The 57,145-nt window shown below is 71.5% G+C and carries 50 protein-coding genes, 2 tRNA genes and 1 pseudogene (2 of these 53 only partly in view); 33 read left to right on the top strand and 20 right to left on the bottom strand.

Annotation, left to right across the window (positions count from 1 at the left end; genetic code table 11):
- On the top strand, positions 1-547 hold the 3' portion of the coding sequence (recR, locus tag AC1MBW_RS02105) for a recombination mediator RecR (RefSeq protein WP_043595550.1). It extends 53 nt beyond the left edge of the window; only the last 547 of its 600 coding nucleotides appear in the window; its start codon lies beyond the left edge, outside the window; its stop codon occupies positions 545-547.
- A 61-nt stretch (positions 548-608) separates the two neighbouring features.
- Here the strand turns inward: recR and AC1MBW_RS02100 are convergent, their stop codons facing one another.
- A complete protein-coding gene (locus AC1MBW_RS02100) occupies positions 609-1,418 on the bottom strand; it encodes a DUF1206 domain-containing protein (RefSeq protein WP_480025293.1) in 810 nt (269 codons plus the stop codon).
- A 178-nt stretch (positions 1,419-1,596) separates the two neighbouring features.
- On the opposite strand from AC1MBW_RS02100, the gene AC1MBW_RS02095 reads away from it, so the two are divergent.
- The 8 genes from AC1MBW_RS02095 (at position 1,597) to AC1MBW_RS02060 (ending at position 10,910) form a co-directional block, all read left to right on the top strand.
- Complete coding sequence (locus tag AC1MBW_RS02095) at positions 1,597-2,862, top strand: aspartate kinase (protein WP_055971466.1); 1,266 nt, start codon at positions 1,597-1,599, stop codon at positions 2,860-2,862.
- 151 nt (positions 2,863-3,013) lie between these two features.
- The gene (locus AC1MBW_RS02090; protein WP_480025292.1) at positions 3,014-4,066 is read left to right on the top strand and encodes an aspartate-semialdehyde dehydrogenase; all 1,053 of its coding nucleotides are present in this window, start codon (positions 3,014-3,016) and stop codon (positions 4,064-4,066) included.
- A gap of 128 nt (positions 4,067-4,194) precedes the next feature.
- Positions 4,195-5,676, top strand: coding sequence for a malate:quinone oxidoreductase (locus AC1MBW_RS02085; RefSeq protein ID WP_480025291.1), 1,482 nt, complete (start codon positions 4,195-4,197; stop codon positions 5,674-5,676).
- Positions 5,677-5,783: 107 nt separating this feature from the next.
- Positions 5,784-6,968, top strand: coding sequence for an Rv2578c family radical SAM protein (locus tag AC1MBW_RS02080; protein ID WP_082383452.1), 1,185 nt, complete (start codon positions 5,784-5,786; stop codon positions 6,966-6,968).
- Between the two features lie 199 nt (positions 6,969-7,167).
- Complete coding sequence (locus AC1MBW_RS02075) at positions 7,168-8,400, top strand: sensor histidine kinase (RefSeq protein WP_480025290.1); 1,233 nt, start codon at positions 7,168-7,170, stop codon at positions 8,398-8,400.
- Complete coding sequence (locus AC1MBW_RS02070) at positions 8,397-9,569, top strand: hypothetical protein (RefSeq protein WP_480025289.1); 1,173 nt, start codon at positions 8,397-8,399, stop codon at positions 9,567-9,569. Before AC1MBW_RS02075 ends, AC1MBW_RS02070 begins: the two co-directional genes overlap by 4 nt.
- Positions 9,556-10,305: a response regulator transcription factor gene (locus tag AC1MBW_RS02065; RefSeq protein ID WP_082454248.1), complete on the top strand. Its 750-nt coding sequence runs from the start codon at positions 9,556-9,558 to the stop codon at positions 10,303-10,305. Before AC1MBW_RS02070 ends, AC1MBW_RS02065 begins: the two co-directional genes overlap by 14 nt.
- Positions 10,305-10,910, top strand: a complete 606-nt coding sequence (locus tag AC1MBW_RS02060; protein WP_054146677.1) for a thymidine kinase — start codon at positions 10,305-10,307, stop codon at positions 10,908-10,910. The genes AC1MBW_RS02065 and AC1MBW_RS02060 overlap by 1 nt, the downstream gene beginning before the upstream one ends.
- Positions 10,911-11,042: 132 nt before the next feature.
- Here the strand turns inward: AC1MBW_RS02060 and AC1MBW_RS02055 are convergent.
- From AC1MBW_RS02055 to AC1MBW_RS02045, 3 genes are all read right to left on the bottom strand, one after another.
- A tRNA-Pro gene (locus tag AC1MBW_RS02055) sits at positions 11,043-11,116 on the bottom strand.
- Between the two features lie 78 nt (positions 11,117-11,194).
- A complete protein-coding gene (locus tag AC1MBW_RS02050) occupies positions 11,195-12,115 on the bottom strand; it encodes a metallophosphoesterase (protein WP_137846672.1) in 921 nt (306 codons plus the stop codon).
- Positions 12,116-12,159: 44 nt separating this feature from the next.
- Positions 12,160-14,718 (bottom strand): transglycosylase domain-containing protein, encoded by a 2,559-nt coding sequence (locus AC1MBW_RS02045; protein ID WP_054146675.1) that lies wholly within the window; start codon positions 14,716-14,718, stop codon positions 12,160-12,162.
- 50 nt (positions 14,719-14,768) lie between these two features.
- On the opposite strand from AC1MBW_RS02045, the gene sp36 reads away from it, so the two are divergent.
- On the top strand, positions 14,769-14,927 hold the full coding sequence (gene sp36 / locus AC1MBW_RS02040) for a Sp36 family protein (protein ID WP_167599048.1): 159 nt from the start codon (positions 14,769-14,771) through the stop codon (positions 14,925-14,927).
- Positions 14,927-15,397 (top strand): RidA family protein, encoded by a 471-nt coding sequence (locus tag AC1MBW_RS02035; protein WP_480025288.1) that lies wholly within the window; start codon positions 14,927-14,929, stop codon positions 15,395-15,397. The genes sp36 and AC1MBW_RS02035 overlap by 1 nt, the downstream gene beginning before the upstream one ends.
- A gap of 69 nt (positions 15,398-15,466) precedes the next feature.
- On the opposite strand, the gene acs is transcribed toward AC1MBW_RS02035, so the two are convergent.
- Positions 15,467-17,419 (bottom strand): acetate--CoA ligase, encoded by a 1,953-nt coding sequence (gene acs, locus AC1MBW_RS02030; protein WP_480025287.1) that lies wholly within the window; start codon positions 17,417-17,419, stop codon positions 15,467-15,469.
- Positions 17,420-17,871: 452 nt separating this feature from the next.
- On the opposite strand from acs, the gene AC1MBW_RS02025 reads away from it, so the two are divergent.
- From AC1MBW_RS02025 to AC1MBW_RS01955, 15 genes are all read left to right on the top strand, one after another.
- The gene (locus AC1MBW_RS02025) at positions 17,872-18,870 is read left to right on the top strand and encodes a TadA family conjugal transfer-associated ATPase (protein WP_480026064.1); all 999 of its coding nucleotides are present in this window, start codon (positions 17,872-17,874) and stop codon (positions 18,868-18,870) included.
- On the top strand, positions 18,867-19,928 hold the full coding sequence (locus AC1MBW_RS02020; protein ID WP_480025286.1) for a type II secretion system F family protein: 1,062 nt from the start codon (positions 18,867-18,869) through the stop codon (positions 19,926-19,928). The genes AC1MBW_RS02025 and AC1MBW_RS02020 overlap by 4 nt, the downstream gene beginning before the upstream one ends.
- Before the next feature lie 102 nt (positions 19,929-20,030).
- Complete coding sequence (locus AC1MBW_RS02015) at positions 20,031-20,291, top strand: DUF4244 domain-containing protein (protein WP_480025285.1); 261 nt, start codon at positions 20,031-20,033, stop codon at positions 20,289-20,291.
- Between the two features lie 92 nt (positions 20,292-20,383).
- The gene (locus AC1MBW_RS02010) at positions 20,384-20,674 is read left to right on the top strand and encodes a TadE family protein (RefSeq protein ID WP_480025284.1); all 291 of its coding nucleotides are present in this window, start codon (positions 20,384-20,386) and stop codon (positions 20,672-20,674) included.
- On the top strand, positions 20,671-21,051 hold the full coding sequence (locus AC1MBW_RS02005; RefSeq protein ID WP_480025283.1) for an Rv3654c family TadE-like protein: 381 nt from the start codon (positions 20,671-20,673) through the stop codon (positions 21,049-21,051). The genes AC1MBW_RS02010 and AC1MBW_RS02005 overlap by 4 nt, the downstream gene beginning before the upstream one ends.
- Positions 21,052-21,210: 159 nt before the next feature.
- Entirely contained in the window at positions 21,211-24,192 is a 2,982-nt protein-coding gene (topA, locus tag AC1MBW_RS02000; protein ID WP_480025282.1) for a type I DNA topoisomerase, read from the top strand.
- Between the two features lie 40 nt (positions 24,193-24,232).
- A complete protein-coding gene (locus tag AC1MBW_RS01995; RefSeq protein WP_480025281.1) occupies positions 24,233-25,381 on the top strand; it encodes a DNA polymerase III subunit delta' in 1,149 nt (382 codons plus the stop codon).
- 84 nt (positions 25,382-25,465) lie between these two features.
- Complete coding sequence (locus AC1MBW_RS01990; protein WP_480025280.1) at positions 25,466-26,128, top strand: TetR/AcrR family transcriptional regulator; 663 nt, start codon at positions 25,466-25,468, stop codon at positions 26,126-26,128.
- A gap of 57 nt (positions 26,129-26,185) precedes the next feature.
- Positions 26,186-26,261 (top strand) — tRNA-Thr (locus AC1MBW_RS01985).
- A 210-nt stretch (positions 26,262-26,471) separates the two neighbouring features.
- Positions 26,472-27,200, top strand: coding sequence for a hypothetical protein (locus AC1MBW_RS01980; protein ID WP_480025279.1), 729 nt, complete (start codon positions 26,472-26,474; stop codon positions 27,198-27,200).
- Positions 27,201-27,268: 68 nt separating this feature from the next.
- Positions 27,269-28,252 (top strand): Gfo/Idh/MocA family protein, encoded by a 984-nt coding sequence (locus tag AC1MBW_RS01975; RefSeq protein WP_480025278.1) that lies wholly within the window; start codon positions 27,269-27,271, stop codon positions 28,250-28,252.
- A gap of 31 nt (positions 28,253-28,283) precedes the next feature.
- Positions 28,284-29,819, top strand: a complete 1,536-nt coding sequence (locus tag AC1MBW_RS01970) for a D-alanyl-D-alanine carboxypeptidase/D-alanyl-D-alanine-endopeptidase (protein ID WP_480025277.1) — start codon at positions 28,284-28,286, stop codon at positions 29,817-29,819.
- Between the two features lie 38 nt (positions 29,820-29,857).
- Positions 29,858-30,463 carry an isochorismatase family protein gene (locus tag AC1MBW_RS01965; protein ID WP_480025276.1) on the top strand — a complete coding sequence of 202 codons (606 nt, stop codon included), beginning with the start codon at positions 29,858-29,860 and terminating at the stop codon, positions 30,461-30,463.
- Positions 30,460-31,953 carry an NAD-dependent succinate-semialdehyde dehydrogenase gene (locus AC1MBW_RS01960; protein ID WP_480025275.1) on the top strand — a complete coding sequence of 498 codons (1,494 nt, stop codon included), beginning with the start codon at positions 30,460-30,462 and terminating at the stop codon, positions 31,951-31,953. The genes AC1MBW_RS01965 and AC1MBW_RS01960 overlap by 4 nt, the downstream gene beginning before the upstream one ends.
- Positions 31,950-33,002: a Gfo/Idh/MocA family oxidoreductase gene (locus tag AC1MBW_RS01955; RefSeq protein ID WP_480025274.1), complete on the top strand. Its 1,053-nt coding sequence runs from the start codon at positions 31,950-31,952 to the stop codon at positions 33,000-33,002. Before AC1MBW_RS01960 ends, AC1MBW_RS01955 begins: the two co-directional genes overlap by 4 nt.
- A gap of 111 nt (positions 33,003-33,113) precedes the next feature.
- On the opposite strand, the gene AC1MBW_RS01950 is transcribed toward AC1MBW_RS01955, so the two are convergent.
- From AC1MBW_RS01950 to AC1MBW_RS01910, 9 genes and pseudogenes are all read right to left on the bottom strand, one after another.
- Positions 33,114-34,148 carry an enoyl-CoA hydratase/isomerase family protein gene (locus AC1MBW_RS01950; RefSeq protein ID WP_480025273.1) on the bottom strand — a complete coding sequence of 345 codons (1,035 nt, stop codon included), beginning with the start codon at positions 34,146-34,148 and terminating at the stop codon, positions 33,114-33,116.
- Between the two features lie 54 nt (positions 34,149-34,202).
- The gene (locus tag AC1MBW_RS01945) at positions 34,203-36,149 is read right to left on the bottom strand and encodes an ABC transporter ATP-binding protein (protein ID WP_480025272.1); all 1,947 of its coding nucleotides are present in this window, start codon (positions 36,147-36,149) and stop codon (positions 34,203-34,205) included.
- A 174-nt stretch (positions 36,150-36,323) separates the two neighbouring features.
- The gene (locus AC1MBW_RS01940) at positions 36,324-37,670 is read right to left on the bottom strand and encodes an MFS transporter (protein ID WP_043596876.1); all 1,347 of its coding nucleotides are present in this window, start codon (positions 37,668-37,670) and stop codon (positions 36,324-36,326) included.
- Positions 37,671-37,884: 214 nt separating this feature from the next.
- A pseudogene (ribA, locus tag AC1MBW_RS01935) lies at positions 37,885-38,505 on the bottom strand (GTP cyclohydrolase II); the annotation flags it as partial.
- Positions 38,506-38,522: 17 nt separating this feature from the next.
- The gene (ribD, locus tag AC1MBW_RS01930; protein WP_480026063.1) at positions 38,523-39,524 is read right to left on the bottom strand and encodes a bifunctional diaminohydroxyphosphoribosylaminopyrimidine deaminase/5-amino-6-(5-phosphoribosylamino)uracil reductase RibD; all 1,002 of its coding nucleotides are present in this window, start codon (positions 39,522-39,524) and stop codon (positions 38,523-38,525) included.
- Between the two features lie 38 nt (positions 39,525-39,562).
- Positions 39,563-40,267: a GNAT family N-acetyltransferase gene (locus AC1MBW_RS01925; protein ID WP_480025271.1), complete on the bottom strand. Its 705-nt coding sequence runs from the start codon at positions 40,265-40,267 to the stop codon at positions 39,563-39,565.
- A 2-nt stretch (positions 40,268-40,269) separates the two neighbouring features.
- A complete protein-coding gene (gene trpS, locus AC1MBW_RS01920; protein ID WP_082383447.1) occupies positions 40,270-41,274 on the bottom strand; it encodes a tryptophan--tRNA ligase in 1,005 nt (334 codons plus the stop codon).
- A 47-nt stretch (positions 41,275-41,321) separates the two neighbouring features.
- Positions 41,322-42,167 (bottom strand): exodeoxyribonuclease III, encoded by an 846-nt coding sequence (locus tag AC1MBW_RS01915; RefSeq protein ID WP_054146655.1) that lies wholly within the window; start codon positions 42,165-42,167, stop codon positions 41,322-41,324.
- A gap of 10 nt (positions 42,168-42,177) precedes the next feature.
- Positions 42,178-43,353 carry a YihY/virulence factor BrkB family protein gene (locus AC1MBW_RS01910; RefSeq protein ID WP_480025270.1) on the bottom strand — a complete coding sequence of 392 codons (1,176 nt, stop codon included), beginning with the start codon at positions 43,351-43,353 and terminating at the stop codon, positions 42,178-42,180.
- A 164-nt stretch (positions 43,354-43,517) separates the two neighbouring features.
- On the opposite strand from AC1MBW_RS01910, the gene ptsP reads away from it, so the two are divergent.
- Positions 43,518-45,167, top strand: coding sequence for a phosphoenolpyruvate--protein phosphotransferase (gene ptsP, locus AC1MBW_RS01905; protein ID WP_480025269.1), 1,650 nt, complete (start codon positions 43,518-43,520; stop codon positions 45,165-45,167).
- A gap of 55 nt (positions 45,168-45,222) precedes the next feature.
- On the opposite strand, the gene AC1MBW_RS01900 is transcribed toward ptsP, so the two are convergent.
- A complete protein-coding gene (locus AC1MBW_RS01900) occupies positions 45,223-45,966 on the bottom strand; it encodes a hypothetical protein (RefSeq protein WP_480025268.1) in 744 nt (247 codons plus the stop codon).
- Between the two features lie 213 nt (positions 45,967-46,179).
- Between AC1MBW_RS01900 and AC1MBW_RS01895 the strand changes: the two genes are divergently transcribed.
- Both AC1MBW_RS01895 and AC1MBW_RS01890 read left to right on the top strand, forming a co-directional pair.
- Entirely contained in the window at positions 46,180-47,292 is a 1,113-nt protein-coding gene (locus AC1MBW_RS01895; RefSeq protein ID WP_480025267.1) for a DUF6177 family protein, read from the top strand.
- The gene (locus tag AC1MBW_RS01890; RefSeq protein ID WP_054146651.1) at positions 47,292-47,639 is read left to right on the top strand and encodes a hypothetical protein; all 348 of its coding nucleotides are present in this window, start codon (positions 47,292-47,294) and stop codon (positions 47,637-47,639) included. Before AC1MBW_RS01895 ends, AC1MBW_RS01890 begins: the two co-directional genes overlap by 1 nt.
- Positions 47,640-47,740: 101 nt before the next feature.
- On the opposite strand, the gene AC1MBW_RS01885 is transcribed toward AC1MBW_RS01890, so the two are convergent.
- The 5 genes from AC1MBW_RS01885 to AC1MBW_RS01865 form a co-directional block, all read right to left on the bottom strand.
- Complete coding sequence (locus AC1MBW_RS01885) at positions 47,741-48,496, bottom strand: succinate dehydrogenase iron-sulfur subunit (RefSeq protein WP_043594421.1); 756 nt, start codon at positions 48,494-48,496, stop codon at positions 47,741-47,743.
- Position 48,497: 1 nt separating this feature from the next.
- A complete protein-coding gene (gene sdhA / locus AC1MBW_RS01880; RefSeq protein ID WP_054146650.1) occupies positions 48,498-50,306 on the bottom strand; it encodes a succinate dehydrogenase flavoprotein subunit in 1,809 nt (602 codons plus the stop codon).
- A 58-nt stretch (positions 50,307-50,364) separates the two neighbouring features.
- Positions 50,365-50,814 carry a succinate dehydrogenase, hydrophobic membrane anchor protein gene (gene sdhD / locus AC1MBW_RS01875; protein WP_054146649.1) on the bottom strand — a complete coding sequence of 150 codons (450 nt, stop codon included), beginning with the start codon at positions 50,812-50,814 and terminating at the stop codon, positions 50,365-50,367.
- A 4-nt stretch (positions 50,815-50,818) separates the two neighbouring features.
- Positions 50,819-51,271: a succinate dehydrogenase, cytochrome b556 subunit gene (sdhC, locus tag AC1MBW_RS01870; protein ID WP_082059901.1), complete on the bottom strand. Its 453-nt coding sequence runs from the start codon at positions 51,269-51,271 to the stop codon at positions 50,819-50,821.
- A 184-nt stretch (positions 51,272-51,455) separates the two neighbouring features.
- A complete protein-coding gene (locus AC1MBW_RS01865; RefSeq protein ID WP_480025266.1) occupies positions 51,456-52,598 on the bottom strand; it encodes a glycosyltransferase family 4 protein in 1,143 nt (380 codons plus the stop codon).
- A gap of 96 nt (positions 52,599-52,694) precedes the next feature.
- On the opposite strand from AC1MBW_RS01865, the gene AC1MBW_RS01860 reads away from it, so the two are divergent.
- From AC1MBW_RS01860 to AC1MBW_RS01845, 4 genes are all read left to right on the top strand, one after another.
- Entirely contained in the window at positions 52,695-53,813 is a 1,119-nt protein-coding gene (locus AC1MBW_RS01860; RefSeq protein ID WP_055971565.1) for a mannose-1-phosphate guanylyltransferase, read from the top strand.
- Between the two features lie 167 nt (positions 53,814-53,980).
- Positions 53,981-55,066 carry a BMP family lipoprotein gene (locus AC1MBW_RS01855; protein WP_054146739.1) on the top strand — a complete coding sequence of 362 codons (1,086 nt, stop codon included), beginning with the start codon at positions 53,981-53,983 and terminating at the stop codon, positions 55,064-55,066.
- A 157-nt stretch (positions 55,067-55,223) separates the two neighbouring features.
- Entirely contained in the window at positions 55,224-56,744 is a 1,521-nt protein-coding gene (locus tag AC1MBW_RS01850; RefSeq protein ID WP_480025265.1) for an ABC transporter ATP-binding protein, read from the top strand.
- Positions 56,741-57,145 carry the 5' end (the start) of an ABC transporter permease gene (locus tag AC1MBW_RS01845; RefSeq protein ID WP_054146645.1) on the top strand. Its footprint extends 870 nt past the window's final position, so 405 of the gene's 1,275 nt are visible here — the first part of the coding sequence; its start codon is at positions 56,741-56,743; its stop codon lies beyond the right edge, outside the window. The genes AC1MBW_RS01850 and AC1MBW_RS01845 overlap by 4 nt, the downstream gene beginning before the upstream one ends.

Here is a 57,145-nt window from a genome sequence, read left to right as displayed (position 1 = left end):
CATCGGGCCCAAGTCGGCGCAGCGCATCGCGTTCCACATTGTTCAGAACGAGTCGTTCGACACGTCCCGCCTGGCCGAACTCCTCGTCGACGTCAAGACCAAGGTGCGTTTCTGCGAGATCTGCGGCAACGTCAGCGAGCAAGAGACCTGCAACATCTGCCGTGACCCGCGTCGTTCGCCCGCCACGATCTGCGTCGTCGAAGAGGCGAAGGACGTCCAGGCCATCGAGCGCACGCGGGAGTTCCGCGGGCTGTACCACGTGCTCGGCGGTGCGATCAGCCCCATCGACGGCATCGGTCCCGATGACCTGCGCATCCGCCAACTCGTCCAGCGCCTGGCCGACGACACCGTGCAAGAGGTCATCATCGCGACCGACCCCAACCTCGAGGGCGAGGCGACGGCGACGTACCTCTCGCGCATGCTCGCGCCCTTCGGGCTCCGGGTCACCCGGCTGGCCTCGGGCCTCCCCGTGGGCGGCGACCTCGAGTACGCCGACGAGGTCACGCTCGGCCGCGCCTTCGAGGGCCGTCGCCTCGTCTCCGAATGACGACCCGCGCCTCCTGAACCCGCCCCGCGCCTCCTGAACCCGCCCTGCGCACGCCTGTCGGTCAGAGACGGGCGCGCCGCGCCCGCACGACGCAGTACGCGCCGTAGGCCATGAGCCCCAGGGCGACGGCCGTCAGCACCACCACGCCGAACGGCAGGGCCGCGAGGGCCCTGAGCGCGCCGTCGAGTCCCGTGGCCTCGCTCGGGTCCGAGGTGACGGCCGCGACCGCGAACAGCACGCCGACGACGCCGAGGGCGATGCCCTTGGCCACGTAGCCGGTCACCCCGAGGGCGACCGTGCCGCGCCCGGTGGCACCGCCCGGCAAGGACAGGTCCTCGCGGAACTTCTGCTTCACGCCCTTGACCACGAAGTACGCCCCGATGGCCACGATGGCGAGCGCGACGACGACGAGCAGCACGACGCCCCCGGGCGCGGCGAGCAGCCGTGCGCTGAGCGTCTGGGTCTGCCCCGAGCTGTCCGACGACGAGCCCCGGGCGAAGGTGAAGGCCGTGAAGCCCACGGCGAGGTAGGCCACGCCCTTGCCGCCCTCCTTCGCGCGATCGGCCCAGGCGTCCTTGTCCGTGCCCCGGACGAGAGCGGCCTCGAGCAGTTGGAACAGGCCGAGCCCCCACAGGCCCACGACGATGAGCCACAGCAGGACGACCCCGCCCGGATGCGACGCGAACTGCCCGAGGGCGCCTCCCTGGTCGGCCTCGCCGCCACCGCCGAACGCCACGCCGAGCGCGATCACGCCGATCACGACGTGCAGCAGGCCGTTCATGGCGAACCCGATGCGGGCGGCGGTCGTGAGGGCTCGGCTGTCCTGGAGGCGGCTGGCGGCGCCCCGGGCCTGGTCGGTGGTGTCGGGCATCGGTCCACCGTAGGGGAGAGGCGTCGACGCCGCCCTCGGTGCTCCGACGCGCGACCCCTCGTGCTCGTCCGCGAGACACCGAGCCGTGTGCGTCACACGCTCTCGACACCGAATAGAATCGCCGGACGCAGGCGTGAGCCGTCCTCCGGCGCGCCCAGTCCCCTTCTCAGGAGTCACCGTGAGCTTGATCGTGCAGAAATTCGGCGGGTCGTCCGTCGCCGATGCCGAGAGCATCAAGCGCGTCGCCAAGCGCATCGTCGAGACGCGCAAGGCGGGCAACGACGTCGTCGTGGCCGTCAGCGCGATGGGCGACACGACCGACGAGCTGCTCGACCTGGCCAACGAGGTCAGTCCGCTCCCCGGCGGCCGCGAGCTCGACATGCTGCTCACCGCGGGCGAGCGCATCAGCATGGCCCTGCTCGCCATGGCGATCCGCAGCCTGGGCGTCGAGGCCCGCTCGTACACGGGCAGCCAGGCCGGCATGATCACCGACGCCCAGCACGGCAAGGCCCGCATCGTCGACGTCACGCCCGGCCGGGTGCGCGACGCCCTCGACGCCGGGTACGTGGCGATCGTCGCCGGCTTCCAAGGGTTCAACCGGTCCACGGGCGACATCACGACCCTCGGCCGAGGCGGCTCCGACACGACGGCCGTCGCCCTCGCCGCGGCGCTCGACGCCGACGTGTGCGAGATCTACACCGACGTCGACGGCGTCTTCACGGCCGACCCGCGCGTCGTGCCCAAGGCTCGCAAGCTCGACCGCGTCACCAGCGAAGAGATGCTCGAGCTCGCCGCCGCCGGGTCGAAGGTGCTCTACATCCGTGCCGTCGAGTACGCCCGGCGTCACGGGGTCACCCTGCACGTCCGCTCGTCGTTCAACAACAACGAGGGCACGCTCGTCGTCAACCCGAAAGAGGGAGAGAACGTGGAAGAACCCATCATCAGCGGGGTCGCGGGTGACCTCAGCGAGGGCAAGATCACCGTCGTGGGCGTCCCCGACGTGCCGGGAAAGGCCGCCCAGATCTTCCGCACGGTCGCGAAGACCGGCGCCAACATCGACATGATCGTGCAGAACGTGTCGGCGGCGTCGACCAGCCGCACCGACATCTCGTTCACCCTGCCGAAGTCCGAGGGCGCCGTCGTGCTCCAGGCCCTCGAGTCCGACCGGGCCGAGATCGGCTTCGAGTCGCTGCAGTACGACGACCAGATCGGCAAGCTCGCCCTCGTCGGTGCGGGCATGCGCACCAACGCCGGCGTCTCGGCGCGACTGTTCACGGCCCTCTTCGAGGCCGGCATCAACATCGAGATGATCTCGACCAGCGAGATCCGCATCTCGGTGGTCACCCGGGCCGACACCCTGAACGACGCCCTCCGTGTCGTCCACACGGCCTTCGGCCTCGACGCCGAGGTCGACGCGGTCGTCCACGGCGGCACCGGCCGCTGACGCGACCAGGCCGTATACCAGGAGGCGCGCGCGGCTCCCGCACCGCGCCTCCCGACCCTGCTCCCGCCGTACCGGAGCCCGCACCACCGAACCCCGCACCACCGAACCCCGCATCACCGAACCCCGCACCACCGAACCCCAGGAGGCACCCATGGCCGAAGGACTGCGCGTCGGCGTGATCGGCGCGACCGGACAGGTCGGCAAGGTCATGCGCACGCTGCTCGACGAGCGCGACTTCCCGGTCGCCGAGATCCGCTTCTTCGCCACCGCCCGGTCGGCGGGCACGACCCTGCCGTTCCGTGGGGTCGAGATCGTCGTCGAGGACGTCGAGACGGCCGACCCCACCGGTCTCGACATCGCCCTCTTCTCGGCCGGGGCCACGGGCTCGCGAGCCCACGCGCCGCGGTTCGCCGCGGCCGGCGCGCTCGTCATCGACAACTCGAGCGCCTGGCGGATGGACCCCGAGGTGCCCCTGGTGGTCAGCGAGGTGAACCCCCACGCCCTCCGCGAGGCGGTGAAGGGCATCGTCGCCAACCCCAACTGCACGACCATGGCGGCCATGCCCGTGCTGAAGGTGCTCGACACCGAGGCCACCCTGCAGCGCCTGATCGTCAGCACCTACCAGGCCGTGTCGGGCAGCGGCCTCGCCGGCGCCGACGAGCTGCTGCAGCAGACCCGTGCCGCGATCGAGGGCGACACCATCGGCCTCGTGCACGACGGTCGCGCGGTCGACCTGCCCGAACCGGTGACGTACGTCCGTCCCATCGCCTTCGACGTCATCCCGCTCGCGGGCAGCATCGTCGACGACGGCACGAACGAGACCGACGAAGAGAAGAAGCTGCGCAACGAGAGCCGCAAGATCCTCGAGCGCCCCGACCTTCTGGTCAGCGGCACGTGTGTCCGGGTGCCGGTCTTCACGGGGCACTCGCTCTCGATCAACGCCGAGTTCGCCTCGGACATCACGGTCGAGCGCGCCGAAGAACTGCTGCGCGACGCCCCCGGGGTGGTCCTCACGGACGTCCCGACCCCGCTCGAGGCGGCGGGCGCCGACCCGAGCTTCGTTGGTCGCATCCGTCACGACGAGGGCGTCCCCGGTCACCGTGGGCTCGCGCTCTTCATCAGCAACGACAACCTCCGCAAGGGCGCGGCGCTCAACGCCGTGCAGATCGCCGAGCTCGTCGCCGCCGAGCGAGCCGTCGCCTGATCCTCGGCGCCGGTGACCCGAGGGGCCGCTGACGCGTCGCACCCCGGTCTCTCGACATCGAGACACCGGGGTGTCGTCGTCCGGTGGCCACCCGGGGTCGCCGAGGGGGCCGGGCCTAGACTGGCGTCGTGACCGATGCGAAGAAGCCCGTCGACGTAGCCCTCATCGGGGCAGGCATCATGAGTGCCACCCTCGGTGCCATGATCAAGCAGCTCGAGCCGAGCTGGACGATCCAGATCTACGAGGCGCTGGGCGACGTCGCCCTCGAATCGAGCAACCCCTGGAACAACGCGGGCACGGGCCACTCGGCCCTCTGCGAGCTCAACTACACGCCCGAGCGGTCCGACGGCACCATCGACACCTCGAGCGCCGTCAAGGTCAACGAGCAGTTCCAGGTGTCGCGGCAGTTCTGGTCGTTCCTCGTGGCCGAGGGGGCCCTGCCCCAGCCCGACGCCTTCATCAACTCCACCCCGCACATGAGCTTCGTCTGGGGAGAGAAGAACGTCGAGTACCTGCGCAAGCGCCACGAGGCGCTGCGCGAGCACCCGCTGTTCCAGGGGCTCGAGTTCAGCACCGACGCGTCCGTCATCCGGTCGTGGGCGCCGGTCCTCATCCCCGGGCGGGCGAAGGGGCAGCCCATCGCGGCGACGCGCATCGCCGCCGGGACGGACGTCGACTTCGGGTCGCTCACGCGCCTGCTCTTCACGTACCTGCAGGGCGAGGGGGCGATCCTCGAGGTCGACCACCGCGTCACGAACCTCACGAAGCTCGCCGACGGCACGTGGCGGGTGGCCCTCCGCAAGCAGGTCGGTGGCACGCCGACGACCGTCGACGCACGCTTCGTGTTCGTCGGCGCCGGTGGGGGAGCACTGCACCTGCTGCAGAAGTCGGGCATCGACGAGATCAAGGGCTTCGGCGGGTTCCCGGTCAGTGGCGAGTTCCTGCGCTGCGACGATCCCGCGATCGTCGGCAAGCACCAGGCCAAGGTCTACGGCAAGGCCGCCGTCGGCTCGCCCCCGATGTCGGTGCCGCACCTCGACACCCGTGTCGTCGACGGGCAGGCCAGCCTGATGTTCGGGCCCTACGCCGGCTTCAGCCCGAAGTTCCTCAAGCACGGTTCGATGTTCGACCTGTTCGCGTCGATCCGGGCCCACAACCTCTACCCGATGATCCGCGCCGGGCTCGCCAACCTCTCGTTGGTCAAGTACCTCGTGGGGCAGCTGGCGGCGAGCAAGCAGACCAAGTTCGAGGCGCTGCGCGAGTTCATGCCCGACGCCGATCCGAAGGACTGGTACCGCATCACCGCCGGCCAGCGGGTGCAGGTCATCAAGAAGGACCGCAAGAAGGGCGGGGTGCTGCAGTTCGGCACCGAGGTGATCACGGCGGGCGACGGCACCATCGCGGGTCTGCTCGGCGCGTCCCCCGGGGCGTCCACGGCCGTGCCGATCATGCTCAGCGTGCTCGAACGGTGCTTCCCCGACCGCATCGCGGCGTGGAAGCCCCAACTGAACGCGATGATCCCGACGTACGGCGACGACCTCTCGTCCGACGAGCGGCGGGCCGCCTCGACCATCGGGGCGACCGCCGAGGCGCTGCACATCCACGCCTGACGCCCGAGGCCTGAGGCCTGAGGCCCGAGGCCTGGTGCCGGGCCTCGCGTCCTCGGGGCGAGCGCCCCGGGTTGACCCCACTTCGAACGTGTGTTCGAATTGGGGGCATGCGATGGTCCGAGCAAGCGGTCGACACCGAGAACGCCTCGGCGCTGCCCGGTCTGGCGCGGTTGAACAACCTGATCACCTCCGTCACCACGCCCGAGTTCGCGGGGGTGACGTTCCACGAGGTGGTCGCGAAGAGCGCCCTCAACCGCGTCCCGGGCGGCGACTCGGCTCTGCCCTTCGGGTGGACGATCAATCCCTACCGCGGCTGCAGCCATGCCTGCGTGTACTGCTTCGCCCGTCCCACCCACGAGTACCTCGACCTCGACGGCGGCGACGACTTCGACCGGCAGATCGTCGTCAAGGTGAACGTCGCCGAGGTGCTCGCCCGCGAACTGCACCGTCCCACGTGGCAGCACCACCCGGTCGCGCTCGGCACGAACACCGACCCCTACCAACGTGCCGAGGGTCGGTACCGGCTCATGCCCGGCATCATCGCCGCCCTCGCCGACTCGGGCACTCCCTTCAGCATCCTGACCAAGGGCACGCTCCTGCGGCGCGACCTGCCCCTGCTCGCCGAGGCGGCGCAGCACGTGCCCGTCGACCTGGCCATGTCGATTGCCGTCTACGACGACGACCTGCAGCAGTCGGTCGAGCCGGGCACGCCGACGACGGCGGCCCGCCTGGCCACCGTCTCGGCGGCCCGCGAGCTGGGATTGTCCTGCTCCGTCTTCATGATGCCCGTTCTGCCGTACCTCACCGACGGGCTCGACCACCTGCACGCGGCGCTCGCCGCCGTCCGCGACTCGGGTGCCTCGAGCGTCATGTACAGCGCCTTGCACCTCAAGCCCGGGGTCAAAGAATGGTGGTTCGCCTGGCTCGAGCGTGAGCACCCCGAGCTCGTGGCCAAGTACCGTGCGCTCTACGCCCAGGGCACCTATGCGCCGACGGGGTACCGCTCCTGGCTGGCCGCACGTCTGCGGCCCTTGTTGCGCGAGTACGGCCTCGAGAAGGGGCAGGCCGACCCGGCCACGGGGTCGATGCGCTCCGCGGCGCTCGACGACAGCGCGCGTTCCCTGCGGCTGATGGGACTGAACGGCACCGGGGTCCGCACGGCAGCCGGCGGCACCGCCGCCCTTCCGGGCATCCCCGACCTGACGTCCGGTGCCGGTGGCTCCGCGGTCCCTCGGGCCCTGATCGCGCACGAGCTGCCGGGTGGGGCACGGTCGCAGCCGCGACTGTTCTGAGCCTGCGAGAGCCAGAGGCCGTCGGGCCACGGGGTCGGTAAGCCATGAGGCCGGTGGGTCACTCCCCGGTCGAGTGGAACGGGGCACAAAACGAGCCACCTGCCCGCCCGGCGTGGTCGTTGGCCCCACATGTCGGGGTACAGCCCCGGTCCGCCTTCTGCCATGATCTCTCCTGACCCGAACGAGCCGAGGAGGCCGCATGCTGCTCGGCCTCCCGGCCCACCTCGCGCCCGCGGCCGTCGGCGACTCGGTGTCCAGGGCGTGTCACGCGATCGCGGCCACGGTCCTCGCGGCGGCGGCCGCCCTGCTGCTCACGAAACAGGCCGTCACACCCGACCTGCTGCTCTGGCCGGCCCTGGTCTCACTCGTGCCGTTGGTGGTCCTGCTCGTCGTGGTCGAGCGCACCCGGTCGACCACGGCCCACCTCGCCTACCTGATCGTCGGCACCGCAGCCCTGTACTGGTACGCCGTCACGCTCTTCTCGCAGGTGGCCGCGGTGCAGGCGTCGGACGCCTTCTCGCTGTCGTTGCCCAAGATCGCCCTCATCATGGTCGGCAGCACCGCCGTCGGCCCACGCCGGGGTCTCCTCTGGTCGGCGGCCGGATACGCGGCGGGCGAGCTCGCCACGCAGCTGGCGACCTGGCACACGGGAGCCTCCCTCCGGCTCGACGTCACCGCCCTGCTGGCGTTCGTCCTCGTGGCCGTGGTGACGGGCCACGCCGAGGCGTCCCGGGGGCGTGCCCGCGAAGCTCAGCCCCGGCTGCACCGGGCGGCGCTCGAGCAGCAGGTCCAGGGCATCCGCGTCGACATCGAGCAACAGGCGGCCGCCCTCGTCCACGACACGATCCTCGGGCACCTCGCGGCCCTGGCGACCGCCCGCCCCGGTCCCTTGTCGCCCGAGATCGCCCGGTCGATCGCGGCCGACCTCGAGGTGCTCGTGGGGCGGGACTGGCTCTCGCCGGGCTCCGTGCCGCCCGAGGTCGCCGTGAGGGCCGCCGACGCCTGGGAGCGCAGCCGACTGCACGAGGTCGTCGAACGGTCGCGGTCGGGCGGTCTCGAGGTGGCCGTGACGGGCGACGTCTCGGCGGTCGGCCGCCTCGATCCCGTCACCGGGGACGCACTCGGGTTGGCCGTCGCGCAGTGCCTCGTCAACGTGAGCCGCCACAGCGGAGCCGACCGGGCCGAGCTCGTCGTCTTCGGCGACGGCACCGACCTCACCGTGATGGTCATCGACGACGGCGTCGGCTTCGACACGGCGGCGGTGGCCCCCGACCGTCTCGGCCTGACGGCGTCCGTCGAGGCGCGTCTCGCGCGCGTCGACGGTCACGTGCAGATCTGGTCGTCCCCCGGCAGCGGCACGTCGATCGTCCTGCGGGTCCCGTTCGCCGTCACGGCACCGGTGGTCGTCGCCGACGACGGTGTGCCCGCATGACCCTCGCCGCCCCTCCTCGACCCGGCGGCCGCGCCTCCGGTCGGTCTCCTCAGCAGGTGGACCCCCTCGGCGCCCTGGCGGCCCGACCGATCACCCTCGGGGCGGCTCTCGCCGCGTGGCTCGTCGCCGTCGTCGACACGGTGCTGCGGGCCTCCGACGTGTCCTCGCCGTGGACGGCGGCGGGCGCGCTCGCCGCCGTCGCCGCAGGGGGTGTCGTTCTCGTCGTGTCGGCCACACCCCTTCGCGCGCCGTTCGGGTCCGGGGCGCTCTGGTGCGTGGCCGGGGCGTGTGCGGCGTCGGGCGTCCTGTCCGCCCTGGCCACGGCCGGCAGCAATCCGTTCGTGCGGGACGACTGGGCGGGGATCGCCGCGGGCGTCCTCCTGCTCGGAGTCGCCCCGTACCGCTCGGCGCGAGAGATCCTCGCCGCCGGAGGTGCCGTGGCCGTGGTCCTCGCCGTCGTGGTCCTCGTCGAGGCACCGGGCTTCGTCACACCCGTGCCCACCGCGTCGTACGTCGTGGTCGCGCTCACGCCGTTGCTCGCCCTGACGGCCGCCTCGGCGACCTTCTCGAACGTCTTCGTCGGGCACGTCGAGGGGTGGGTGTCCCGGGCCACGGGGTTCCGCCGGGCCAGCACCGACGACCTCAGGGTGACCCTCGCCCGGTCGGTCCAGCAGGACCGCGTCACCGTGCTCAACCGCGAGGTCGTGCCGTTCTTCGCGCGGCTGGTCGAGTCCGGTCGGATCGGCGAGGGGGACGCCGACGAGGCACGGCGCGTGGCCGACTCGTTGCGCGCCTCCCTGGTGGCCGACGCCGACGCGACGTGGCTGGCCCGGCGTCTCGCCGCGCCCGGCCGCCGGGTGCCGACCGAGGTCGTCGACCCCGATCGTCTCGCCGATCGCCTCGGCCCCGAGCACCGCACCGCGCTCTGGGCGCTCTTCGCCGCGGTGGACGACGTCGAGGTCGTCGACGCCCGCTCGCTCCGGGTCGAGCTCGAGGCCGAGGAGGCGCGGGTCGACATCGCGATCGAGCTCGCGGTCGAGTCGTCGGCCGCCGCCGCACAGCGGTCGCTCGCCCCCTGTCTGACCGTGCTCCGCCTCGTCTCGGGCGACCTGCGGGTCGACCGAAAACCCTCGCATCTGACACTAAGGTTTTCTTATGACCAGCACTGAGTCGAGCGGTCGCTCGTCCCATCGTCCGGGCTTCGGGAGGCCCGTCGCAGCACCCTCGTGGGCCACCGTCGGCCCGGGTTCCGACGCACCGCCCGCCCGTCGCGTCCGGCTCGCCATCCTCGACGACCACGAGGTGCTGCTCGACAGCCTGAGCAGCTGGATCAACGTGAACGCCTACGACTTCGACCTCGTCCTCACTGCGCACACCTGGCTGCAGCTGGTGCACAGCGACAACTTCCCGACCGACCTGGTCTTCCTCGACTTCCAGTTGAAAGAGCCGGTCTCGATCGAGGCCCGGGTCCGCACCTGCCGGGCCGCCGGGGCCAAGGTCGTCGTGCTGTCGAGTCTCGACACCCGCGAGTCGCGCGAACGGGCCCTCGAGGCAGGGGCGTCGGCCTTCCTGTCGAAGACCCTGCCGATGCGCGAGGTGATGGACGCCGCCCGCCAGGTCATGGGAGTCGCCCGTGACAACTCGCCTCAGCGCGACTGGCGCCCGCTGCCGGCTGGCGCCGCGAACCAGACCAGGCCCAAGCTCAGCGCCGGCGAGGCCGAGGCGTTCCGGTTGTACGTCTCGGGTTTCAGCACCAACGAGGTCGCCGCGCAGATGAACGTCCAGTACGAGACGGCGAAGACCTTCCTCCGCCGGGTGCGCGAGAAGTACGCCAAGGCCAACCGACCGGCCAGCAAGAAGTCCGAGCTCATCCGTCGGGCGGCCGAAGACGGTTACCTCCAGTAGTGGCCAAGCTCTACTTCCGCTACGGCGCGATGAACAGCGGCAAGAGCACGGCTCTGCTGCAGGCGGCCTACAACTACGAAGAACGCGGTCAGCGCGTGTTGCTCGCCAAGCCGGGGGTCGACACCAAGGGCGACGACGCCATCGTCTCGCGGTTGGGAGTCACCCGGGCCGCGGACGTCACCTTCGCCCCCGACGACGAGGTCCGGCAGGTCTTCCTGGCCCGACGTGACGCGGTGCGCGGCGAGACCGGCTCGGGCCTCGCCTGCCTCCTGGTGGACGAGGCGCAGTTCCTGGCGCCGCACCAGATCGACGACCTGCTCCGCATCGCGATCCTCGACGACGTCCCGGTGCTGGCCTACGGCATCCGGACGGACTTCCGTACCGTCGCCTTTCCCGGCAGCCGACGGCTGCTCGAGGTGGCGCATTCACTCGAAGAGCTCAAGACGATCTGCCGCTGCGGTCGCAAGGCCGTCTTCACTGCGCGCACGGTCGGCGACCGGTTCGTCTTCGACGGCGACCAGGTCGCGATCGACGGCCAGCAGGTCACTTACGAGTCGCTCTGTGGTGCCTGCTACCTCGCCGAGTCCGGCGGCCGCCTCGCCTGACCCGGCCGCTCCACAGGCTCAGAACGACGAGTGGCCCCACCCTAAGGTGGAGCCATTTGCTGTGTCGCCCGAAGGGCGAACCAACGAGCACAAAGAAAATTGGCCCCACCCGAGGGTGGAGCCAATTTCTTGTCGGGGTAGCGGGATTCGAACCCACGACCTCCTCGTCCCGAACGAGGCGCGCTACCAAGCTGCGCCACACCCCGATGTCTTCGCGTTCTCACGTGAAGCAACCTGACAAGAATAGCCCATGTTCGGGCCTGCTCGTGTCACTCGTGTGGAACCTAGGCCGTGAGGGTCACGATCACGGCTTCGGGCCGGCACGAGAACCTGACGGGGGCGTAGATCGAGGTGCCCAGGCCGGCCGAGATCTCGAGGTGTGCGGTCTTGCGGGCGTGGCTCCAGGTCGTCAGGCCGCTGACCTTGCTGCGGGGCAGGTCGCAGTTGGTGACGAGGGCGCCGTAGCCGGGCACCTGGACCTGTCCGCCGTGCGTGTGACCGCCGAAGATGACGTCGGCACCGTTGTTGACGAACGAGTTGAGCACACGCTGGTACGGCGCGTGGGTGACGCCGATGCTGATGGGATCGGGCCCGCCGCGATCGTCCTGCCAACCCACGTTCTCGCGGAGGTCGTCGAGGGCGCCGGGGATGCGGTCGAGACGGTCCCAGCCGCGGTGGGCGTCGTTGACGCCGAACAGCTCGAGTCGCGAGCCCCGCAGCTCGAGCGCTCGTGCCCTGTTGTTCAGGTCGAGCCAACCGAGCTGGTCGGTGAAGAACGACTGCATCCGGTCGATGTCGAGGTCGACGGGTGCTCGGTGGGCCTTGCTCGGCCCGCCGAAGTAGGCCAGGGGGTTCTTGGGGGAGGGACCGTAGTAGTCGTTGGAACCGTTGACGAAGACCCCGGGTACGCCGCGGAAGGGTTCGAGCGCGTATTCGAGGGCGGTGTGGGCGTCCTCGTGGCCGATGTTGTCGCCGGTGTTGACGATCAGGTCGGGTTCGAGCACGGCGAGGCCGCGGACCCATTCCTGCTTCTCGGACTGCCAGGGGGCGAGGTGGAGGTCGGACAGGTGCAGGATCGTCAGCGTCCGGGAGCCGGGTTCGAGGACGGGCAACACTTCGTGTCGTACCGTGAACCGGTTGCGCTCGACGAAGACGCCCCAGGCGAGCGCTCCGAGGCCGACGGCCGCACCCGCTGCTGCGGTCACGGCCGTCGTCTGGAGGGCGCTCGGCCCTCCGGTGCTTCGTGGGCTCACGCGCAGTTGCCCGGGTCGTTGCCGTCCTTGTCGCCGTAGACCGTCAGCCCGATGGCCGAGTCCTTCGCGACGGACGTGTTGGCGGCGGGATTCGTGGAGGCGACCTGGCAGGCGTTCTTCCCGTCTCCGGGGGTGAATCCTGCGACGGACACCTTGGACGTGTCGAAGCCGGCTCCACCGATCGACTTCACCGCGTCGCCCACCTTCTGCCGCGTCACGTCGGGGACCGCTGCCGCACCGCTGCCGTCACTCGTGAAGACCTTCACGGTCGTGCCCTTCGACACGACGCTGCCGACGGCCGGGTCCGAGCCGATGACCTGACCGGCGGGCAGGGCCGAAGGCTGGGTGCCGCCGTCCTCGTAGGCCAGGGACACGCCTCTCAGCAGCGCCTGGGCTGCCGACGGGGTCGTGCCGGCCATGTCCGGGACGGCCACGCCGGAGCCGCGCAGCACGGCACCGGAGGCCTCACCGAAGGCGCCTCCCGGATACACGGTGTTGTTCACGCTCTGGACGGCCTTGAAGTACTGCACACGCGCCGTCGCGTAGCTCGTGGACCCGGCCAGGTTCGGCGAGTTGTACGACCGCAGGCTCTTCTTGGGACCGTCCGCGACTCCCTGCCACACGGCGGTGGCGATCTTCGACGTGGCGCCGATGATCCAGATCTGGTCCTTGAGGTCGGTCGTACCGGTCTTGCCGATCTCGGGGTAGCCGTCGGCCGGCAGACCGCCGACGCCGGTGCCGTTCCGCCACAGCCCCTGCATGGCCACCGCGGCGGCCGCGGCCACCTGCGGGTCGACGACCTGGCTGCACGACTGCGGCTGTCCGCCGAGGTCGACGCCCTTGTCGTCCTTGATGTTGTCCACGATGATCGGCGAGCAGTAGACGCCGCCCGCGGCGATCCCGGCGTAGGCGGTCGCCATGGTCAGCGGGGCGATCTCGTCGGCGGTGCCGAGGATCGACGACGCGTAGTCGTGCATCTCGCCTCCATCGGCGCGGTGCACCCCGAGCTTCTTGGCGACGCCGTTGATGTCGGCGATGTCGAGCTTCTCGGCCATGGCTGCGTAGGCCGTGTTCATCGACTTCGCCGTCGCGTCCGCGACGCTCATCTGGCCGGGCTGCTCACCCGCGTCGTTCTTGGGGGTGTACTTGTTGCCCCGGCTGCCGTCGATGGTCATGTTGAAGGTCCGCGGCTTGGCGTTGACGCTCTCGTAGATCCCGTGCCCCTGCTCGAGCCAGTCGATCAGGGTGAAAGGCTTGTAGGTCGAACCGGGTTGGAAGCCGATCGATCCGCCGTAGTCCCGGTCGGTGCTGTAGTTCACCGAGGTGAGGGTGCGGTCGGGGCTCGACGTCTCGGAGAACGTGGTGTTCTGTGCCATCACGACGACGCGGCCGGTACCGGCCTCGACGGAGTCCACGACGCTGCCGAGCTGGAAGTTGCTCTCGGTGGCGGGAGCGTACTTGTCGACCTGCGCCTTGGCGTTCTCGTTGAGGTCGAGGTTAAGCGTCGTGTAGACGTCGTAGCCACCGGTGTTCCAGTTGGTCTGACGCTCCTCGGGGGTGGAGCCGAGGACGGCGAGGTCCTTGATGCTCTTCTTGACGTAGTCACAGAAGTAGGCGGCAGAGGGGACGGTGACCGCGCCGCAACCCTGCGAGGGAGCCGTCAGCACGACGTAGCTCTCGACGGGCGTGGCCAGCGAGGCGTCGGCCGTGGCCTGGTCGATGTCCTTCTCGGCGAGCATCGACTTGATGATGACGTCACGCCGGGCCTTGTTGGCCGGGTACTTCTCGGGCGTCGACATGTTGCGCGAGTCGGGGTACTGCACGATCGCGATGAGGCTGGCGGCCTCGGGCACCGTCAGCTCGGCGGCGCTCTTGTTGTAGTAGTGCTGTGCGGCGGCCTGCACACCGTAGGTCTGGTCGCCGAAGTAGGCGATGTTGAGATAGGCCAGCAAGATGTCGTCCTTGCTGTACTTCTTCTCGAGCCCGATCGCGAACTTCATCTCTTCGAGCTTGCGGTCGAGGGTCGTGGTGGTCGCCTCTTTGTAGGCGGCGTCCCGCTCGTCCGCGGTCGGCAGCTGCTGCGACTGCGCGATGCGGATGTTGCGCACGAGCTGCATCGTCAGGGTCGAGCCACCACCGCTCGCACCGAGCTCGCCGGCGCCCGCCGAACCGACGGCCGCTCGGACGAGGGACGTGACGTCGACGCCGCCGTGTTCGTAGAACCGGCGGTCCTCGCCGGCGACGACGGCGGTCTTCAGGTTCGGGCTGACCTCGTCCCACGAGAGCTCGACGCGGTTCTCGCTGTAGAGGGTCGCGAAGGGCACCTGCTGCCCGCCCTGGGTCGCGTACAGCGTGTTGCGCTGCTGCAGCTTGCCGATCTCGATGTACTCGGGGATCGACTCGAAGACCCCGATCGAACTCGAGGCCGTCATGCCGGCGACCGCGATGGCCGGCGTCACGCCGATGGTCACCAGGAGGCCGGCCAGGACGCTGAAGCCGACGAATCCGAAGAGTGCCCCGATGGCGGACGTGGGCTTCGATTTTTGGGCAGACATAGGATCAGGGTAAGCGACATCGCCGATTTTCAAGCTGAACGGAAGCCGAAATGGTCCTTTGGGAGTACACGACGACGCCCCTGTTGGTGCACAACAGCACGGCGATCCTCAACAACTGGGGTTCCGACGGGTGGGAACTCGTCCAGGTGACCCAGGGCCCCGAGGGTGGTCCCGTCGCGTGGCTCAAGCGCCCCCGGCAGGACGCCTGATGGCTCCCGTCGACGAGCGCTTGGCCGAGCTCGGTCTCGTCCTCCCGCCCGTCGCGGCGCCCGCGGGCTCGTACGTCCCGGCGCTCCGCACGGGGTCGCTCGTCTACACGGCGGGTCAGCTGCCCTTCGTCGACGGTCAGCTGCCGGCCACGGGCAAGGTGGGCGAAGGCCACGGCCTCGTCCGGCCCGCCGACGCCCAGGCGATGGCGGCGACCTGCGTGCTGAACGCCCTGGCCGCCGCGGGGACGGTCCTGGACTCGCTCGACGACGTCGTCCGCGTCGTGAAGCTGACCGGATTCGTCGCCTCCGATCCCGACTTCTCGGGCCAGCCCGGGGTGATCAACGGCGCCTCCGACCTCCTCGGGCAGATCTTCGGCGAGGCCGGGCGTCACGCCCGCAGCGCCGTGGGGGTCGCGGTGCTGCCGCTCGACTCGCCCGTCGAGGTCGAGCTCGTCCTCGAGGTCCGCTGACGCGCCTCCTCGTCCTGTCACGACGACGGCCCCTCCTCAGCGTGAGGAGGGGCCGTCGTCGTGCCGGGGTCAGCGCATCTCGGCGGTGATCACCGACATGACCGAGGTGTCCGCCAGCGTGGTCGTGTCGCCGACCTCGCGTCCTTCCGCCACGTCCCGCAGCAGGCGACGCATGATCTTCCCCGAGCGCGTCTTCGGCAGTTCGTCGACGAGCACGACGGTGCGCGGACGCGCGATCGCGCCGATCTGGTGGGCGACGTGCGCACGCAACGCGGCCACCGCCTCCTCGGGTGTTTGCATGGTCTTGGCCTTGTTCCGCAGGATGACGAAGGCCACGACCGCCTGACCGGTGGTCTCGTCGGCCGCGCCGACGACCGCGGACTCGGCGACGATCGGGTGCGACACGAGGGCCGATTCGATCTCGGCGGTCGACAAACGGTGCCCCGAGACGTTCATGACGTCGTCGACGCGGCCGAGCAGCCAGATGTCTCCGTCCTCGTCGCGGCGGGCGCCGTCTCCGGCGAAGTAGCGGTCGCCGAACCGGCTCCAGTACGTCTCGACGTAGCGGTCGGGATCGCCCCAGATGCCCCGCAGCATCGACGGCCAGGGTTCGGAGACGACCAGCAGGCCGCTCTCGCCGTTCGCCACGGGAGTGCCGTGGTCGTCGACCACGTCCACCGAGATGCCCGGCAGGGGGTTCTGGGCCGACCCGGGCTTGGTGGTCGTGACGCCGGGCAGCGGCGAGATCATCTGCGCACCCGTCTCGGTCTGCCACCACGTGTCGACGATGGGCGTGCGGCCCGCGCCGATCACCTCGCGGAACCACAGCCAGGCCTCCGGGTTGATCGGCTCGCCGACCGACCCGAGGAGGCGCAACGACGTGAGGTCGCGGGCCCCCGGGATCTCCCTCCCGGACTTCATGAAGCCCCGGATGGCCGTCGGGGCGGTGTAGAAGATGGTCACGCCGTACTTCTCGACGAGGTCCCACCAGCGGCCCGGCTCGGGGAAGTCGGGGGTGCCCTCGTAGAGCACCTGCGTCGCAGCGTTGGCGAGCGGGCCGTAGACGACGTAGCTGTGCCCGGTGATCCACCCGACGTCCGCCGTGCACCAGTAGACGTCGGTCTCGGGGTGCAGGTCGAAGACGACGGAGTGCGTGTAGGCGACCTGGGTGAGGTAGCCGCCCGAGGTGTGCAGGATGCCCTTGGGCTTCCCGGTCGTGCCGCTCGTGTAGAGGATGAAGAGCGGGTGCTCGGCCTCGAAGGGTTCGGCGACGTGCTCACCGTCGACCGTCTCGATGGCGTCGTGCCACCAGACGTCGCGGCCGTCGGTCCAGTCGACGTCGTTGCCGCCTCGCCGGACGACGAGGACGTGTTCGACCGTGGAGTCGCCGTCCACCGCCAGGGCCTCGTCGACGGCGGCCTTGAGAGGGGAGACCGCCCCCTTGCGCCAGCCGCCGTCCGCCGTCACGACCAGGCGGGCGCCGGCGTCGTCGATGCGCGCCCGCAGGCTCTCGGCGCTGAAGCCGCCGAAGACGACCGAGTGCACGGCCCCGATCCGGGCCACGGCCAACATGGTCACCACGGCCTCGGGGATCTGCGGGAGGTAGACCACGACGCGGTCCCCGGCCCGCACGCCGAGCGACATCAGCAGGTTCGCCGCGCGCTTGACCTCGTGGGTCAGCTCGGCGTAGGTCAGCGAGCGGGCGTCGCCGGGCTCGCCTTCCCAGTGCAGCGCGACGCGATCACCGTGCCCGGCCTCGACGTGACGGTCCAGGCAGTTGTACGCGACGTTGAGCGTGCCGTCGGCGAACCACCGGGCGAAGGGTGCGTCCGACCAGTCGAGCGTCTCGGTGGGGACCTGCCCCCACGTGAGTCGTTCGCGGGCCTGGTCACCCCAGAAGGCGAGGCGGTCGGCAGCGGCTCGTCCGGCGAGGTCGGAGCCGGCCACGGCCGTCCGGACGAAGGCGGCGGGCGGGGCGAAGGTGCGTCCTTCGGTGGGCTGGTCGTCGGTGCCGTCGAGCATCGCAAGTCCTCTCGCTTCGTTGCGTGAACCGCGGCACGGGGCCGCGCGGACGACCTTACTCCGGAGGCCGCGCCGGGCCAGGGCGCACGACACGCCTGACAGGAGAGCGCGGCGTGGTGTTCCCGGAGCGTTCTGGGGTACAGTGAACGAGTCGGATTCAATTCCGACGTGCGTCGCGCTGATTCCCCCCAATCGCCCGACGCACGTGGCGGCACCGGTTCCCCCCAACCGGTGCCGCCCCTCTCGTTAACCCGGTCGTCGCCCGGGTGGTCGGTCGACTCGTCCCCAACGGTGGCGACGGGCGATCCGTCCCCACGGTGCTCTACCGATCTGTCTGTTCCGGTCGGGCCCTGCTTACGGTCGAGACCATGTCCCACGCGCCTCAGGTCGGCACCGCCCGTCACCCGTCCCTCACCCTCGATCACCCTCCCTCCCGCTTCGCCCTGCCTCCCGTGGCGGCGCTCGGTACGGGCCGGGGTACAGAATCTCGATTCGGGGTACAAGGAAGGCTCACCCGACACGAGCGTTCCGCGTTCGGACCCTTGGGGCGCCTCCTCGACGATCCGGCCGTCACCGACGTCTTCGTGACCGGCGGCGTGGGCGTCTGGGTCGATCGCGGCGACGGGGCCGAGCCCGAGACGAGCCTCCACCTCTCGGAGGCCTCGGCGCGGCAGGTGGCCGTCCGACTGGTCTCGCTCGGGGGACGCCACGTCGACGAGTCGAGCCCCTGCGTCGACGTGCGCCTGGGCGACGGCCTCCGGGTGCACGTCGTCCTGCCTCCGTTGGCGGTCTCGGGGACGGCTCTCTCCATCCGCGTGCCGCGGGCCGAGGCGATGTCGCTCGTCGACCTGGATCGGCGCGGGTTCTTCCCGGCGGGAGCCCTCGAGACGGTGATCGGCTGCGTGGAGCGACGGGCCAACGTCCTGGTCAGCGGGTCGGGTGGGGCCGGCAAGACGACGTTCCTCGCCGCGCTGTTGTCCGAGGCCCCCGGCTCCGACCGCATCGTGACCATCGAGGACGTCGCCGAGTTGCGACCCCGTCATCCTCACGTGGTGGCCCTCGAGACGCGTCAGCCCAACCTCGAGGGAGCTGGCGGGGTCGATCTGTCCCGTCTCGTTCGTGAGGCGCTGCGGATGCGACCCGACCGTCTCGTGGTCGGCGAGGTCCGGGGGCGGGAGATCCGCGACCTGCTCTCGGCCCTGAACACCGGGCACGACGGAGGCGCGGGCACCGTCCACGCCAACGGTCTCGACGACGTCCCCGCACGGCTCGAGGCGCTCGGGGCGCTCGCGGGACTGGGGGTGGACGCGCTGGCCCGACAGGCCGTCAGCGCGATCGACGCGGTGTTCCACCTCGAGAGACGAGGTGGCCACCGGAGGCTCGCCGAGATCGGCCACCTCGCCGTGACGCCCGACGGGCGATTGATCGCTCGGTCGGGATCACGGGGGTGAGCGGCGGCCCGGGTCCCGGACGCCTGAGCACCGGACGTTTCGAGCCCGGGCGCCCGAGGACGAGGCGGGCCCCACCCACACCGGCCGCCGTCCTGGTCGAACGCCTCGCCGTCCTCGTCGGAGCCGGTGTCGCACCCGCCCGCGCCTGGGGCCACGTCGGCGCGGTCGAACCCCCGGGGGTCGTCCGACGGCTGGCCGAGGCGGTCGCGCTCGACGGCGGCGACGGCGTCGCGGTCTCCACCAGCCTCGTGTCGTGGCTCGACACCCGACCCTTCGAGGATGCCGTGGACTCCGACGGGCACGACCGCACGTGGAGACAGGTCGCCTGCGCCTGGCGCGTCGCCGAGACGAGCGGTGCACCGATGGCCGACTGCCTCCACTCCCTCGTGTCGGCCCTCCGGGCGGCCGACGAGGCCCGCCGCGACGTCCAGGTGGCCCTGAGCGGACCACGGGCGACGGCGAACGTGGTCCTCGCCCTCCCGCCCGTGGGCCTCCTCTTCTCCTCGGGGCTGGGCTTCGACACCGGCGCGGTGCTCGTCGGCACCCCGATCGGATGGGCGTGCGTCGGCGTCGCGGGGTGTCTCGTGGTCGTGGCGCGTCGGTGGAACGCCCGACTCGTCCGTCGTGCCTTGCCGTCGTCGAGGGTGCCGGGGTTGCGCCCCGAGCTCCTCGCCGTGGCGCTGTCCGGGGGAGCCTCGTGGTCGTCCGGCCTCGCCGCCGTCGACGAGGCGGTCGCCTCGTGCGGGCTCGAGGCCGTCGTGCCCGAGCCACGAGGAGGCGCGGGCGCGGTCGACGAGACCGCCGACCGGGTCGAGCGGCGTCGGTGCGAGGCGGTCCTCGACCTGTCCCGTCGTGCCGGGGTGCCGGCGGGGTTGCTCCTGCGCTCCGAGGCCCGAGAGCTGCGACTGGAGGCCCGCACGGCAGCGCAGACCGCGGCGGGGCGGCTCGGGGTCACCCTGATGCTGCCGCTAGGTGTGTGCATCCTGCCGGCGTTCCTGGTCATCGGCGTCGTCCCGCTGGTGGTGTCACTCGTGTCGTCCACAGCGGGCTCGTGGTGACCGGCCGTCCCCAGCAGAGGGCGACGGCGGTGGGCCGTCCGCAGAATGCCGCCAGGCTCGGATCGTCACCGGAGAGGTGCCGACACCCACGAGAGGAACATCATGACCGTTGCCGCGACCCCCTCGCCCGCCGTCCCCACGACGAGCGCTCCGTCCTCCACCTGCCGTACCTCGGCCGCGGGCCGCCTCGCCTCCGTCGCCCGTCGCATCGTCCGGGCCGACGACGGTGCGGCCACGGCCGAGTACGCCATCGTGATCATGGCCGCGGTGGGCTTCGCCGGCCTGCTCGTCACCATCATGAGGTCGGACGAGGTGCGGGGCATCCTGTCCGACCTGGTCCGGTCGGCCCTGTCGGTCGGATGACCGCCGTCGCGACGACCAGGGTCCGTGGGTGCCTCGTCCGTCTGGTCCGTCGGGTCGACGATGAGAGGGGAAGCGCGACGGTCGAGTTCGCGATGACGATGCCCGCCGTGATCCTGGTCGTCGCGTTCGTCGTCGCGAGCCTGGGTCTCACCTCGCAGTCGGTCCGCCTCGCGGACGCCGCGGCCGTGGTGGCACGACAGACCGCCCGGGGCGATCGCGGCTCGGTCGGGGCGACCCTGGAGAGGCTCGCGCCGGGAGCCGCGATGTCCGAGTCCGTCGGCGCCGACCTCGTCTGCGTCGACCTCCGCCGGGAGGTGCGGGTCGGCCCCGTCGGCGAGGTCACGTTGACCTCCCGCAGCTGCGCACCGACGGCCGGGCGATGACGGTCCGCCACGTGTTGGCGAGCGACCGCGGCAGCTCGAGCGTCCTGTCGGCCGCCGGGCTCGCGACGATCACGGTCCTCGCCGTCGCGCTCATCGGATCGCACTCGGCCCTCGCCGTCCGGTCGCGCACGGCCGGGGCGGCCGACGCCTCGGCGCTCGCGGCCGCCGACGCCCTGTCGGGGGCCGTCGTCGGCGCCGTCTGCGACCGGGCCGCCGCGACCGCGGAGGCGAACGGCGTCGCGCTCTCGGCCTGCGTCGTCACCGGCGCGGAGGTCACCGTGGAGGTCTCGACGGCCCTCGGTCCCCTCGCCGTCAGGGCCCGGGCGACGGCCGGTCCGCCGCCCCCGACGGCCCCGCCCCGGGGTGGCGGTCCGTGAAGAGGGCCCGGGCGTCGGGTGTGTATGGTGTGGCTGTCGGCTGCACGGCTCCCGACGTTCCTCGGGGTCGGTGGGAGCGATCGAGCACCCCGTCCTCGCCCTGCAGCCCCTCGCCCGGTCCGTCGGACCGGGTCGCCGCACCACCACCCAAGGAGTCCCGTGCCAGGCACGAAGAAACTGGTCATCGTCGAGTCGCCCGCCAAGGCCAAGACGATCGGGCAGTACCTCGGCGACGGATACGAGGTGCTGGCCTCCGTCGGCCACATCCGCGACCTCGTCGAGCCCAAGAACCTCCCGGCCGAGCTGAAGAAGGGGTCGATGGGCAAGTTCTCCGTCGACGTCGAGAACGGATTCGAGCCCTACTACGTCGTCTCGGACGCCAAGAAGAAGACGGTCTCCGACCTCAAGCGCGCCTTGAAGAACGCCGACGAGCTCTACCTCGCGACAGACGAGGACCGCGAAGGCGAGGCCATCGCGTGGCACCTCCTGCAAGAGCTCAAGCCCAAGGTGCCGGTCAAGCGCATGGTGTTCCACGAGATCACCAAGGACGCCATCCAGAAGGCGCAAGAGAACACGCGTGACCTCGACACCGCCCTGGTCGACGCGCAGGAGACCCGCCGCATCCTCGACCGCCTCTACGGCTACGAGGTCTCGCCCGTGCTGTGGCGCAAGGTCGGACCGGGCCTGTCCGCCGGCCGCGTCCAGTCGGCCGCGACGCGTCTCGTCGTGGACCGCGAACGCGAACGCCTCGCGTTCGTCTCCGCGTCGTACTGGGACCTCACCGCGACCTTCGAGCCCGTCGCGGCCGAGGGCGAGGCGAAGGTCGCCTTCGGGTCGCGCCTCGTCCGAGTCAACGGGGAACGCGTCGCCGCCGGGCGCGACTTCGACGACCGGGGTCGGCTGAAGGGTGAGGCCGTCGCGCTCGACGAGGCCGCGTCGCGTGCGCTCGCCGAGGCGTTGAGTTCCTCCGACGTCGAGATCGTCGTCGGCTCGGTCGACTCGAAGCCCTACACCCGTCGTCCGGCTGCTCCCTTCACGACGTCGACCCTCCAGCAGGAGGCGGCGCGCAAGCTGCGGTTCTCCGCCCGGCAGACCATGAGCGTCGCGCAGTCGCTCTACGAGAACGGCCACATCACCTACATGCGCACCGATTCGCCGGCGCTGTCCCAGCAGGCGATCGGTGCGGCGCGCAGCCAGGCCGCCAAGCTCTACGGGTCCGACACGGTCCCCGACAAGCCGCGGCTGTACACGGGCAAGAGCAAGAACGCCCAAGAGGCGCACGAGGCCATCCGGCCCTCGGGCGACACCTTCAAGACGCCGTCCGAGATGCAGAACGTCCTGCGGGGCAACGACTGGAAGCTCTACGACCTCATCTGGAAGCGCACGGTCGCCTCGCAGATGGCGGACGCCAAGGGATCGACCGCGTCGGTCGTCGTGTCGGCGACGACCTCGGGGACGGTCGCGGGCATCGCTCCCCGCGCCGCCACCGGGACGCTCGCCGAGTTCGCCGCATCCGGCACGGTCATCACGTTCCGCGGGTTCCTCAACGCCTACGAAGAGGGTCGCGACGAGGACCGCCACGGCACGGCCGAACCCGCCGAGGCCAAGCTGCCCCCACTGACCGCCGGTCAGGCACTCGGCCTCGACGAGGTCGAGGCGAAGGGGCACGACACGTCGGCACCGCCGCGCTACACCGAGGCGAGCCTGGTCAAGACCCTCGAAGAGCTCGGCATCGGACGCCCCTCGACCTACGCCGCCATCATGTCGACGATCGTCGACCGTGGCTACGTCACGCCGCGCGGCACGGCCCTCGTCCCGAACTGGATCGCGTTCTCGGTGGTCCGTCTGCTCGAGGACTATTTCGCCGACCTGGTCGAGTACGACTTCACGGCCAGCATGGAGGACGACCTCGACCTCATCGCCGGCGGCGACGCCGACCGCGTGGACTGGTTGAACGGTTTCTACTTCGGCAACGAGTCGCACCGTGGTCTCCGCAAGGTCATCGACAACCTGGGCGAGATCGACGCGCGCGACATCAACTCCATCGTGCTCGCCGACGGCGTGACCCTGCGCATCGGTCGCTACGGTCCCTACCTCGAGGCGCCGGGCGACGACCCCGAGACGCCCCGTAGGGTCAACGTGCCCGAAGACCTCGCTCCCGACGAGTTGACCGCCGAGAAGGCGCGTGAGTTGATCGACGCCCCCGTCGTCGGCGACCGCGTGCTGGGGCTCAACCCCGAGACCGGCAAGGAGGTCATCGCCAAGGACGGCCGCTTCGGCCCGTACGTCACCGAGCGGACTCCCGAGTCGGCGACCGACGAGATCGTGGCCGACCCGGCGACCGGCGAGGTGACCGAGTCCGCGGCTGCCGCCACGACCACGACCGGGGCGAAGAAGACTCCGGCGAAGAAAGCCCCTGCCAAGAAGGCGGCCGCTCCGAAAGAACGCACGGCGTCGCTCTTCAAGAGCATGGGCGTCGACACGATCGACCTCGACACGGCCTTGCGGTTGCTCGACCTGCCCCGCACCGTCGGCACCGACCCCGAGAGCGGCGACGAGATCCAGGCCCAGAACGGGCGCTACGGCCCCTACCTCAAGAAGGGGACCGACACCCGGTCGCTGACGAGCGAGGACCAGATCTTCGAGATCGACCTGCCCGGGGCGCTCGAGCTCTATGCCCAGCCGAAGTACGGCGCCCGCAAGGCCAGCAGCGCCTTGAAGGAGTTCGAGGCCGACCCGGTCAGCGGCAAGCCCATCAAGGTGAAGGACGGGCGGTTCGGCGCTTACGTCACCGACGGCGAGACGAACGCCACCATCCCGCGCGGTGAGACGGTCGAAGAGGTCGACTTCGACCGCGCCGTCCAGCTGCTCGCCGACAAGCGGGCCAAGGGGCCGGCCAAGCCCAAGACGGCCGCCAAGAAGGCACCCGCGAAGAAGGCACCGGCGAAGAAGGCGACAACCACCAAGGTGCCGGCCAAGAAGGCGACGACCGCGAAGGCGACGACCGCGAAGGCGCCGACCGCGAAGGCGACGACCGCGAAGGCGTCGACGACGGCCGCCCGGAAGGCGCCGGTCAAGAAGGCTCCGGCGGCCGAGGCGGCGTCGGCAACGGCCGCCGCGCCGGAGGCCACGGCCGAGTGACCGGCGCGGTCGGTCCCCGAGCCGAGGGCGCACGCTGACCATGCCCCTCTGGGAACACCTCACGGGTCAGCCCGATGCCATCGAGGCGTTGACCGCGGCGGCCTCGACGCAGCCCGGCAACGCCTCGATGACCCACTCGTGGCTCATCACCGGGCCGCCCGGCTCGGGCCGCTCGAACCTCGCCTACGCCTTCGCGGCCGCGTTGCTCTCACGAGAACCGGCCGACGAAGAGGCCACCCTCCGGCAGGTCGCCGCCAGGTCGCACCCCGACCTCGCGGTCCTGAGCACGGAGCGCATCATCATCACGATCGAAGAGGTCCGGTCGCTGGTCGCGGCGAGCCAGTTCTCGCCTTCGGTGGGTCGCTACCGGGTGGTCGTCATCGAGGACGCCGACCGCATGACCGAACGCACCTCGAACCTCCTGCTCAAGGCGCTCGAAGAGCCGCCGCCGCGGACGGTCTGGCTGTTGTGCGCCCCGAGCGAGGCCGACCTCATCCCGACGATCCGCTCCCGCGTCCGCAGCGTGCGCCTCCGCATGCCCGCCGTGGGCGACGTCGCCGCGCTCCTCGAGGCCCGTGACGGCGTCGACCCCGAGATCGCGCTCGTGGCGGCCCGCGAGGCCCAGAGCCACATCGGCATGGCGCGGCGCCTGGCACTCGACACCTCGGCGAGGTCGCGACGTCGACAGACCCTCGAGACCGCCCTGGGCATCCGCAGCGTCTCGGACGCCGTCATCGCGGCGGCCACCCTGCTCGCGGTCGCCGGTGACGACGCGAAGGCGATCACGGAAGAGCGCGACGCCGAAGAACGGGCGAGTGCGTTGCGGTCGCTGGGCGTCGAGCCGGGTGGCACCGTGCCTCCGGCCCTGCGCAGCCAGCTGCGTGCCCTCGAGGACGACCAGAAGCGCCGGGCGACCCGGAGCCTCCGCGACGGGATCGACCGCATCATGGTCGACCTCCTCTCGCTGTACCGCGACGTCCTGTTGCTGCAGCTCGGCGTCGACGAGCAGCCCATCAACGAGGCCATCCGGGCACAGCTCGACGCCGCGGCGGCCGCCTCCACCCCGGCCGCGACCCTGGCCGTGCTCGACGCGATCGCTCTGGCCCGCCGCCGCATCGAGGCCAACGTGTCGCCGGCCATGGCGCTCGAGGCCATGCTGGTCGTCGTCAGTCGTCACGCCACCCGCTGACCGGCGCGTGGCAGCGCCACGAGCACCGGGTCGGCGAGGTGGCCGTCCACCCCTTTCCCCGGGTGCATGCGCGATGATGGCCTGATGAGCGACCCGAACGCCGCCCCCGGCCTGCGCGAGCGCAAACGTCTGGCCACCCGACGAGCGATCCAGGTCGCCGTCCTCGACCTCATCGTCGAACACGGGCTCGACGCGGTCACGGTCGACATGGTCAGCCGCCGGGCCGACGTCTCGCCGCGGACCTTCTTCAACTACTTCCCGTCCAAGGAAGAGGCCGTCGTCGGCGATCCGCCGGCGCTGCCCGACGGTCGCGACCTCGAGCGGTTCGTGGCCCAGCGCGACGAGCCCGTGCTGTCGAGCCTCATCCAGCTGCTGACGCACGCCGTCGAGTCGGCGACGGTCGATCGCGAACTGGTCGTCCTCCGCCGCCGGGTGCTCCGGGCGCACCCCGACCTGCTGGCCCGTCGCATCGCGTCGACGCGGGTCTTCGAGGAGCGCCTGACGACCGTCGTCGCGCAGCGCATGGCGGCCGACGAAGGGGTGGCAGACGACGTCGTCGACGCCTCGTTGCTCAGCCGCGCGCACCTGGTGTCCCTGGTCAGCATCGCCACCCTCCGCCACGCCTGGGCCGAGTGGATCGACGACGACGACGGGGACCACCTCAGCGACATGCGGTACAGCCTGCGTGCCCGCATGGAGGCCAGCTTCGTCGAGCTCGGTCGCCTCGTGACACGCGAGGTCCGCTGATCCTGTACAGTGTCTAATCGTGCCGCGAGGCACGGGCAGCCGACCGAGGTCGGTCCCGCCGCTTTAGCTCAGTCGGTAGAGCGTCTCACTCGTAATGAGAAGGTCATCAGTTCGATTCTGATAAGCGGCTCCACCACAGCCCCGGGTCACGACGACCCGGGGCTGTTCTCGTCCGTGGGCCGTGCCGAGGGTGCGCTGCTCCGAGGCCCTCGTCCCCGGTCCCTGCGCCCCCAGTAGTGGTGAGCGCGTGGCCGGGTTGTACCCCGAACGGCCCACGGGCCTCGTCCCGTCGCCCTACGGTCGATCTGCGACGCCCACCGGTCCCCGGAAGGAGGTGGCCCGCATGCCCCTCCGTGTGATCTGCACCGCGCTGCTCGCCGCCGTCCTGGCAGGCATCCTCCTCGTCGTCTGGGCCGGAGGCGACTCCTCGGCCCTCGCGACGGCCGGCGTGGCCGACGGGCCGACGACGGTGGTCCTCGCGAGCGGCGACCCCGGCCCCGGGGCGGAGTCCACGGCCGAGGACGCAGGAGGCGCGGGGTGCGTCGACGACGCCACCAGCGCCTCCGTCCCCTCGCCCGCGCAGCCCGGCGCCGGCGCCCCGAGCGGCGCGACGGGCGCCTCCGACGCCGCGAGCGGCGCGACGGGCACCACCGCCGCCGACCTCGACGCGTTCCGGACGGCCTACGAGGAGCAGCGCGAGGCGGCGTGCCTCGGACTGCTGCCGGCCGCGAACGTGCGCCACGACGCATGCCTCGAGCAGTACCTCTTCTGGGTCGCCGGCGACCCGAGCCCCGATCCGTTGAGCGCCTGGGGACACAAGGGCGAGGTGGTCCGCAGCGACGGGGTGCCCCCGGTCGGCTGCGACGGCAACCTCGCCGGCGGCACCGCGACCACGGGCGACGTCGCCGCCGCCAAGTGGTGGGCCTCGGCTCCGCACCGCGCGGCCGTCTATCGACCGGACTTCCGCGGAGACCTCGCCCACGCCTGCGTCGGGTTCGCCGCCGTGCACGGGGGAGCGCCGGACGACAGCCCGGACTTCGTCCGCTCGGCCAGTCGCTGGTACGCCTGCTGACCGGCGAGGTGGTCCAGGGACTCGTACCGGAGGGCCTCGCCGTCGGCGGTGGCTGGTAGACAGTCCGCATGACACTTCGATGGGGAATCCTCGGCGCCGGCGGCATCGCCGCCACCTTCACCTCCGACCTGCTGGGGGCGGGGCTGTCCGTCTCCGCCGTCGGGTCCCGCGACCTGGCCAAGGCGCGCGAGTTCGCCGACCGTGCCGGGGTCCCGGGGGCGCACGGCAGCTACGACGACCTGGTGGCCGATCCCGAGGTCGACGTGGTCTACGTCGCCACCCCGCACCCGTTCCATGCCGAGAACGCCCTCTCGGCCGTCGCCGCCGGCAAGCACGTCCTCGTCGAGAAGTCCTTCACCGTGAACGCCTCCGAGGCCGAGAGGGTCTACGCGGCCGCTCGCGAGGCCGGCGTGGTCGTCCTCGAGGCGATGTGGACGCGCTACACGCCGCAGAGCGCGCGACTGCGCGAGGTCGTGCGCTCCGGCGTCATCGGCGAGGTGCGCCTCCTGACGGCCGTGCACGTCCAGTCGCTGCCCACCGATCCCCACCACCGCATCAACGACCCGGCCCTCGGCGGCGGGGCCCTGCTCGACCTCGGGGTGTACCCGGTGTCGTTCGCGGACGACCTGCTCGGGGCGCCCTCGACGGTCTCGGCCTCCGCCACGCTCAGCGACCAGGGCGTCGACGCCCGCGTCGCGATCCAGCTCGGTCACGCGTCGGGTGCGACGGCCCAGCTGTACGCCGCCCTCGACACCTCGGGCCGCAACACGGCGACGCTGCTCGGCACCGCCGGTCGCATCGACGTCGACGACACGTTCTACGCGCCCGGCGGCTTCACCGTGCGCGACTCGGACGACGCCGTGGTCGAGCGCTTCGACGCCGACGAGGGCGGACTGCGCGGCATGCACCACCAGGCGCTCGAGCTCGAACGGGTCGTCGCGGCGGGCGAGCCCGAGAGTCCGTTGCTGACCGCCGCCGACGGCGTGGGCGTCATGCGCACGATGGACGAGGTCCGACGGCAGATCGGCGTGCGGTACCCCTCCGAGGGATGACGTCGGCGCGACGCTCCGTATGATGTCCTCGATGAGTGATCAGGGTGAGCCACGTCACGACCGTCCCGAGGCGACCACGGGTGGTGTCGGCGCCGGGCCCCGCGATGCGGCCCCGGTCCCGTCCACCGGGTCGGGCTCGTCCGTGTGGCGCTGGGTCTCGTCGCGGCCGCGAGGGGTCCTCGTGACGGCGGGCGTCCTCGTGTTCGCCCTGCTCGGCGGAGGCGCCGTCGCCGCCGGGGCAGCGACCGCACCCGATGCCACGACGGCGCGGGCCGCCGCCTCGGTCCCCGAGCCGGCGGTCACGATCACACCGACCGCGACCCCCACGGCCGACCCCGCACGGTCGGTACCGGGCGTCATCCCGGCGGCCACGCGTCTGCGGACCTGCTCGGTCGCCGGTGCCGCGTCCGACGCCCGTCTGGCCCAGTTCGAGGGCAGCGTGGTCAACGCCACCACGGGTGAGGTCCTCTTCGACCGCAACGGCTCGACCCCGGCGCGCACGGGCAGCGTGCTGAAGACCCTGACGAGCGCGGTCGCCCTGTCGGTCCTCGGGCCCGACGCCCGTCTCACCACCCGGGTGACCGGCGACGCCGGGACGGGTGCCGTGTCCCTGGTCGGCGGCGGCGACGCCACGCTCAGTGCCACGGGTTCGAGCGTGTACGCCGGGGCCCCCACGGTCGCCGACCTCGCGACCCAGGTGAAGGCGTCGCTCGGCGAGCAGCCCCTCACGCAGATCACGCTCGACGCCACCTTCTGGAACCCCGCCGACAAGTGGGACCCGTCCTGGAAGCGCACCGAGCAGACCATCGGCTACCACTCCGAGGTCACCGCGCTCATGGTCGACGGCGACCGGGCGAACCCCGCGGCCCAGACGAGTCCGCGCAGCACCGATCCCGTCGCCCGCGCGGGCGACGCCTTCCGGTCCGCGCTCGTCACCGCGGGCGTGGTCGGCGCCGACTCCGCCACCATGACCCAGGGCACCGCCACGAGCGGCACCGTCATCGCCCAGGTGTCGTCCCAGCCGGTCAGCCGCCTGATCTCGCAGCTGCTGCCGACCTCCGACAACACCCTCGCCGAGATGCTCGCGCGCGTCTCGTCGAAGGCGTCCGGTGCCGACGGGTCGGCCGCGTCGCTCACGACCCTCTACAAGACCGTCCTCTCGTCGACCTACGGTCTCGACACGTCGTCGCTCACGATCATCGACGGGTCCGGCCTAAGCGAGAACGACGCCGTGCCGTCGACCTTCGTCGCGCGGCTCATGATCCAGGTGCTGAACCGCGAGCACGGCCTGGGCGTCGTCTACGACGCCCTCCCGGTGTCGGGCAAGACGGGCACGCTCGCCTCCCGTTTCACGGGCTCGAACGCGGTGGCCCGAGGCGCCGTGCACGCCAAGACCGGCTGGATCGACACGGCCTACACGCTCGCGGGCACCGTCGACGCGGCGGACGGCACCAAGCTCACCTTCGCCTTCTACGCGATCGGCTCCGTGCAGGACAACGCGCGGGCCGCCCTCGACACCCTGACGACGGCCGTCTACAGCTGCGGCGACAACCTGGCCAACAGCTGAGGCGGGCCGCTGTCGGTGCGGCGCGCGAGAATGGTCGCATGACCAGAGCACTCTTCGTCATCGACGTCCAGAACGACTTCACCGAAGGAGGCGCGCTCGGGGTCACCGGCGGCGCCCACGTCGCGCAGGCGGTCACCGACCACCTCCGCGCCCACCGCGACCGGTACGACCTCGTGGTCGCCAGTCGCGACTGGCACGCGCCCGACGGTGACAACGGCGGCCACTTCAGCACCGAGCCCGACTTCGTCGATTCGTGGCCGACGCACTGCGTGCAGGGTTCGACCGGTGCCGACTACCACCCCGAGCTCGACACCGCACTCGTCGACGTCCACGTGCTCAAGGGCGACGGGCGACCGGCCTATTCGTTGTTCGACGGGCTCGTCGACGACGGGCGGCCGTTCGGTGACGTCCTCGCCGCGACGGGCGTCGACGAGGTCGAGGTCGTCGGTCTGGCGACCGACCACTGCGTCCGGGCCTCGGCCCTCGACGCCGTCGCCGCGGGTCTCTCGGTGACCGTGCTGACCGACCTCGTGGCGGGCGTGGCCCCGGCGCCGAGCGAGGCCGCCCTGGCCGAGCTGCGCGCGGCCGGCGTCCGCACCGTCCCGTCGTCCGACGTCGACGGCTCGACCGGGGCCTCGGCGTGAGCGGCCCGGTCGTGACGGCTGCCGAGCGTCGTCGCGTGATCGAGGCCGTGCCCACCGGTCTCTTCGTGGGGGGCTCGTGGGGCCCGTCGTCCTCGGGCGACACCATCGACGTCGTCGACCCCGCCACGGGCGAGGTGCTCGTCGCGGTGGCCGACGCGACTCCCGCCGACGGCCTGCGGGCCCTCGACGCCGCGGTCGCCGCGCAGGACGACTGGGCGGCGACGTCTCCCCGGCACCGCAGCGACGTGCTGCGCCGCGCCTTCGACCTGCTGATGGAGCGGCGCGACGACTTCGCCCTGCTGATGACGCTCGAGATGGGCAAGCCGCTGGACGAGTCGCTCGGCGAGGTCACCTACGGCGGAGAGTTCCTCCGCTGGTTCTCGGAAGAGGCCGTGCGCGTCTCGGGTCATTACGGCACCAACCCCGAGGGCACCGGCCGGACGACGGCGCTGCACCGCCCGGTGGGCCCCTGCCTGCTGATCACCCCCTGGAACTTCCCCCTCGCCATGGCGACCCGCAAGATCGCGCCCGCCCTCGCGGCCGGCTGCACGGTGGTCGTCAAACCGGCCGAGCTGACGCCGCTCACCACCCTCGCCTTCGCCGCCCTGCTCGCCGAGGCGGGCGTGCCCGACGGGGTGGTGAACGTCGTGACGACGCTGTCGGCGAACGACGTGTGCGAGCCCCTGATCCGCGACCCGCGCCTCCGGAAGCTCAGCTTCACGGGGTCGACGCCGGTCGGCTCGACGCTGTTGACGCAGGCCTCCGAGCAGGTGCTGCGCACCTCGATGGAGCTCGGCGGCAACGCCCCCTTCGTGGTCTTCGACGACGCCGACCTCGACGCCGCGGTCGAGGGTGCGATGCAGGCGAAGTTCCGCAACGTGGGCCAGGCCTGCACGGCCGCCAACCGGTTCATCGTGCACGAGTCGGTCGCCGACGAGTTCACCGCCAGGGTGGTCGAGCGCGTGCGCGGACTCCGGGTGGGCGCGGGGACGGACGACGGGGTCTCCGTGGGCCCGTTGATCGACGACCGGGCCGTCGACAAGGCGGACCGGCTCGTCCGCGACGCGGTCGACCGCGGGGCGGTGGTCGAGACCGGCGGCCAGCCCGTCCACGGGCCCGGCACCTTCTTCGAGCCGACCGTCGTGTCGGGCGTCGCCCCCGGCAGCGAGATCCTGACCACCGAGATCTTCGGCCCGGTCCTGGCGATCTCGACGTTCCGGGACGAGGCCGAGGGCGTCCACCTCGCGAACGACACCGAGTTCGGGCTCGTGGCCTATGCCTTCACCCGCGACCTCGCCCGGGGGCAGCGACTGGCCGAACGTCTGCAGACCGGCATGCTCGGCCTCAACGTCGGCGTGGTGTCCAACGCCTCGGCGCCGTTCGGCGGCGTCAAGTCGTCGGGCCTCGGCCGTGAGGGCGGTGCCGAGGGCATCCACGAGTACCTCGAGACGGTGTACGTGCTGACCCCCGACCCGTTCGCCGGCGCATGAGCGCCGTCGAGCCGCTGCGTGTCGGCATCGTGGGCTACGGACTCGCGGGCCGGGTGTTCCACGGCGCGCTGCTGGCCGCCGACCCGGCCTGGCAGGTCGACGCCGTCGTCACGCGCGACCCCGACCGTGCCGGCCAGGCCGTCGCGGCGCATCCCGGGGCCGAGGTCGTCGCCGACGTCGACGAGCTCTGGCGGCGTGAACTCGACCTTGTCGTCGTGGCCACCCCCAACGACACCCACGTCGAGACCGCGACGCGTGCCCTGCGGGCCGGAGCGGCCGTCGTCGTCGACAAGCCGCTCGCGACCTCGGCCGCCGACGCCCGCGGGCTCGTCGGGCTCGCCGAATCGCTGGGCCGGCCGCTGACCGTCTACCAGAACCGGCGGTGGGACGGCGACTTCTTGACGGCCACGCGCCTCACGGGGTCGGGCGAGCTGGGCGACGTGCACACCGTCGAGTCACGCTTCGAACCCTGGAAGCTCGAGAACCGCGCCGGCTGGAAGCGTCGGGCGACCCCGGCCGACGGTGGGGGCATCCTGTTCGACCTGGGCCCGCACCTCGTCGACCAGGTGATGCGACTCCTGGGGCCGGTCCGGGCGGTCCACGCCGAGATCGCGACCCGCCGCCCGACCGGCACGGCCGACGACGACGTGTTCCTGTCGTTCGAGCACGAGGGCGGTCGGGGGTCGCGGCTGGCGATGAGCCACGTGGCGGTCCTGCCCGGGCCGAGGTTCCGTGTGCTGGGGTCGGCGGGGGCGTACGAGGTGCACGGTCTCGACCCGCAAGAGGCCCAGCTGGCGTCGGGGGTCGCGCCGACCGACCCCGCCTTCGGTGTCGACGCCGGCCGCCGTGCGGGCGTCGTGGTCAGCGACGGCGCACGCCGCGACGAGCCCACCGATCCGGGGTGCTACCCCGCGTTCTACTCGCAGCTGGCCGGTGCCCTCCGGGGCGAGGGCGAGCTGCCGGTCGACCCCTGGGACGCCGTCCGGGCACTCGAAGTGATCGAGGCCGCGCGTCGTTCCGCGGACGAGGGACGCGTGATCCGCCTCTGACCCGGCGGCGGTCGTCGCGCGGCCTTCGGGCTGCTGCCGGGGTGGCCCGCCGGTCTGCGGTCGGCAGCAGCGGCCGCGGTCTGCGACGGGCGGACGACGCTCGCCCCTCGGTCAGAGGCGAGTCGTCCAGTCGACCGTCGCGATGGTCGCGGCGACGTCGACCTCGGCGAGGGTCGGCGGTGACCATCGGGGGCAGCGGTCCTTATCGATCACCCGGGCGCGGACGCCCTCGACGAGGTCCGGCGAGGCGGCGAGCGAGGTGACGATGCCCAGTTCCTGCCCCAGCACCGCCTCGAGGTCGGGCAGACGGGCCGCCCGCCGCCGCGCCTCCAGGGTCAGCACCACCGACGTGGGCGAGGCCGCCTCGAGGTCGTCGGCCACGGCTCCGGCATCGGCGAGACCCGAATACGAGAGGTCGCGGAGTCGTCGCACGATCGTCCGCGCGTCGTCGCCCCGATAGGCGTCGTCGATCCACTCGGCGGCCTCGGCGAGATCGGACGGTCCCGCGTCCGCGCCGAGTGCCCGCACGGCGTCGGGGCCCCCGTCGGCCAGTGCCGGCAGGACCCGCGTCAGCTCGGACGACGGGACGAACAGGTCGGCGAAGCCCGTGTGCAGGGCATCGGCAGCCGTCATCGCACGACCGGTGAGGGCGAGATGGGTGCCGAGCTCGCCCGGGGCCCGCGACAGCAGGAAACTGCCGCCCGCGTCGGGGGAGAGCCCGATGCCGGTCTCCGGCATGCCCACCGAGCTGCGTTCGGTCACGATGCGGAGCGTGACGTGACCGCCGAGCCCGATGCCCGCACCCATCGCGATGCCGTCGAGGAGCGACACGATCGGCTTCGACCAGCGCGCCAGGCGCAGTGTTCCCCGGTACTCGCGCCGCCACATGTCGACGCTGCGCTGCGGGTTCGTCGTGGCGTTGGCGTGGATCCACGCGATGTCGCCCCCGGCACAGAACCCCCGGGGCCCGGCGCCCCGCAGCAGCACCGACGAGACCCTCGGGTCGTCCTCCCAGGCATCGAGCGCCTGCTCGACGAGCCCGAGCATCTCGATCGTCACCGCGTTGATCTTCTGGGGGCGGTTGAGGGTGATCACACCGACCCCGCGGTCGACGTGGGTCAGGACGGTGGGGGCGACGTCGCTCATCGGGCCATCGTCGCACGGCGTCGTGGTCGTGCCCCGACGCCCGCGCACCCCGTCTCAGACGAGGAGCTGGTGCTTGGCCAGGTCCTTGTAGAGCGGCGTCGTCTGCACCAGTTCGGAGTGGGTGCCCACGCCCACCACGCGGCCGGCCTCGACGACGACGATCTGGTCGGAGTCGACCACGGTCGACAGCCGGTGGGCGATGACGATGAGCGTGCGGTTCTCGGCGACCGCGTCGATCGCCTCGCGGAGGCGCTGCTCGTTCAGTCCGTCGAGACTCGACGTCGACTCGTCGAGCAGCAGGATCGGTGGCGCGTTGAGCAGCGTGCGGGCGATGGCGAGGCGCTGACGTTCGCCCCCGGAGAGCATCACCCCGTCCTCGCCCACCTGGGCGTCGAGGCCCTGGTCGCCGCGTTCGAGCACGGCGGTGAGGTTCACGGCCTCGAGGACCCGACGGCAGTCGTCGTCCGTCGCCTCGGGCGACCCCAGGGTGAGGTTGTCGCGGATCGTCCCGGCGAGCACGGGTGCGTCCTGTTCGACGTAGCCGATGCGGGACCGCAGGTCGCGCCGGTCGAGGGTGCGGACGTCGGCTCCGCCCACACGCACGGCACCCGAGGTCGGGTCGTAGAAGCGCTCGATGAGCGACAGGATGGTGCTCTTGCCCGCTCCTGAGGGGCCGACGAGTGCCGTGCGCTTGCCGACGGGCACCGAGAAGCTGACGCCCCGCAGCACCGTGAGGTCGTCGTCAACGGGGCGCACGCCCGAGTCCTGGCCGGGCTCGCCGGAGACCCGCGGGCCGCCCGTCGCCGTCCCGGAGGCCACGGGCGAGTCGGGGTAGCGGAAGTGCACGTCGTCGAACCGGACGGCGATGCCGTCCTCCGCCGTGAGACCGGCGCCCGCCTCACGGGTCGCGACCTCGGCCGCGAGGCGCTCGTCCCCGTCGGTCTCGCTCGGCAGGTCGAGGATCTCCTGGATGCGCCCGAGCGCCCCCAACGCCTGGTTGACGCTGAGCACGGCACCGAGGGCCTGACCGAGCGGCATGATCATCAGGAAGAGGAAGAGCACGAACGAGACGAGCGAGGCGATCTCGATGGCACCGCTCGCCACCCGGTACCCCCCGACGCCGAGCACGACGAGGAACGACGCCTGCAGCGCGACGGACGAGATCGGCACGACCAGGGCCGAGATGCGCGCCACCTGGAGCCCCCGTTGGTAGGCGCCCTCGGCGTCCCGTTCGACGGCCACGATCTCGCGGTCGGTGGCGCCCGAGGCGCGGATCGTGCGGACCGAGCTGATGGCACGTTCGACGGCGGCCGTCAGGTCACCCACCTTCTCCTGCGCCTGGCGGCTCGCCACGCGGATGCGGCCGGACAACAGCACGACGACGACGACCGAGACAGCGACGACGAGCACGGTCAGTCCGAGCAGCACCGGGTCGATCAGGAACATGCCGACCAGGGCGCCGACGAAGGTCAGGCTGCCGCCGATCGCCTCGACGAGCCCCTGGGTGAGCACGGCCCGCAGCAGGGTGGTGTCCGAGCCGACCCGAGACACGAGGTCGCCCGTCCGGCGCGTGTCGAACTGGCTGATGGGCAGCCGGAGCATGCGGCCGACGAGGCGACGACGGCTCGAGAGGACGACGCCCTCGCCGGTGCGCTGCAGCAGGTAGTGCTGGAACCCGCTGATCAGCCCGGCCACGACGACCAGCGCGACCAGCGCCCAGACGAGGGGCCCGAGCGTCACGCCCTGCTGCACGGCCGAGATGACCTGCTGGACGAGCAACGGCTGACCGAGCGACGCCGCGGCACCCAGGACGCTGAGCACGATGATGAAGGCCATGACCTTCTTGTGCTCGAACAGGTAGGGCAGCAACTGACGGAACGTGGCACGGGGGCCCTCGGGCTGCGGGCGGCGACCCCACCGTGACCGGGGCGCGGCCGGGGGGTCGACCCGCGCCTCCTGCCCGTCGGACGTCGTCGTGCGCGCGCGTGTGTCGGAGCTCATGATGCCTCTCGTGCCTGGTGACCGGCGTCGCGGGGTGCGGCGGTCGGTGTCGCGGGCGGTGCCACCGCCGACTACGACCGTACTTCGTCCGGGTGACCTCCACCTGCGTCACGGGACCGGCCCGCGCCTCTGGTCAGGAGGCGCGGGCCGGGCGGCAGGGTACGTCGCGTCCGGTCAGCCGGCCGTGTCGTAGTCGACGTCGCGGGTCTCCCGGCTGAGCACGAGCGCGATGAGGGTCAGGACTGCCATCGACGACAGGTAGAGGCCCACGAGCCAGGTGCTGCCGCCCGCCGCCGTCCAGAGCGCCACGGCGATGAACGGGGCCACGGCGGCTCCCAGGATGCTGGCCACGTTGTAGCTGATCGCCGAGCCGGTATAACGCACGCTCGTCGGGAACAGCTCGGGCAGCACGGCACCCATGGGTCCGAAGGTCAGCCCCATCAGGACGAAGCCGATGATGAGCAGCGCCTGCGCCCCGAGGGCCCCGGCCGCGAACAGCGGGGCGAACGTGAAGCCGAAGACGAGGATGCCCGCCGTCACGCAGATGAGCATGGCGCGGCGCCCGTACTTCTCGGCGAGCGGCCCCGACACCAGGGTGAAGATGCCGAAGAACACCACGCCGAGGATGAGCATCCAGAGGAACTGCGTCCGGGGGATGCCCAGACCCGCCGGGTCGCCCGCGGCGTCGGCCGTGCCGAACGTCAGCGTGAACGTCGTCATCAGGTAGAAGAGCGTGTAGGTCGCGAGCATGATGAACGTGCCGAGCAGCAGGGGGCGCCAGCTCGACCGGACCACGCGGGCGAGCGGCAGCGTCGCGACGTTGCCCGAGTCGACGACCTTCTGGAACGCCGGGGTCTCGATCAGCTTGAACCGCACGTACAGGCCGATGATGACCAGCACGGCGCTCGCCAGGAACGGCAGGCGCCAGCCCCAGGCCAGGAACTGCTCCTCGGTGAGGGTCGTGTTCAGCAGCACGAAGAGCAGGTTGGCGATGATGAATCCGATGGGCGCACCGAGCTGGGGGAACGTGCCGTAGATGGCACGGCGGTTCGCCGGGGCGTTCTCGGTCGCGAGCAGCGCGGCGCCGCTCCACTCGCCGCCGAGGCCGAGGCCCTGGCAGAAGCGCAGCACGACGAGGCAGGCCGGGCCGGCGACCGCCCAGCCGGGCGTGGTGCCGGCCGGGATGCAGCCGATCAGCACCGTCGCGATGCCCATCGTCAGCAGCGAGGCCACGAGGGTGCCCTTGCGGCCGATGCGGTCGCCGAAGTGACCGAAGACGATCGACCCGACCGGCCGGGCGATGAACGCGACGCCGAAGACCGCGAACGAGGCGAGCCGCGCCACGGCGGGGTCGTCGTTGGCGAAGAAGATCGTCGGGAAGACCAGCACCGCGGCGGTCGCGTAGACGTAGAAGTCGTAGAACTCGATCGAGGTGCCGATGAGGCTCGCGACGATGACGCGCGAGCGCTTGTTGGTGGTGGGGGCGGACGACGTCGACGGATCGACGGTGGGTACGGACACGGGGGCACTCCGAGGCAGGGGTCGAGGTCCCGGCGGACGTCGACGACCGGGCGCGTGATGCGGCGCAACGGGTCGGACGGAGGCGCGGTGCAGGGATCTGCGGATCGCTCGGCCGGGTGAGACGGTGGCCGCTCGTGACAGCCGACGTCCATGGTACTCCCGCCTGTACCCCGGCGGGGACGCGCTCCGGGCCCCGGGGTCAGCCGGCTCGGGCTCAGTCGTCGGCGCCGAGGTGGCCGGGCAGCTCGTGACCCATGCGGTCGCGCTTGGTGTCGAGGTATCCCTCGTTGAAGGCGCCGACGCCGACGACGAGCGGCACCAGGTCGGTGACCTCGATGCCGTGCTCGCCGAGCTGACGTCGCTTCTCGGGGTTGTTGCTCAGCAACCGGACGCGGGTGAGCCCCAGGTCACGCAGCACGTCGGCAGCGGCCCCGTAGTCTCGGGCGTCCGCCGGCAGCCCGAGGGCGAGGTTGGCGTCGAGGGTGTCGAGGCCGTCCTCTTGCAGGCGGTAGGCCCGGAGCTTGTTGACGAGGCCGATGCCCCGACCCTCGTGGCCGCGCAGGTAGACGACGACCCCGCCGTGGTCCCGGATGGTGTCGAGCGCGGCGTCGAGTTGCGGGCCGCACTCGCACTTGAGCGAGCCGAACGCCTCGCCGGTGAGGCACTCGGAGTGGACGCGCACGAGGGCGCCGTCCGCCGGGCGGAGGCCCGTCGGATCGCTCGCGATGATCGCCACGTGGTCGGCCCCGGTGACCGTGTCGCGGTAGGCCCTCATGCGGAAGGTGCCGTGGCTGGTGGGGACCGTGGTCTCGACCTCGAACGACACCTGGGACGAGGCGGCGGGGGTGGTGGTCATGCGTGTCTCCTGGAGGTGTCGCGGGCGACGACCACCAGGTCGTCGCCGAGGGGGTGCGCGTCGGTGACGCGCAGTCGTCGTTGCCCGTCGATGTGGTCCACGCCGAGGTCGTCGAGGGCTGTCCGGGGGCCGCCGAGCAGCGTGGGCGCCAGGTACACGACGTAGTCGTCGACGAGTCCGAGCCGGACGAACGCGCTCGCCACGGTCGGTCCGCCCTCGACGAACACGCTGCGGACCCCGCGGCGTCCGAGGTCGTCGAGCACGGCCTCGAGGTCGTGCGTGCCTGTCTCGACGAGCTCGCGGGGATGCCGGCGCAGGGCGGCGTCGGGGGGCACGGGGCGCGTGCCGACGACGACGGGCAGCGGCTGGTCGGGGAGCAGTTCTCCGCCGTCGCCCCGGGCGGTCAGGCTGGGGTCGTCGGCCAGCACGGTGCCCGTGCCCACCAGGATCGCGTCGTGGGCCGCCCGCTGTTCGTGGACGTGTTGCCGTGCCGCGGTGCCGGTGATCCACCGGCTGCTGCCGTCGGACGCGGCGGTGCGGCCGTCCAGGCTCGAGGCCCACTTGAGCGTCACGAAGGGTCGGCCCGTCCGGGCCGTCACCAACCACCGGCGAGCCATTTCTGCGGCCTCGTCGGCGAGCACGCCGGCGACGACCTCGACACCGGCCCGCCGCAGCCGGTCGGCCCCGCCACCGGAGGACGCGCCGGGATCGGCGACGGCGTGGACGACGCGGGAGACGCCCGCCTCGATCAGGGCGACGCTGCAGGGCCCGGTGCGGCCCACGTGGTCGCAGGGTTCGAGCGTGACGACGGCGGTCAGGCCGCGGGCCTCACCGGGGGCGAGGTGCGAGAGGGCGTCGACCTCGGCGTGCGGGGTGCCGGCACCCCGGTGCCATCCCTCGGCCGCCGTGCTGCCGTCGGGGCGCAGCAGGACGCAACCGACCTGGGGGTTGACCCCGCGGGCCGGTCCGCGTCGAGCCAGCGAGACGGCCCGTCGCATGACGTGTTCGAGGAGATCGTGGTCGATCGAGTCGATGCTCACGGGGCCTCCGGGACGGAACGGTCGCGCGCCGGGGCGTACGCGGTGGGGGACGGGCGGACGATGCCGTCGACGGCATCGGTGAGGGAGTCAACGCCGTCGGCGACGGGGTATTCCGTCGAGCGGCCGGGACGCGTCCCGGCACGCCCCAGGTCGGGCCAGCCCGGTCGCATCACCCGCGCGTCGCCCGGTCGCAGGCGGGCCTTCCAGCAGAGGGGGTGGCCCCCGTCGCGGTCGGGGTGGAGCCCGGGGCCGACGCCCTGATACGTGAAGCCCGTGCGACGGGCGACGGCGGCCGAGGCGTCGTTGCCGACGTAGCCCTCCCAGAAGAGTTCGCGCAGCCCGCCGGCACCGAAGGCCCAGTCGGCCACCAGCCCGAGGGCCTCGGTCATCAGGCCGTGACCCCGCGAGGCCGGGGCCGTCCAGAAGCCGACGTCGGACGACCGGAGCCGCACGCTGATGACGCCCTCGAGCAGGCCGGACCCCGGGCGGCGCAGCCCCCAGGTGAACTCGCGCCCGGTGGCCCACCCGTCGTCCACGATGCGACGCAGGAAGAACTCGGCGTCGGACCGTGCGTACGGGACGGGCACCGTGGTGAACCGCTGCAGCGTCTCGTCGCGGCAGGCGTCGACGATCGCCGGCACGTCGGCCGCGCTCGGCACCACCAACTCGAGGGTCGGTGACGCGAGCACGAACGGCAGCACGATCAGGCCTTGCGGACGAAGCCGATGCGGTCGTACACGGTGTCAATCGTGGCCTGGGCGATCTCGTTCGCCCGATCGGCGTTGACCGCGAGGATGCGGTCGAGCTCGGTCGGGTCGTCGAGCAGTTCGAGCGCCCGGGTGCGGACGGGCGCGAAGGTCTCGACGACGACCTCGGCCACGTCCTTCTTCAGGTCGCCGTAGCCGCGACCGGCGTAGCGCTCTTCGAGGTCGGCCACGCTGTCGCCCGAGAACGACGAGAGGATTGTGAGGAGGTTCGAGACGCCCGCCTTGGCCCCGCGGTCGAAGCGGATCTCACGCTCGGCGTCGGTGACCGCCGACTTGATCTTCTTGGCGGTCCGGCTCGGCTCGTCGAGCATCCACACGACACCCGAGTCGGTCGCCGCCGACTTGCTCATCTTCGACTCGGGCGACTGCAGGTCGTAGATGCGTGCGGACTCCTTCTGGATCGTCGCCTCGGGAACGACGAACGTCTCGCCGAAGCGGGAGTTGAACCGGGTGGCGAGGTCGCGGGTGAGTTCGACGTGCTGACGCTGGTCGTCACCCACCGGAACCGTCTCGGCCTGGTAGAGCAGGATGTCGGCGGCCATGAGCGTCGGGTACGCGAAGAGGCCGAGCGAGGCCGCGTCGGACCCCTGCTTCGCCGCCTTGTCCTTGAACTGCGTCATGCGGCTGGCCTCGCCGAAGCCGGTCAGGGTGTTGAGCACCCAGGCCAGCTGCGTGTGGGCCGGCACGTGCGACTGGATGAACAGGGTCGACCGGGCCGGGTCGATGCCCGCGGCGATGTACTGCGCCGCGGTGCCGCGGATCTGGGCCCGCAACGCGGCGGGGTCTTGAGGGACGGTGATGGCGTGCAGGTCGACGACGCAGAACAGGGCGTCGTGCGTCGTCTGCAGCGACTTCCACTGCTGCAGCGCGCCGATGTAGTTGCCGACGTGGAGCGAGTCGGCGGACGGCTGCATGCCGGAGAAGAGACGGGGCTTGGTCATGAGGTCCTCGGTCGGGGTGGTGCGAGAAGGAAGAGGTGGGACGCGGGTCAGAGTCGGTAGTCGACGACGACCGGGGCGTGGTCCGACCATCGCTGGTCGTAGGCAGCGGCCCGGTCGACCACGTAGTGCTCGACCCTGTCGGCCAACGCGGGGGTGGCCAACTGGTAGTCGATGCGCCAGCCGGTGTCGTTGTCGAAGGCCTGCCCCCGCCACGACCACCACGAGTAGGGCCCCTCGACCTCGCCCGCGAAGCGCCGACCCACGTCGACCCACCCGAGGCCTTGTCCGCCGGTGCCGTCGACCGTCTCGACCTGCTCGCCCGCCGGGCCGAGGAAGCGGTCGAAGTACGACCGCTCTCGGGGGAGGAAGCCGGCGCGCTTGACGTTGCCCTTCCAGTTCTTGATGTCGAGCTCGCGGTGCCCCACGTTGAGGTCGCCCGTGACCACCGAGAGCTCGTTGTGGGCGGCGAGCTCGGGGAGCCGCGCCGACATGGCGTCGAGGAACTTCCACTTCTCGTCCTGCTTGGGGGTGTCGACCTCGCCCGAGTGGACGTAGGTGCTGACCACGGTGACCACGGTGCCGTCGATCTCGTAGTCCGCCTCGAGCCAGCGGCCCGCACTGTCGAAGTCGTCGGGCCCGAGCTCGACGCGGTGCACGTGGGCCTTGCCCCGACTGGCGATGGCGACCCCGGCCCGGCCCTTGGCGGTCGCCGGGTCGTGGACGACGTTCCACTCCGGGCCGAGCAGGCCCTCGAGGTCGTCGGTCGAGGCGCGCACCTCTTGCAGCGTGAGCACGTCGACGTCGCGCGCCGAGAGCCAGTCGCCCATGCCCTTGCGGAAGGCGGCGCGGACGCCGTTGACGTTGACGGTGGCGAGACGGAGGCGCGTGGACATGGGCTCCAGACTAGCGGCGGGCACCGTCACGGGTGCCGTCCGGAGGGCCCGTGGGTGAGGCGTCCGTGCGTGGGACGTCGGACGGGTCGCCCCGGCGGACGGCACGCAGCGACCGCGAGAGCAGGCCGCGGGCGCCGTCGACGAGACGACCGCCGCGCGACCGGGCCCGCGCCTCCTGGGCTCGCCGTTCCTCCTCGAGGCGTCGCAGGCGGGCCGCCTCTTCGTGCGGGTCGGCGAGGACGCCGAGGTCGTCCATGCCGACGGCGATCCAGCCGGCGCTGAGCAGCAGTACCTGGCACAGCAGGTTGATCACGATCAGCAGTCCGACGATCGCCGCGAACGAGGCGACCAGGGGGTTCGAGCCCGTGGCCCGCAGCACGACGCCGCCGACCACGGTCAGCGAGACGAACCCGGCCGCGCCGATCGTCGCCCCCGAGAGCAGTCGACGGAAGGGGATGTGGAGCCCCGCCAGCACGCGGAACAGCACGGCGAGCACCGCGGTCTCGAAGACGAACACGAGCACGACGCCGACCACGCGAAGGGTCGCCTCGCCGACGGTCGACCGGGTCGAGACGCCGACCCCGGACAGCAGGCCCGAGACCGCCGTGGTGCTGAGCAGCGACAGCGTCGCCGAGACGACGACCGCGGCGCCGAAGCAGAGCGCCAGGCCGAGGTCGCGCACGATCAGTCGACCGAGGGGCGTGACGGGTTGGGGCGCCCGGAACACGATCCGGACGCAGTCGCGCATGCTGCCGAGCAACGTGATGGACGACACGAGCAGACCGAGCAGGGCGACGGCGCCGGTCCAGCCGAAGACCGACGCGTCGAGCAGCAGCTCGGGGTCGACGACACCCGTGCCGTCGACGTCCTGGATCAGTCCGGGCACGGCCGAGCGGATGAACACGATCAACTCGTCGCGCAGCAGTCGATCACCCGAGACGACGAACCCGGCGACCGAGAAACCCACCCACAGGGCGGCGAAGAGGGCGAAGAGCGCCTGATAGGTCAGCCCGGCCGCGAGCAACGGCCCCTTCGCCGTGACGTGCCGCGCCAGCACGCGGGTCGGGCGTGACCCCACGACGCGCGACCCGGCCCGACGGGCGCGTCCGGTCGGGCCGCCGACCGAGGAGGCGCTGGTCGCCTCGGCCGGGTCGGGCGTCGGTTCTCGGGTCCACGGCGCGCGCATTCCCCAAGGGTAGGGGTGGCCGGGCGAGGCGGCCCGGGTCGCCGGGGTCGACGCCGGGATCGGCACTGACCGGACGTCCGGGCGTTCCGTCTACGATGGACCGACCGTGGGCGTGCCCGGCGTCCTGCCGCACGTCCCCCCATCGAGACTCGAAGAGGTTCACCGTGGCACTACAGGGCGTTGGCGTCGGACGTGGAGTGGCCGTCGGCCCCGTCAAGAAGATGCCCGATCCGCTGCCCGAGCCGGGCACCGACCCGCGCACGGCCGACGCGGCCCTCGAGTACGACGCCGTGCTCACCGCCCTGTCCACGGTCGCCGCCGACCTCACGGCTCGGGGCGAGAAGGCCGGCGGCGAGGCGAAGGACGTCCTCGACGCCCAGTCGCTGATGGCACAGGATCCGACCCTGACCGACGACGTCAAGGCCCGCATCGACGACGGGCGCACCGGCGAACGCGCGGTGCACGAGGCGTTCGCGGCCTTCCAGGACCTCCTGATCGGCATGGGTGGCTACATGGCCGAGCGGGCCACCGACCTCGGCGACGTGGCACAGCGCGTCATCGCCTCGCTGCGCGGCGTCCCCGCCCCGGGTGTGCCCGAGAGCGACACCCCGTTCGTCCTCGTCGCGCCCGACCTCGCCCCCGCCGACACCGCCCTGCTCGACCTCGACAAGGTGCTCGCGCTCGTCACGCGTGACGGCGGGCCCACGTCCCACACGGCGATCCTCGCCCGGTCCAAGTCGATCCCCGCGATCGTCGGGGTCACCGGGGCCCTCGACCTGGCCGACGGCACCGTCGTCGTGGCCGACGCCGCGAGCGGCGTCGTGACGGTCGACCCCTCCGCCGACGAGGTCGCCGACGCCGAGAAGCGCATCGCCGACCGTGCGGCCGCGGCCGCCGCCCCCCTGACCGACGGTGCACTGGCCGACGGCCACGCCGTCCCGCTGCTCGCCAACCTCGGCGCGCCGGCCGAGGCCGCGGGGGCGATCGAGCTGGGTGCCGAAGGCGTCGGCCTGTTCCGCACCGAGTTCCTCTTCCTCGGCAACTCTTCCGCGCCCACCGTCGAGAGCCAGACCGCGAGCTACACCGCGCTGCTCGAGGCCTTCCCGGGCAAGAAGGTCGTCGTCCGCGCCCTCGATGCCGGCGCCGACAAGCCGCTCAGCTTCTTGAACGACGCCCACGAAGAGAATCCCGCCCTCGGCCTCCGCGGCCTCCGGGCCCTGCGCGTCAAGGAAGACATCCTGCGCGACCAGCTCACCGCCCTGGCGGCGGCGCAGGCCGCCACCACCGCCGACCTCTGGGTGATGGCACCCATGGTCAGCGACGCCGAAGAGACCGAGTACTTCGTCACCCTCGGCCGCGAACTCGGGCTGAAGACCGTCGGCGTGATGGCCGAGGTCCCCTCGCTCGCCGTGCTCGCCGACCAGATCTTCGCCAGCGCCGACTTCGTCAGCGTCGGCACGAACGACTTGACCCAGTACACGATGGCGGCCGACCGCATGCTCGGCTCCGTGGCCGCCTACCAGGACCCCTGGCACCCCGCCGTGCTTCGCCTGGTCAAGTCCCTCGGTGACGCCGGCGCGGCCGCCGGCAAGCCCGTAGGCATCTGCGGCGAGGCCGCGGCCGACCCGCTGCTGGCCGTCGTGCTCGTCGGGCTCGGGGCCACCACGCTCTCGATGACGCCCGCCGCGCTGGCCGACGTGCGTCTCGAGCTCTCGCGGTACACGCTCGACCAGGCCCGTGGACTCGCGACCGCCGCCGTCGCGGCGACCACGGCCGCCGGCGCCCGCCAGGCCGCCGAAGCCGCCACCGTCTGACGCCCGCGCGGCGTCGGCCCTCGGGGGGTCGACGCCGTCGGTCCGAGACTCGGCCTCAGCGCGGATCGATCTCCGCCCGGCGTTCGTCGAGGTGGTCGGCGAGTTCGCCCCAGGCGACGACCGCGTCGCGGAGCGCTCCGGCCGTGCCCTCGTCGAGCACTGAGACGAGCCCGCGAGGATCGTCGACGAGGACGAGCGCACTCGACCGCGACAGCACGGCGTACGACGACGACCGGTCGCCGACGGGTGCGTTCGTGCCCCGCAGCTCGAGGTGCAGGCGACCCGACGACCGTGTCAGGCGCGCCCGCACCGGGTCGCCGTCCGACGCGAAGAACTCGGCCAGCGCCTCCCGGTCGTCCGACAGGACGTCACGCTCCCACCCGTTCTCGGCGAGTCGTTGATCGGCGCCGGCCACGGACTGCCAGAGGACGACCGCCCTCTCGGTCGGCGAGGCTCCGGCTCGCAGGCCGAACCGCGCCTCCAGGTTGTCCGCGACGGCGGCGGCCACCGCCGCACGGTCGACCGACGGCGGCGCATCGAGCCGGTCCACCACGACCGTGACGACGGCGTCGAGTTCTCGCGGCCAGACCGACACCCGGGTCTCGTCCAGCAGGCGGTCGTGCTCGCCCGAGAGCAGGGTCTTCTCGACGAGCTCGTCGAGGCGGGCGAGGGCCCGGCCGAGTTCGCGGTCGCCGGTGGGTCGCAGGGGTGGTCTCGTCCGCACGGCGGCGGCGAAGGCACGGCGGCGTTCGCGCTGGTCGTCGGGGCGTTCGCCGTTGCGGTACGGGCGTCGCCTCACGAGATCGCTCGCGGGTCGGACCGGCGGGGTCGTCGGTCGAGACGTCGGACGTCGTGCATGGCGTGCCTCTCGAGGGTCGGTGGCGATGACGGGGACCAAGCCTAGGCCGCGAGGGCCGTCCCGGGCCGCGCTGGTCCGAGTCCGCCGTGCATCCGGTCGCGGCCGTGCGTCACGGAGCAGAATCGACGGGTGGGCATCCCGATACGACATCCGATGGTCGACGCGATCACGTCGCGCGCCGTCCGGGTCGACAGCAGGGCTCGCGTCGTCCGACTCAGTCGTCCGCTCGCGGACCTCCTCGGTCGACCCGCCACGGGTCGACGTGTCGTCCTGGTCACCGGCGAACGGTCGCGCCTCACGGTGGGGCTCCGGGCCGCGCTGGTCGCCGCCGGGGGAGTCTGGGCGATCCACGACGACCAGGACCGTCTTCGTGACGGCCTCACGGGCGTGCCCTACGGCGACGTCGACGCCGCGGCCACCGAACAGGACGTGGCCGCCGCGGTTCCCGCCTCGGAGCCGCCGCCGATCATCGCCGATGCCGTGGACACCACCTGCCAGCTCACCGTCGACCTCACGGTGCTGCACCGGGCGTCACACGACACGAGCCTCGGAGGCGCGGTCGAGACCCTGGGAGCGGCCGTCTCGGGCTCCGTCCCGACCCGGTGGGGGACGACCGAGCCCCTCGGGCACGTCTGGGACCGCTGGGTCCTGACCCAACACGCGCGCCATCAGGCCCCCGAGACCGTCCGGGTCGTCGTCGAGGGGCCGCACCTCTCGGCGACGATCACCGCTCGGGTCACCGACCACGGCATCGAAGAGACCACGGCGTTGACGGTCGACGTGACCGAGGGGTCGCTCGACGACGCGATCGCGCGACTGACCGACGCCCTCGGCCACATCGCCGAGTCGTCGCTGCCGACCTTCGCCCTGGTCATCGCCCGCGAGGGCGAGTCCGACCGGTGCGTCCGGGCGGTCACCTACCCGCCGCCGAACCCGGTCGCCCTGCTGATCGGGGCGCCGTCCGTCCGACGGCTCGGCCTCGAACGTTCCGCCCTCGACGCCGAACGGCCCGTCGTCGTGGTCGGCCGTCCTCGCCTCCCCGCTTTCGTCGTGCCCCTGGGTGACGCGGCCACCTCGGGCTGGAACGCCCTCCACCGCACGCTCGAGGCCGTCGGCCCCGAGCGGCTCGCCCAGCTCGTCGCCAGCCCGCTGCTCCAGGCGTGGGAGGAAGACCTGCACGAACTCGACCTGCTGCACGAGACCGCGACCGAGGCCGAGGCCGAGACCGAGATCGAGACCGGGCGTCCGGCCGAGGACGAGGCCTGATGCCCCGCGACATCACCATCCTGAGTCCGCACGTGTACGACCAGCTCGATCTCGCCTCCGCGGCCCACGCGGTCGACGGGTCGCTCGGTGTGCGTGAGATCGACGGCGGCGACGCCCTCCAGGTGTTCGCGGTGGGCGGCGTGCCCCTGCTCACCGTCTACCAGGCGGCGGAGCTGACCGAGGCGGGCGAGCTCGAACGCCTGCTGCCCGATCCGCCCTCGGTGCGCCTCCCGGTGTTCTGGATCGACGCCGTCGCCCCGTGGGGCGACGAGGGCGAGACGGGTGTGTCGGTCGCGCTGCGCCTCGCTCTCGGCCTCGAGGCCGCGTGCATCGTCGAGGACGACTGACCGGGCGGCGACAGTCACCCAGGCACCGCCACGACGGGTGACACGAGAAGAGGGCCCGACCACCAAGTGGTCGGGCCCTCTCGCGTGTCGGCGTCTCGCCGTCAGGCGCGACCGCGTAGCACGGCCTGTTTGACCTCGGCGATGGCCTGGGTCACCTGGATGCCCCGCGGGCAGGCCTCGGTGCAGTTGAACGTGGTGCGGCAGCGCCAGACACCCTCTTTGTCGTTGAGGATGTCGAGGCGGACCTGGGCGCCCTCGTCGCGCGAGTCGAAGATGAAGCGGTGCGCGTTGACGATCGCCGCGGGGCCGAAGTACTGCCCGTCGGTCCAGAACACGGGGCAGCTCGACGTGCACGCGGCGCAGAGGATGCACTTCGTCGTGTCGTCGAAACGCTCGCGCTGGGTGGCGCTCTGCAGGCGCTCCTTCTCGGGCTTCGACGACGCCATCAGGAACGGTTGGATCTCGCGGTACGACTGGAAGAAGGGCTCCATGTCGACGACGAGGTCCTTCTCGAGCGGCAGGCCCTTGATGGCCTCGACGTAGATCGGCTGCGAGATGTCGAGGTCCTTGATCAGGGTCTTGCAGGCCAGCCGGTTGCGGCCGTTGATGCGCATCGCGTCCGAGCCACAGACGCCGTGGGCGCACGAGCGGCGGAAGGTCAGCGAGCCGTCCTGCTCCCACTTGATCTGGTGCAGGGCGTCGAGCACACGGTCGGTCGGCAGCACCTGGACGTCGAAGTCCTGCCAACGGGGCTCGTCGTCGACCTCGGGGTCGAAACGACGGATGATCAGCGTGGCCGTGAACGTGGGGACGGCGTCGGAGCCCTGGGGCTTGTTCTCGAGGACAGCGGTGCTCATGTCAGTACTTCCGTTCCATCGGCTGGTAGTTCGTGATCACGACGGGCTTGGTGTCGAGCCGGATGTGGTCGCCGGCCAACGACGAGTGGGCGTCGCCGGTCAGGTACGCCATCGTGTGGACGAGCCAGTTCTCGTCGTCGCGGGTGGGGTAGTCCTCGCGGAAGTGTCCGCCGCGGCTCTCTTGACGCGAGCGTGCCGAGTAGACGACGACCTCGGCCAGGTCGAGCAGGAAGCCCAGCTCGATCGCCTCGAGCAGGTCGGTGTTGAAGCGCTTGCCCTTGTCCTGCACCGAGATGTTCTTGAACCGCTCGCGCAGGTCGGCGATCACGTGGGTGACCTCGTCCAGCGTTTCTTCGGTGCGGAACACCTGGGCGTTCCGGTCCATGCTGTCCTGCAGCTCTTTGCGCAGCGTCGCGATGCGCTCGGTGCCCGTGGCGTTGCGGACGTCCTCGACGAGACCGCGCACGAAGCCGGCGGGGTCGGCCGGCAGGGGCACGAACGGGGCGTCCTTCACGAACTCGACGGCGTTGTTGCCGGCCCGCTTGCCGAAGACGTTGATGTCGAGCAGCGAGTTCGTGCCGAGCCGGTTCGATCCGTGCACGCTGACGCAGGCGCACTCGCCGGCGGCGTAGAGGCCCGGCACGACCGTGGTGTTGTCGCGCAGCACCTCGGCCTTGACGTTCGTCGGGATGCCGCCCATGGCGTAGTGGGCGGTCGGCAGGACGGGTACGGGCTCGGTGTAGGGCTCGACGCCGAGGTACGTGCGGGCGAACTCGGTGATGTCGGGCAGCTTGGCGTCGATCACGGCCGGGTCGAGGTGCGTGATGTCGAGGTAGACGTAGTCCTTGTGCGGGCCGGCGCCACGGCCCTCGCGGATCTCGGTGGCCATGCAGCGCGCCACGATGTCGCGGGGCGCCAGGTCTTTGATGGTGGGGGCGTAACGCTCCATGAAGCGCTCGCCCTCGCTGTTGCGCAGGATCGCACCCTCACCACGGGCCGCTTCGCTCAACAGGATGCCGAGCCCGGCGAGGCCGGTCGGGTGGAACTGGAAGAACTCCATGTCCTCGAGCGGCAGGCCCTTGCGCCAGATGATGCCCACGCCGTCACCCGTCAGGGTGTGCGCGTTGGACGTCGTCTTGTAGATCTTGCCGAAGCCACCGGTGGCGAAGATGACGGCCTTGCCCTGGAACACGTGCAGGTCGCCGGTCGAGAGTTCGTAGGCGATGACACCGGCCGGGCGCTCCTCGCCGTCGATCTCGCCCATGATGAGGTCGAGGACGTAGAACTCGTTGAAGAAGTTGATGCCGTGCTTGACGCAGTTCTGGTACAGGGTCTGGAGGATCATGTGCCCGGTGCGGTCGGCGGCGTAGCAAGCCCGTCGGACGGGGTTCTTGCCGTGCTCGGCCGTGTGGCCGCCGAAGCGACGTTGGTCGATCTTGCCCTCGGGTGTGCGGTTGAACGGCAGGCCCATGTTCTCGAGGTCGAGGACGGCGTCGATCGCTTCTTTGGCGAGGATCTCGGCGGCGTCCTGGTCGACGAGGTAGTCGCCACCCTTGACGGTGTCGAAGGTGTGCCACTCCCAGTTGTCGTCCTCGACGTTGGCGAGGGCCGCAGCCATGCCGCCCTGGGCCGCACCGGTGTGCGAACGGGTCGGGTAGAGCTTCGAGATCACTGCGGTGCTGGCGTTCGGGCCGGCTTCGATGGCCGCCCTCATGCCCGCACCCCCGGCCCCGACGATGACGATGTCGTGCTGGTGGTAGTGGACACCGTCGACGACGGTGCTGGTGGGTGCGGGGGAGGGTGTGGTCACGGTTCTTTCCGGTGGGGGACGTGCGGCCGGGGGCCGGAGTGGACGGTGGGCCGGGTGGCTAGCCGGCGGAGCAGAACGACGGCAGCAGGTCGGCCGGGGCGTTCGCGGGGCATGGGTCGAACGTGTAGATCACGAGCGTGCCGAGGACGAGCAGGACGACGGTCGAGACGAGCAGCGTCACGAGCAACACCTTGCGCACCGTGGGCTTCGACACGTAGTCGTTGACGATCGTGCGCATGCCGTTCGTGCCGTGGATCAGTGCGAGCCACAGGAGGAGGGTGTCGTAGACCTGCCAGAAGGGGCTCGCCCACTTGCCGGCCACGAACGCGAAGTCGATCGCCTTGACGCCCCCCTCGCTCGCGAGCAGGTTGATGAACAAGTGGCCGAACACGAGCACGACGAGCAGCAGGCCGCTGGCGCGCATGTAGATCCAGCCCCACTTCTCGTAGTTGGTGGAGCGCTGGGCCGCGCGGGCCGAGCGCGGGGCTTCGACGGTCTGGGTGGTCATGGCTCTACTCCGAGAAGACGTTCATCAGGTGGCGCGGCGCGAAACCGGCGAACAGGACCACGGCGAGGCCGATGACGATCCAGAACATGACGCGCTGGTACTTGGTGCCCGGGCCCCAGAAGTCGATCAGGATGATCCGCAGGCCGTTCAGGGCGTGGAACAGGATCGCCGCGACCAGACCGGTCTCGCCGAGCCCCATGATCGGGTTCTTGTAGGTGCCGATCACCGCGTTGTAGGCCTCGGGGCTGATCCGCACGAGGGCGGTGTCGAGGATGTGCACGAGCAGGAAGAAGTAGATGCTCACGCCGGTGATGCGGTGCAGTACCCACGACCACATGCCCTCACGGCCCCGGTAGAGGGTGCCGGCGATCTTCCCGGGCGCCTTGGGCGCGCTGATCTTCGGTGCACCCGGTCTGCCTGCCGGTGATGCGACCGTTCCCGTCGACTGCTCGGCCATGAGCACTTCTCCTCGCGGATGGGGCGGACGACGCTCTCGCTCGGTCGGTACGAGGGACAGCCGTGTCCGCTGGTGGCGTTCTCAGAACCCGTCCAGTCTATGTTCCCGCCGAGCGGGGCCGCCGCCCCGCCCCGCCGAAGTCGTTCGACGTCGAGACAAGACGGACCCGTCGGCCCGCACGCGATCAGCGGACGGAGGCGCGCTCGCCCCGGTCGCGGACGCTCGCCACCGCGCGTCGGTAGTGCTCGACGAGTTCGTCGCCGAGGGTCTCCCACGTGCGTCCGACGACCACGCGCCTCCCGGCCTCTCCGAAGCGGGCCCGCAGCTCGTCCGAGGAGACCAGGCTGCGGACGCTCCGGCGGAGCGAATGGTCGTGGCGGGGGTCGAAGAGGAACCCGTCGACGCCGTGCCGCACCAGGTCGAGGGGTCCGCCCGCGGCCGGGGCCACGACCGGCAGTCCGCTGGCGTGGGCCTCCTGCACGGTCTGGCCGAAGGTCTCGGTCGAGCCCGTGTGCACGAAGACGTCGAGGGCCGCGTAGGCGTCGGCGAGGTCCTCGCCGTGCAGCGGACCGGTGAAGACCGGGTCGAGGTGCCGAAGGCGGCGGCGCAGGGCGGGCAGCGAGGGGCCGCCGCCGACGACCACGAGGCGCGCCTCCCGCAGGGGGCGCAGGGCGGCGAGTCGCTCGACCTGCTTCTCGGGGGCCAGGCGACCCACGTAGCCGACGAGCACGCGGTCGGGTGCGCCCCAGCTCTCGCGCAGGGCACGGACCGCGTCGCCCGACTTGCGGTTCGGGTGGAACAGGGCCGAGTCGACCCCCCGGCCCCAGGTGGCGAGCCGGCCCACGCCGGCCGTCTCGAGGTCGCGGAGGGAGGCGCGCGAGGGGACCAGCGTCGTCGTGGCCTGGTCGTGGATGCGGCGCACGAGCCGCCAGGCGACGGCCGAGCCGAGCCCGAGCCCGTTCGTCCCCGCGTACCGGGCGACGTCGGTCTGGAAGACGGCGACCGAGGACACGCCCAGGCGGGCGGCCGCGGCGATGGCCTGGGCACCGAGCAGGAACGGCGAGGCGACGTGCACGACGTCGGGTCGGAAGCCGGCGATGGCGGCCGCGACCTGCGGGTTCGGCAGGCCGACCGGGAACTGACGGTAGGCCACCGACGGCACCCGGTGGACCGGGAAGCCGGCGTAGCTCGTGGTCCCGCGCCCGGCCGGGGCGATGACCAGGGCCTCGTGCCCGCGTCGGGCCAGGTGGTCGAGCACGCGTAGCACGCTCGTGGTGACCCCGTTGACGGTGGGAAGGAAGCTCTCGGTCACGATCACGACTCGCATCGGTCCTCCTCGGACTGCTCGTGCTGCGAGCCTCACCGGCGACGGTGGCGGGAGGGGATCGGCGGCATGGAGGAGGGGCGTCGATAAGGTGAACGCATGACGATCCAGGAAAGCCTCGACCGGTTCTACAGCATCATCCCGGCGGGCGGCATCGGGTCCCGGCTCTGGCCCCTCAGCCGGGCCGACGCGCCGAAGTTCCTGCACGACCTCACGGGCAGCGGCTCGACCCTGCTGCGCGGCACCTGGGACCGCCTCGCCCCGCTCAACGGCGACCAGCGCATCATGGTGGTCACCGGGCGGGCGCACCGCGCCGCGGTGGAGTCGCAGTTGCCCGGTCTCGCCGACCACAACGTCGTCCTCGAGAGCGAGCCCAAGGACAGCACCGCGGCCATCGGTCTGGCCGCCGCCGTGCTCCGTCGGCGCGAGCCGGACGTCATCATCGGCTCGTTCGCCGCCGACCACGTCATCGCCGACACCCGCGGCTTCGGTCGCGCGGTCCGCGAGGCCATCGTCGCCGCCGACGAGGGATACATCGCCACGATCGGCATCACCCCCACCGAGCCCGCGATCGGGTTCGGCTACATCCACGTCGGGGCGCCCCTCGACATCGAGGGGGCACCCAGCGCCCGCACGGTCGAGTCCTTCGTCGAGAAGCCCGACCTCGAGACGGCCGAACGCTACGTCTCCGGAGGCGACTACCTCTGGAACGGCGGCATGTTCATCTCGCGCGCCGACCGGCTGCTCGAGCAGCTGGGCGAGACCCGGCCGGACCTGCTCGAGGGCATCGAAGAGCTCGCGGCCGCATGGGACACCCCGAAGCGCGGTGCCGTCGTCGACAAGGTGTGGCCCGGCCTCGAGAAGATCGCCATCGACTACACGGTCGCCGAACCGGCTGCCGCGGCGGGCCGGTTGGCCGTCGTGCCCGGGGACTTCGACTGGGACGACGTCGGCGACTTCGCGTCCATCGCCAAGCTGCACGCCGGCGGCCGGAAGAGCGACCTGGCCATCCTCGGCGAGAACGCCCGCGTGCTGGCCGACAGCTCGAGCGGAATCGTCGTCGGCAACAGCGGCCGCCTGATCTCGCTGATCGGCGTCAACGACATCATCGTGGTCGACACCCCGGACGCGCTGCTCGTCACGACGACGGCGAACGCGCAACGCGTCAAGAGCGTCGTGGACGCCCTCAAGCTCAGCGGGCGCAGCGACGTCCTCTGAGCCCCTCCGGGGTCGTGGACGTTTCGTGTTCGTTAAGTCGTGGTCGCGACTGTGTAACGCCTCGGCATCACTACCACCCGACGGTCGGCGGCGCTCGTCACAATAGGTAACCTGTCAGCCATACCCACCCGGCGCGCCTCGTGCCGGGCTGCACCCTGGAGGACAACTTGACTACAACTGCGCGCAAGGCCGTGCTCAGCGGCCTCGCCCTGGCGAGCACCGCCGTCATCCTGGCCGGCTGTGCCTCGGCCCCCGAGAGCGGCTCTGGCTCGACCAGCGGCGCCTCGAGCGACTTCGTCCCTTGCATGGTCTCCGACGCCGGCGGCTTCGACGACAAGTCGTTCAACCAGCTCGGCTACGAGGGCCTCACCGAGGCCGCGAAGGCCATCGGGTCGACCCCCAAGACGGTCGAGTCGGCCGACGAGACGGTCTACGACGCGAACCTGTCGAACCTCGCCGACCAGGGCTGCAACCTGATCGTCACGGTCGGCTTCGCACTCGCCGACGCCACCAAGTCGGCGGCCGAGGCGAACTCGGGCATCAACTACGCCACCATCGACGACGCGTCGATCACGGCCGACAACGTGCAGCCGATCACCTTCAACACCTCCGAGGCCGCCTTCCTCGCGGGCTACGCGGCGGCCAGCTACTCGAAGACGGGTGTCGTGGGCACCTTCGGCGGCATGCAGTTCCCGACCGTCACCATCTTCATGGACGGCTTCGCCGACGGCGTGAAGTACTACAACGAGGAGAAGAGCAAGGACGTCAAGGTCGTCGGCTGGGACGTCGACTCGCAGACCGGCACCTTCACCGGTGGCTTCGAGGCCGGCACCACGGCCAAGCAGAGCGCCCAGACGCTGATCGAGCAGGACGCCGACGTCATCCTGCCGGTCGGCGGTCCGATCTACCAGAGCGCCGCCGAGGCGATCCGCGACTCGGGCAAGGACGTCGTCCTGGTCGGTGCCGACAGCGACACCTACGAGACCGACAGCGCCAACAAGGACCTCTTCCTCACCTCGGTGCTCAAGGGCATCAAGCAGGCGACCGACGCGGTCGTCACGCAGGCCAGCGAGGACAAGTTCTCGAGCACGCCCTACGTGGGCACGCTCGAGAACGACGGCGTCGGCATCGCCCCGTTCCACGACTACGCCGACAAGGTCGACCCCGGTCTGCAGGACGAGCTCGACACGATCAAGGCCGGCATCATCGACGGCTCGATCGAGGTCGAGTCGCCGTCGGCGCTCACCAGCTGACGAAAGCACCTCCCGTCATCGATTAGCATCGACTGACCCAGGGCCGGGAGCGACGGTCACCCCGTCGCTCCCGGCCCTCTCAACGCCCGTGGGCGGGCCGCCGAGCCGGCGCCGTCCGACCCCACCCGAATGCCAAGACCCGAGGTAGCCACCTGAGATGAAGCTCGAACTGCGGGGCATCACCAAGCGATTCGGCGCACTGACCGCCAACGACCACATCAGCCTGACCGTCGAGCCCGGCGAGATCCACTGCCTTCTCGGCGAGAACGGCGCCGGCAAGTCCACGCTGATGAACGTCCTCTACGGCCTCTACCAGGCCGACGAGGGCGAGATCCTGCTCGACGACGCCGTCCAGCACTTCTCGGGCCCGGGCGACGCCATGGGTGCCGGCATCGGCATGGTGCACCAGCACTTCATGCTGGTACCCGTGTTCACCGTCGCCGAGAACGTCATGCTCGGCCACGAAGAGACCAAGTCCGGCGGCCGGCTCGACCTCGCCGCGGCCCGCGCCAAGGTGCGTGAGATCAGCAGCCGGTTCGGGTTCGACATCGACCCCGACGCCCTGGTCGAAGAGTTGCCCGTCGGTGTGCAGCAGCGTGTCGAGATCATCAAGGCCCTGTCCCGCGACGCGAAGGTGCTCGTGTTCGACGAGCCCACCGCCGTGCTGACACCGCAAGAGACCGACGAGCTCATGGTCATCATGCGTCAGCTGCGCGACGCCGGCACGGCCATCGTCTTCATCACCCACAAGCTGCGCGAGGTGCGAGAGGTCGCCACCCGCATCACCGTGATCCGCCTGGGCAAGGTCGTCGGCGAGGCCGAGCCGACCGCCTCGAACGCCGAGCTCGCCTCGCTCATGGTCGGACGCGCCGTCGAGCTCACCGTCCAGAAGGCCCCCGCCGAGGTCGGTGAGCCCGCCCTCGTGGTCGAGAACCTCCGTGTCGTCGACCCGATCGGGCAGGTCGTCGTGGACGACGTCTCGTTCGCGGTCCGTCGAGGCGAGATCCTCGCCATCGCCGGCGTCCAGGGCAACGGCCAGACCGAGCTGACCGAGGCGATCCTCGGCCTGCAGCCGCGTGTCGAGGGCCGCGTCTCGCTCGACGGGCGCGACATCACCGGTCGCAGCGTGCGCCAGGTGCTCGACGCCGGTGTCGGCTTCGTCCCCGAGGACCGCAACCAGGACGGCCTCGTCGGCGAGTTCACGGTCGCCGAGAACCTCATGCTCGACCGCTCGCAGTCCGGCCCCTTCGTGACGCGCGGCTCGCTGAAGCTCGCCGAACTCGCGGCCTTCGCCGTGGCCAAGGTGAAGGAGTTCGACATCCGCACCCAGGGCATCACGACCCCTGCCGGCCGCCTCTCGGGCGGCAACCAGCAGAAGGTCGTGCTGGCGCGCGAGCTGAGCCGCGACCTGCGGCTCTTCGTGGCCGCCCAGCCCACCCGCGGCATCGACGTCGGCTCGATCGAGTTCGTGCACAAGCGCATCGTCGAGACCCGCGACCAGGGCGTGCCCGTGATCGTCGTCTCGACCGAGCTCGACGAGGTCGCCGCCCTGGCCGACCGCATCGCCGTGATGTACCGCGGCACCATCGTCGGCATCGTGCCGGCGGACACCCCTCGCGACGTGCTGGGGCTCATGATGGCCGGCGAGATGCCGCTGGGAACGGAGCAGGCAGCGTGAGCGACGCCACGACCACCACGCAGGGCCCGGGCACACCACCCGCCCCGTCGTCACCGGAGTCGACCGAGGGACGCGGCTCGCGCCTCCTGCGAGAGATCACGACCGGCAACGCCGTCATCTCGGTGCTCGCCGTCGTGCTGGCCCTCGTCGTCTCGGGCCTGCTGATCGGCTTCACCGACACCACCGTGCAGGGCACGCTGGGCTACTTCTTCTCGCGCCCGGCGGACTTCTTCCAGGCGTTCTGGGCCGCGGTCGGCGGGTCGTACTCGTCGCTCTTCCAGGGCGCGATCTACAACTTCCGGGTCGACGGCTTCGCGGCGGGCATCCGTCCGCTGACCGAGACGCTGAACTACGCCGTGCCGCTCATCGCCGCCGGTCTCGGCGTCGCGGTGGCCTTCCGC

It is taken from the genome of Frigoribacterium sp. AP1 (genome assembly GCF_056680555.1).
The sequence above is the reverse complement of the archived record's forward strand: the minus strand, read 5'-3'. Positions and strand labels throughout refer to the sequence as shown.

Coding starts and splice junctions, on each gene's coding strand:
- AC1MBW_RS02100 (WP_480025293.1), bottom strand. CDS start 1,418: ATGCCCGACACCACCGACCAGGCCCGGGGCGCCGCCAGCCGCCTCCAG.
- AC1MBW_RS02090 (WP_480025292.1), top strand. CDS start 3,014: ATGGCCGAAGGACTGCGCGTCGGCGTGATCGGCGCGACCGGACAGGTC.
- AC1MBW_RS02080 (WP_082383452.1), top strand. CDS start 5,784: ATGCGATGGTCCGAGCAAGCGGTCGACACCGAGAACGCCTCGGCGCTG.
- AC1MBW_RS02075 (WP_480025290.1), top strand. CDS start 7,168: ATGCTGCTCGGCCTCCCGGCCCACCTCGCGCCCGCGGCCGTCGGCGAC.
- AC1MBW_RS02070 (WP_480025289.1), top strand. CDS start 8,397: ATGACCCTCGCCGCCCCTCCTCGACCCGGCGGCCGCGCCTCCGGTCGG.
- AC1MBW_RS02065 (WP_082454248.1), top strand. CDS start 9,556: ATGACCAGCACTGAGTCGAGCGGTCGCTCGTCCCATCGTCCGGGCTTC.
- AC1MBW_RS02045 (WP_054146675.1), bottom strand. CDS start 14,718: ATGTCTGCCCAAAAATCGAAGCCCACGTCCGCCATCGGGGCACTCTTC.
- sp36 (WP_167599048.1), top strand. CDS start 14,769: ATGGTCCTTTGGGAGTACACGACGACGCCCCTGTTGGTGCACAACAGC.
- AC1MBW_RS02035 (WP_480025288.1), top strand. CDS start 14,927: ATGGCTCCCGTCGACGAGCGCTTGGCCGAGCTCGGTCTCGTCCTCCCG.
- acs (WP_480025287.1), bottom strand. CDS start 17,419: ATGCTCGACGGCACCGACGACCAGCCCACCGAAGGACGCACCTTCGCC.
- AC1MBW_RS02015 (WP_480025285.1), top strand. CDS start 20,031: ATGACCGTTGCCGCGACCCCCTCGCCCGCCGTCCCCACGACGAGCGCT.
- AC1MBW_RS02010 (WP_480025284.1), top strand. CDS start 20,384: ATGACGATGCCCGCCGTGATCCTGGTCGTCGCGTTCGTCGTCGCGAGC.
- AC1MBW_RS02005 (WP_480025283.1), top strand. CDS start 20,671: ATGACGGTCCGCCACGTGTTGGCGAGCGACCGCGGCAGCTCGAGCGTC.
- AC1MBW_RS01995 (WP_480025281.1), top strand. CDS start 24,233: ATGCCCCTCTGGGAACACCTCACGGGTCAGCCCGATGCCATCGAGGCG.
- AC1MBW_RS01990 (WP_480025280.1), top strand. CDS start 25,466: ATGAGCGACCCGAACGCCGCCCCCGGCCTGCGCGAGCGCAAACGTCTG.
- AC1MBW_RS01980 (WP_480025279.1), top strand. CDS start 26,472: ATGCCCCTCCGTGTGATCTGCACCGCGCTGCTCGCCGCCGTCCTGGCA.
- AC1MBW_RS01975 (WP_480025278.1), top strand. CDS start 27,269: ATGACACTTCGATGGGGAATCCTCGGCGCCGGCGGCATCGCCGCCACC.
- AC1MBW_RS01970 (WP_480025277.1), top strand. CDS start 28,284: ATGAGTGATCAGGGTGAGCCACGTCACGACCGTCCCGAGGCGACCACG.
- AC1MBW_RS01965 (WP_480025276.1), top strand. CDS start 29,858: ATGACCAGAGCACTCTTCGTCATCGACGTCCAGAACGACTTCACCGAA.
- AC1MBW_RS01955 (WP_480025274.1), top strand. CDS start 31,950: ATGAGCGCCGTCGAGCCGCTGCGTGTCGGCATCGTGGGCTACGGACTC.
- AC1MBW_RS01950 (WP_480025273.1), bottom strand. CDS start 34,148: ATGAGCGACGTCGCCCCCACCGTCCTGACCCACGTCGACCGCGGGGTC.
- AC1MBW_RS01945 (WP_480025272.1), bottom strand. CDS start 36,149: ATGAGCTCCGACACACGCGCGCGCACGACGACGTCCGACGGGCAGGAG.
- ribD (WP_480026063.1), bottom strand. CDS start 39,524: ATGCGACGGGCCGTCTCGCTGGCTCGACGCGGACCGGCCCGCGGGGTC.
- trpS (WP_082383447.1), bottom strand. CDS start 41,274: ATGACCAAGCCCCGTCTCTTCTCCGGCATGCAGCCGTCCGCCGACTCG.
- AC1MBW_RS01915 (WP_054146655.1), bottom strand. CDS start 42,167: ATGTCCACGCGCCTCCGTCTCGCCACCGTCAACGTCAACGGCGTCCGC.
- AC1MBW_RS01910 (WP_480025270.1), bottom strand. CDS start 43,353: ATGCGCGCGCCGTGGACCCGAGAACCGACGCCCGACCCGGCCGAGGCG.
- AC1MBW_RS01895 (WP_480025267.1), top strand. CDS start 46,180: ATGGTCGACGCGATCACGTCGCGCGCCGTCCGGGTCGACAGCAGGGCT.
- AC1MBW_RS01890 (WP_054146651.1), top strand. CDS start 47,292: ATGCCCCGCGACATCACCATCCTGAGTCCGCACGTGTACGACCAGCTC.
- AC1MBW_RS01885 (WP_043594421.1), bottom strand. CDS start 48,496: ATGAGCACCGCTGTCCTCGAGAACAAGCCCCAGGGCTCCGACGCCGTC.
- sdhD (WP_054146649.1), bottom strand. CDS start 50,814: ATGACCACCCAGACCGTCGAAGCCCCGCGCTCGGCCCGCGCGGCCCAG.
- sdhC (WP_082059901.1), bottom strand. CDS start 51,271: ATGGCCGAGCAGTCGACGGGAACGGTCGCATCACCGGCAGGCAGACCG.
- AC1MBW_RS01865 (WP_480025266.1), bottom strand. CDS start 52,598: ATGCGAGTCGTGATCGTGACCGAGAGCTTCCTTCCCACCGTCAACGGG.
- AC1MBW_RS01860 (WP_055971565.1), top strand. CDS start 52,695: ATGACGATCCAGGAAAGCCTCGACCGGTTCTACAGCATCATCCCGGCG.
- AC1MBW_RS01850 (WP_480025265.1), top strand. CDS start 55,224: ATGAAGCTCGAACTGCGGGGCATCACCAAGCGATTCGGCGCACTGACC.